The following is a 57,671-nucleotide window of genomic DNA, read 5'->3' as shown; positions in this document are numbered from 1 at the left end:
GAAGCGCTCGTGGGCATCGTCCCGTCGGGCCGCGTCGATCCGATCGAGTCCTTCGGCCTCGTCTGGTGGGACGAGGCGGCGACCACACAGGTCACCGCCGTGGTCCGGGGGGACGCGGTCGTCGACCTCGCCTCGCCCGGCGGGAGTCGCCGGTTCGACGCGCGGGGGATCCGGCCGTGGCACCTCGCCGACTTCGACGACGTCGTGGCCCTGCGCATCACGGATGCCGCGGCACCCCTCGATCGGGTGCAGGCCGCGGGCGAGCCCGTGGTCCACCGGCGCGCGAGCCTGCGCACCTCATCGGTCGAGTGGACGTCGGAGGTGCGGCAGCCCGACGCGCCCGCCCCCACGCCGTGGCTCGATGCGGACACCCTGCTCTCCCCTCGCCGCCATGAACCGGGCCTCGAGGAATCCGTCGCCGACACGATCGTCACGCCCCGGACCGGCACGCGGGTCGGCGAGCCGCCCGGTGCGCCGACGACGTCGTCGGGGGCGGTGACGGACGCGCCGTCGGAGCCCTCGCCGGCCGATCCCGTCGGCCCCGCGGTCGAGGCCGGTGCGAACGGCCCTCGGTTCCGCATCGGCGACGGAGTGCCGCTCACGGTCGCGGCGCCCGTGCTGATCGGGCGCAAGCCGCTGCCGCCGCGAATCTCGGGCAGCGGAGTGCAGCCCGAGCTGCTCGCGGTCGCGTCCCCGGCGGCGGTGGTCTCGGGCACCCACCTCGAACTCCGCCTCGTCGGGTCCCGTCTCGTCGCGACCGACCTGCACTCGACGAACGGCACCGTGCTCCGCACGGCCTCGGGCGCGCGTCGGCTCCGAGCGGGGGAGTCCATCGTCGTGCTTCCCGGCGCCACCCTCGACCTCGGAGACGATACGATCATCGAGATCCTCTCCGCCCAGGGTGCTCCCGGCGCATGACCCGAACAGACAGCAGGCCTCACAGGTGACCCAGATCGGCAATGGCAACGCCCGCCACCGGATCACGCTGCCCGACGGCACCGAGGTCACGCTCGCCTGGGCGGCGGTCACCGACACGGGACTCCGCCGCGAGGTCAATGAAGACAGCTTCATCGCCCAAGCGCCGGTGTTCGCCGTCGCCGACGGCATGGGCGGCCATGCCGCCGGCGACTTCGCGAGCGCCGCCGTCGTCACTCGACTCGCCGAGCACGGGGGGAAGACGCTCGTCGGCACGCCCGAGATCGACCACGCGCTCCGCCTGGCGGTGCAGGACATGGGCCGCGGCGCCGGCGTCACCGACGAGGGCAGCGGCACCACGGTGACCGGGGCGGCGCTCGGCGCCATCGCCGACGAACCGGCGTGGATCGTCTTCAACATCGGCGACTCGCGCGTCTACCGCCTGGTCGGCGGCGTCCTCGAGCAATTGACGGTCGACCACTCGATCGTGCAGGAACTCGTCGATGCCGGGCAGATCACGAGGGAAGAGGCCGACACCCATCCGCACTCGAACGTGATCACCCGCGCGGTCGGCTTCCACGAGGCGCCGATCCCCGACTACCGCGCGATCGCCGTCGAACCCGGGATGCGCCTCCTGATCTGCTCCGACGGACTCACGAAGGAGCTCACGACCTACGGCATCCGCCACTTCCTCATGGCCAACGCGAAGGCCGAGAAGGCCGCACGCCAGCTGCTCGAAGCCGCGCTCGGCAACGGCGGCCGCGACAACGTGACCGCGATCGTCGTCGACGTGCTGAAGGTCGTGCGCCCCGCGGGCGCGCAGTCGTCGGGCGAGGTCGAGCCGGCACGCGGCTGACCCCGGGGCGGCTCGGCCGTCCGAGCTGTGCACAGCACCACGAGGCATCCGTCACCCGCGGATACAATGATGGGCACCGGGCGCCGCCGGCCACCGGGCGGCGTCGAACCGACCCAGAGCAGGCAGGAGGACCGTGTCTCGCCGACTGCCCTCCACACCGCCGAACCTGCCTGGCTTCGCGTTCATCCGCGTGCTCGGATCGGGCGGCTTCGCCGACGTCTTCCTCTACGAGCAGAACATGCCTCGTCGCCTCGTCGCCGTGAAGGTGCTGCTCGCCGAGGTCGTCAACGACGACCTGCGGCAGATGTTCCAGGCAGAGGCGAACCTCATGGCCCAGCTCTCCTCGCACCCGTCGATCCTCACCGTCTACCAGGCCAGCGTCGCCGCCGACGGACGCCCGTACCTCGTGATGGAGTACTGCTCGGCCTCGCTCGGGCAGCGCTACCGCGCCGTCCAACTGCCGCTCGCCGAGGTGCTGTCCGTCGGCGTGCGCATCGCGAGCGCGGTCGAGACCGCCCACCGACAGGGCGTGCTGCATCGGGACATCAAGCCGTCGAACATCCTCACCACCGCGTACGGGCATCCGGTGCTCTCCGACTTCGGCATCGCGGCCACCCTCGGCGAGGCGGAGTCCTCCGACGCCGTCGGACTGTCGATCCCGTGGTCGGCGCCAGAGGTGCTGCACGACGAGGTGTCCGGCAGCGTGGCGAGCGAGGTGTGGTCGCTCGGCGCCACCGTGTACTCGCTCCTCGCCGGCCGCAGCCCGTTCGAGACGCCCGGAGGAGACAACGGGTCCGGGGCGCTCATGGCCCGCATCGACAAGGCGAAGGTCGCCCCGACCGGGCGGATCGACGTGCCGAAGAGCCTCGAGCAGGTGCTCGCACGGTCGATGTCCCTCCGGCCGTCCGCCCGGCAGTCGAGTGCCCTCGAGTTCATCCGCGACCTGCAGTCGGTCGAGGAGGAGCTCGGTCTCTCGCAGACGCCGCTCGAAGTGGCGATGGACGACTGGGCACTCGCCACCGCGGTCGACGTCGACGAGCAGACCCGCATCAGCGGGACCCACGGCACCGGTGAGGGGGCGCCGCGACGTCGGCGTTCACGCAGCGCACTCGCGGCGACCCGGTCCGAGGCGGATTCGCGCCCGCGTGATCACGGCACCGGGCGCATTCGGACGACCCCGCCGACGTCGGCGCGCCTCGCCTGGGGCATCTCCCTCGTCTCCGTGCTCCTGATCGCGCTCGTCGGCGCCGGCGCGTACTTCGTGATCCAGGGCACGAGGTCGATCCCGGTCGTCACCGACGTGCAGGGCGTCGTCGCGGGCGAGACCGTGACCTTCTCCTGGAACGACCCGGGACTCCAGGCCTCCGACGCGTACGTCGTGACCGTCGACGGCGAGACCCGCCCGCTGCAACGCGAGGCGAGGGTGACCGTTCCCGCCGAAGACGGAGACCGGGTCTGCGCGAGCGTCAAGGTCGCGCGAGACGGCAAGACCGGGGACTCGAGCGCTGAACGCTGCGTCGACGTGACGGTCGACCTCGACCAGGGATCATGATGCCGAGGCTTCCCGATCTCAGCCGCCTCCCGAAGCCGCGATCCGCAGCGATCACCGCGGCGGCGACGACCGCTGTGGTGGCCCTCGTGGCCGGTGTCGCGATCGCCTCCGGCGGGTATGCGGCGCAACGGGTCGACCTGGGCGATGCGGCGGTCTGGGTCAGCAGCAATGAGCATCAGGCGATCGGGCGCGCGAACACGGCGCTGCTCGAACTGAACTCGGTGGTCGAGACCGGCTCGACGGGCATCGACATCCTGCAGCAGGGCCCCACGGTGCTCGCGCTCGACCGTGCGCGCGCGACGGTGCGCGTGATCGATGCGACGACGTCGAGCATCTCGGAGACGGTCGCGGTCCCTCCCGACGATGCGATGCTCTCGCTCGCCGGATCACGGGTCGTCATCGTCTCCGACGGCGACGTCTGGACGACACCGCTCGACGCGTTCGCGCAGTTCGACGCCGACGCGGAACCCATGCTGTCGTTCGGCAAGGGGTCGGTGACGTCCGTGGACCCTGACGGCACGCTCGTCGCGTACACGCCCTCGACCGGCGACGTCGCGCTGGTCGACGCTGCAGACGCGGAGACCGCGCGCACGCGCTGGCAGATCGAATCGGTCGCCGGCGACCCCGACGTGCAGATCACCTCGGTCGCCGATCGCTGGGCGGTGTTGGACGCCGGCACGCGGACCCTCCACCTCGATCGCGGCGCCGTCGACCTCTCCGAGTTCATCGCGGCCAACGACGAGCCCGTGCTGCAGCAAGCCTCGAGCCACGGCGATGAGGTCGCGATCGCGACGCGGCGCGGTCTCATCACCGTGGGTCTCGACGGCGGTGCGCCGATCACGCGGGTCGACGGGCGGTCGGGCCTGCCCGCGGTCCCGATCGTGCACAACGGCTGCCTCTACGCGGCGTGGGCGGCCGGCACCGCCGTGCGCGCCTGCGGAGCCGGCCCGGCGGAACCCTTCGAACTCCCGTCGGCGACCCGGAGCGGCGACTACACCTACCTCGCCAACGGCGCCACGCTCGTGCTCAACGAACGGCGCAGCGGCAAGACCTGGGCGGTCGGCGCCGAGTTCGGACTGATCGACAACTGGCAGGAGCTGCTCGACATCGAGCGCGACGAGGAGACGATCGAGCAGAACGACCCCGATACGCCGCCGACGATCGAGAAGAGCCAGGTGGCGCCCGTCGCGGCCGACGACGAGTTCGGTGCCCGCCCCGGGCGGACGACGCCATTGCCCGTGCTGCTGAACGACTACGACGCCAACGGCGACGCTCTCGTCATCGAGGCCGTCGACGGCGAACTGCCGCCCGGAGTCGCGCTCGACCGGATCGCCGAGAACCAGCAACTGCAGCTCGTGCTGGGCGACGAGGCATCCGGTGTCATCGCCTTCGGGTACACGGTCGACGACGGCTTCGGCGGCGCAGCGCACGCCACGGTGAGCGTGACCGTGCGCGAGACGGATGAGAACGCACCGCCCGAGCAGCGGCGGTCCACCAAGGCCCTCGTGCAGCAGGGCGGCCGCGTCAGCACGGCGGTGCTCGGCGACTGGGTGGACCCCGACGGCGATCCGTTCTTCCTCAAGCGGGCCACCTCGGCCGAACCCGATTCGTTGTCGTCGACGGCCGACGGCGTGGTCGTCTTCGACGAGAAGGGCGGCGCCGGGGCAGAGCGCTCGGTCTCCCTCGAGGTGTCCGACGGCCGAGACACCGCCGTCGGCGTGCTCGGCCTCGGCGTGCGCGCTCCCGGAGACGTGCCGCTCGTGGCCGATCCGTTCGTCGTGCTCGCGACGGCGGGCCAGGAGGTGCGCGTCGACCCGCTGCAGCACGTGCGCGGCGGGTCCGGGACCATCCAGCTGAGCGCCGTGCCCGCCAAGCCGGATGCGCAGCTCACCCCCGACTTCGACGGCGGCACCTTCCGGTTCGTGAGCTCGGCCGTGCGCACCCACTCCCTCGAATACACGGTGACCGACGGCACCTGGACGACGACGGGCGTGGTCAGGGTCGACGTCTCCGCGCCGCCCGAGCTCGGCACCACGCCCATCACGGTGCCGCACACGGCGTTCGTCCGCAACAGCGAGCCGGTCGACGTCGACGTGCTCGCCACCGACATCGACCCGACGGGCGGGGTGCTGATCCTCACCGGCTTGGGCGAACCCGAGGCCGAGGCCGCCGTGCAGGTCGAGGTCATCGAGCATCGCATCCTCCGGGTCACCCTCTCCGGCCCGCTCGAGACGGGGTCGACGGTGTTCGGGTACCGCATCAGCAACGGCCTCGCGGAAGCCGAGGGCGAGGTGACCGTCGTCGAGGTGCCGCAGCTCGAAGTCGCCCAACCGCCCGTCGCGGTGCCCGACAAGATCTCGGCACGCACGGGCGATGTCGTCGACATCGCGGTGCTCGCCAACGACGAGCATCCCGATGCGCTGCCGATCACGCTCGAGCCGGTCCTCGAACGCGAGCCGGAGGCGGGGCTCCTCTTCGTCGACGGCGACCGCCTCCGCTACTTCGCCCCCGAGACGCCGGGGGAGTACGAGGCCGTGTACCGCATCACCGGGCCGGGTCCGCAGTCGGCGACCGCCACCGTGCAGATGTCGGTGCGTGCAGCGGATCCCGAGACCAACACCCCACCGGTGCCGGCCACGGTGACCGCCCGCGTGCTCGCGGGCGACACCGTCCGCATCCCGGTGCCGCTCAGCGGATCCGACCCCGAGGGCGACAGCGTGCAACTCCTCGGCCAGGGCGGCAACCCCGAACTCGGCAACGTCACCTCGCACGGCGCCGACTGGTTCGAGTACCAGGCGGGCGAGTACTCGGCCGGAACCGACGAGTTCGAGTACGAGGTCGTCGACGCGCTCGGCGCCCCTGCCGTCGGCACGGTCCGCGTCGGCATCGCCCCACGACTCGACGGTGCGCGCAAGCCGATCGCCGGCAACGACGTCGTCGAGGTGCGCCCTGGCCGAACGGTCGCCGTCCGGGTCCTCGAGAACGACTCCGACCCCGACGGCGGTGCGCTCACCCTGGAGAGCGTCGAGGCGACCGAGGGCGATGCCGTCGCGGACATCGTCGACGACACGATCGAAGTCGTCGTGCCTCCCGGTGAGGGCGAGTACGGGTTCGTGTACGTCATCCAGAACGAGCAGCTCAGCGAGGCCTCGACCTTCCTCAGCATCATCGCCCGCGACGATGCGCCGCTGGCCCGCCCCGAGGCATCCGACACGGTCCTCACGCTGAGCGACATCCTCGACAAGGAGTTCGTGAACGTCCCGGTGCTGCGCAACGTGTTCCTCGCCGATGCCGACGTGTCGGATCTCGTCGTGGGGCTCGTCGACGGGTACGACGCGGGCGCCGAGGTGCGCCGGGACGGCAGCATCCGCGTGCAGGTCGAGGACCGCCGCCGTGTCATCCCGTTCTCCGTGGCCCACCCCGAGGACCCCTCGATCATCGCCTACGCGTTCATCTGGGTGCCGGGCCGCGACGATGCACTGCCGCAACTGCGCGCCGACGCTCCCCGTGTCGAGGTCATGAGCGGCGAGGAGTTCGAGCTCGAGCTCGACGACTTCGTCATCGCGGCGTCCGGTCGCCCGGTGCGGATCACGGATGCCGCGACGGTGCGTGCCTCGCACAGCGACGGCTCCGACCTGGTGGTCGACCAGGACACGTTGCGGTATCGCAGCGAGGAGGGGTACTACGGACCGGCATCGCTCTCGTTCACGGTCACCGACGGCGAGTCGGCGACGGATCCGTCCGCCCGGACCGGAACCATCGTGATCCCGATCGAGGTGGCACCGACCGAGGACCAGCCGCCGGTCTTCACCGGCGGCGTCATCGACTTCGAACCCGGGCAGTCGAAGGACATCAACCTCGTGAAGCTCACGAACTACCCGTATCCGTCGGAACGGGACGAGCTCGCGTACCGACTGCTGCCGCCGCCGACGGAGGGCTTCCGCTTCTCCCTCGACGGCTCGCACCTCACGATCGAGGCGGATGCATCGACGACCAACGGCACCGTGGCGACGGTCGCCATCGGCGTCGCCGATGAGGCGGGCGACGGCAGGTCCGGGCGCATCGAGCTGCACGTGGTCCCGTCGACGAGACCGATCGCCCGGCCGGCCGCCGACACCGCCGTCGCGCAGCGCGGGCGGACCACGACGATCGACGTGCTGGCCAACGACGGGGCGACCAACCCGTTCCCCGACGTGCCGCTCCGCGTCGTCGATGTGCGCGGGGCCGATGCCGACAGCCTTCCCGACGGGATCTCGATCGTGCCGAGCGACGACCGGTCGAAGCTCGAGGTGACGGTCGCCCAGGGGGCGGCGCCGGTGAACTCGACGGTGCAGTACGAGGTGGCCGATGCGACCGGCGACGCCGCCCGCAACGCATGGGGCCTCGTCACGATCTCCGTGCAGGACCGGCCAGACCCCGTCACCGGCGCACAGGTCACGGGTTTCGGCGACCGCACCCTCGACCTCGTCTTCGGGGCGGGCGCCTTCAACAACTCCCCGATCACGGGGTACGAGATCGAGCTCGTCGATGCCGCGACGGGCGACGCCGTGAGTTCCTCCGAGTGCGCTGCGACGACGTGCACCGTCTCGACCCCCGGCAACGGCCAGTCCGATGCCGTGCAGGTGCGCATCAGGGCGAGGAACGGCATCGGCCTCTCGGATCCGGTCGCGGCGCCCGGTCCGGTGTGGTCCGACGTGATCCCGCCGCCGCCCTCCGGGGTGCGGGCTGTTCCGCGCGACGGGTACCTCCGCGTCGAGTGGGATCCGGTGCCCGCGGGGTCCGGCAGCGCCATCGGGTCGTACGTCGTCACGGTCGCCGGCGTCTCGAACGAGGTCTCCGCGGCGGCCGCGTGCACGGCGACGCTCTGCTCGACGGACTCGCAGCCGCTCGAGAACGGCAGCCAGGTGCCGATCACGGTCGGAGCCAGGAACCAGGCATTCCCGGCTCTCGCGGTCTGGACCGAGGCGGGCACCAGCGGAACCCCCTTCGGTCCACCGGTCGCCGGCGCGATCTTCGTCAACGGCGACGCCGCGGCCGGCACCGTCACCGTCGCCTGGGACGCCTTCGGCGGCAACGGGGATCCCATCGGCGGGTACTTCGTGCAGCGCCTCGTCGACGGGGCGTCAGGGGTACCCGGTGGGGCGCAGGCGTGCTCGGTCACGAGCCCGGCTCCCGGGAGCGTCGTCGCGCCGTCGAGCGGGGGAACGGTCGCCGAGGTCGTGCACGTCGGGCCCGGAACGACGAGCGTGCAGTTCGCGGGCACCGGTGCGGAGGCGACGAGGTACTCCTTCCTCGTCTGGGGCTACAATCGGGCGGCCTGCGCCAACACCGAGGTCGTCGGCACGATCGTGCGGCCGTCGCCCGATGCCATCCGGAAGGTCGACAGTCGCATGGGAATGCGCACCGCCGACGTCTACGACCGGTACATCGCCGGGGTCTCGCCGGGTGCCTGGCGATACGACATCGTGGCCGTCGACGGCAACGGCGCGCAGATCCCGGGCACGCTGCAGAGCTTCGGCGGCTCCGGGTGGGCGCAAGAACTCTTCGCCAGGCCGTTCGGCGAGACGGTCCGGTTCCAGGTGCGGAGCTGCTCGATCTGGGGGAGCTGCGGCCCGTGGTCGGACGTGCTGCCCTCCGACGCCCGCCCCTCGCTGACGTTCGCACTCCCCAGCCGCGCGTGGAACGAATCCGCGAAGACCTGGTCGTGGACCTCGGCGCCGGAGAACTCCGGACTCCCCGTGACCTTCAGCTGCGGCGTCGACGGCGACCGCAACGGCCGGCAGGCGCAGACCCCCACGAGCTGCGACATCCCGGAGGCGAAACCGGGCGACCTCGTCTGGTTGGATGTTGAGATCGCGGACATCGTCGTCCGCTACCAGAACCGCTAGAAGGAGCCGAGATGACCATGACCCCCGATGAGGCGGCGCGGTTCGCCGCGACCCTCGATCGACTCGTCGGCGCGGTCGAGGAAGTGCTGCTCGGCAAGAACCGGGTCATCAGGCTCGCGTTCACGGCGTTCCTCAGCGAGGGTCACCTGCTGCTCGACGACGTGCCCGGCACCGGGAAGACCTCGCTCGCACGGGCGATGGCCCAGTCGATCGACGGCACGAGCAACCGCGTCCAGTTCACTCCCGACCTGCTCCCAGGTGACATCACGGGCGTCACGGTGTACGACCAGCGCTCCGGCGTGTTCGAGTTCCACCCCGGGCCCGTTTTCGCGAACATCGTGCTCGCCGACGAGATCAACCGGGCGAGCCCGAAGACGCAGTCGGCGCTGCTCGAGGTCATGGAGGAGGGGCAGGTCACCGTCGACGGCGTGACGCATCCCGTGGGACATCCGTTCATGGTCATCGCGACGCAGAACCCCGTCGAGCAGGCCGGAACCTACCGTCTCCCCGAGGCGCAGCTCGACCGCTTCCTGATGCGCACGTCCATCGGCTACCCCGACCACGCCTCCACCATCCGGATCCTGGAGGGCGCCGACCAGCGCGCCCACGAGCACCGCGTCTCATCGCAGCTCGCGGCGGAGGAGGTCGTGGACCTGGCTGCGGTGGCACGCACGGTCTACGTCGACCCCACGATCCACGACTACGTCTCACGCATCGTCGACGCCACGCGCACCGCTCGCGAGGTGCGTCTCGGGGTCAGCGTGCGCGGGGCGCTCGCCCTGATCCGCGCGGCGAAGACCCACGCGGCCGGGCGGGGCCGCCACTACGTCGTGCCCGATGACGTGAAGGCGCTCGCCGAGCCCGTGCTGGCGCACCGGCTGATCCTCGACCCCGAAGCCGAGTTCGACGGCGTCACCGCGTCGAACATGATCGCCCAGGTGTTGATCGAGACGCCTCCTCCCTCGACCAGGCAAGCGGTGTGACGCTCACCCAGACCAGAACGACCATCCCCGAGGACGCCCGAAGAGAGGGCGTGCTCGCGGTGGTCATCGGGCGCGCCGTCGTGGCGGGGAGCCGCGCAGCTGCTGCCGTCGGGCGGGCCGCCCGCATGGTGCAGGGCGTCGTGACGCCACTCGGCTGGTCGGTGATCGTCGTCGCAGCGGTCGCACTCGTGGGCGGGTACACCTGGGGTTGGCTCGAGCTCATCGCGCTCGGGTGGGGACTCGGGGTGCTCGCTGTCGCGGCATCCGTCTGGTTGATCGGACGCGGTGCCGGCACCATCCAGCTCGTGCTGCCGTCGCCGCGCGTCGTGGTCGGCGAACCGGCCGAAGCGCGGCTCATCGCCGCCAACCCCGGCCGGCGGCGATTCGGCGGGGTGCAGCTCGAACTCCCGGTCGGCCGCCGCATCGTCGAACGGGTCCTGCCCGGGCTGCCGCGAGGGGGCGTGTTCGACGAGCAGTTCTCGATCCCGACCGAGCGGCGCGGCGTCGTGCCGGTCGGCCCTGCGCGCACGGTGCGCGCGGACCCGATCGGCCTCATGCGGCGCGAGTACGTGTGGTCGGAGACGGCCGAACTCCACGTGCACCCGCGTACCGTGCCGATCAACGCGCTGAGCACCGGATTCATCCGCGACCTCGAGGGAACGCCGACACGCGACCTCACGGCGAGCGACATCGCCTTCCACGCGCTGCGCGAGTACGTGCCCGGCGACGATCGCCGGTTCATCCACTGGCGCAGCTCGGCGAAGACCGGGACGTTCATGGTGCGTCAGTTCGAGGAGACCCGGCGAAGCCGCCTCATGGTGCTGCTCGATCTGGACCCCGGCTCGTACGTCGACGAGGCCGAATTCGAACTCGCCGTCAGCGCTGCCGCGTCCGTCGGCGCTCGGGCGATCCGCGACGCACGGACCGTGTCGTTCGTGGTCTCGGGTCGCCAGCGCGGGTCCGGCGCGGGCACCGGGCGCAATGCCATGCGCGAACTCCCGACGGTCTCCCGCGACCGGCTCCTCGACGCGCTCTGCGTCGTCGAGACCGAGCCGGATGCGGTGATGCTCCCCGATGTCGCCCGCGCAGCGGCCGAGACGCTTGCGGGCGTGTCGCTCGCCTTCATCGTCACCGGTACTGCTCGCGGCGTCGCACCGCTGCGCTCCGCGGCGACCCGGCTCCCGCCAGGTGTCGAGAGCGTCGCGGTGCAGTGCTCGCCCGAGGGCGAGGCGAGTGCCCGCACGATCGCCGGGCTCACCGTCTTCGGCATCGGCTACCTCGAGGACCTGCGCGCGATGCTCGCGAGATCGGCGTCGGTGACATGACCCCTCGTGCACCGGCGGGAGCCCGCAGATTCGTGCCCACCCTCGTCACGGTCGTGCTCGTCGTCGCCATGCTCGCTGCGGCGATGCTGCCCTGGTGGCCCGTCTACGAGAGCCCGGCGTTCGTGGTGGCCGCAGCGGTCGCGATCGCCGCGGGAGTGGCGATCGGCGTCGTCGGAGCGCGGTTCCGCCTTCCCTCCTGGATCATCGTGCTCGCGGTGTTCGGCGCGTACCTGGTGCTCGGCGTGCCGGCCGCGGTGCCCGGCGCCGCGATCGGCGGGATCCTGCCGAGTCCGTCCGGAATCGTCGAGCTCATCGCGGGCGCCGCACTCTCGTGGAAGCAGCTCGTCACGATCTCGGTTCCCGTGGGCTCCTACCAGGCGCTGCTCGTGCCCCCGTTCCTCCTTGGCCTGATCGCCGCCACCGCCGCGATCTCGATCGCGCTGCGCAGTCGGCGCCCCGCTGCCGCCGCATTGCCGCCCGCCGCGCTCCTCATCGCGGGCATCGCACTCGGAGTCGTGCACTCGGCACTCGCCGTGGAGGCGGGCATCGCGTTCCTCATCACCGCGGTGGCCTGGCTCGTGCGCGTCGCCATCGCCGACCGGCGCGCGATCACCGTCGGCCGCCGTGTCGAGGCGGCGCTCACCGACGCGCGCCGGGTGCTCGGCGCCTCGGCGCTCGTGGCCATCGCGGTGGTGGGTGCGACCGCGGCATCCGTGGCGCTGCCGGTGCCGCCGCGCAACGTCGTACGGGCGGAGCTGCAGCCGCCGTTCGAGCCGAGGCGTCACGACAGCCCGCTCGCGGGGTTCCGCGCCGCCTTCGACGAGGACGTCGCCGATGACGTGATGCTCGACGTCCGCGGGCTTCCCGACGGTGCCGGCCTGCGCATGGCGACGCTCGACTCGTACGACGGCATCGTCTACACGGTCGGCGGGGCGGAAGGCGCCTCCGCGTCCGGACGATTCACGCGGGTGCCCTATCGTCTCGACCAATCGGGCGTGAGCGGCGACACCGAGCGGCTCGAGATCGAGGTCGAGGTCGAGAACTACTCCGAGGTGTGGGTGCCGGGGGTTGGTCGCCTCGAACGCATGACGTTCGGCGGACCACGTGCCGAGACGCTCACGGAGTCGTTCTTCTACAACGAGGTGACGAGCACGGGCGCGGTGCAGCGATCGCTGCAGTCGGGTGATCGCTACGCGGCGACCTCGGTGGTGCCCGTCGATCCTTCGGAGCTCGACGGGCTGAACCCCGGCACGAGCGTGCTTCCCGCGACGCCCGACATGCCCAAGGAGCTCGCGCAGCTGCTCGACGAGTGGGCGCCGGTGTCCGATGATCCCGGCGCGCGACTGCAGGCCGTCATCGAGGGATTCCGTGCGAACGGATACGTGAGCCACGGCCTCGAGGAGAATGCGCCGAGCAGGTCGGGTCATTCGCTCGATCGGCTCGCGGATCTCGCGGTCGAACGGCCGATGGTCGGCGACGGCGAGCAGTACGCGGTCGCCGCGGCCCTCATGGCCCGCCGAATCGGCTTCCCGGCGCGAGTCGTCGTCGGGTACCTTCCCGGCGCGGCCGACGACGACGCCTCGGACACGACCGAGCCGCCCGGCGGGACCGCCGAGACGGGTGGGGCCGATGCGACCGGTCAGACCGATGCGACGCCTGAGGGTGGTGGTGATGTCGCGCCGCGGGAGACGGATGCCGCGAGCGAGCGCGCTCCCGACGGCGTCACGCGTTTCGCGAGCGACGACAAGCAGGCCTGGATCGAGGTGCAGGCCGCTGACGGAACCTGGGTCCCGGTCGACCCGAACCCGGCGCCGCGTCCCATTCCCGAGCGCGAGCCCGACCAGCCCACGATCGTGTCGAGGCCGCAGTCGGCGCTGCCGCCGCCCGCGGAGCGCACGCCGGTCGACGACCTGTCGAACGAGCCCGAGACCCCGCCCGACGACCCCGACGACAGTGCGGACGCATGGGTTCAGGCGCTGCTCGCCGTCCTCGGCGTCGCGGGAATCGTGCTGGGCGTGCTCGCGCTCATCGCGAGTCCCTTCCTCGCCATCGTCGTCGCCAAAATGCGGCGGCGACGGCTGCGGCGCAGGGCATCGACCGCGGTCGAACGAATCGAGGGCGGGTGGCAGGAGTTCGCGGACTCGGCGGCCGACTACGGCTATCCGATCCGGCCGACGGCGACGCGCGCCGAGCAGGCGGCGACGGTCGGCGGGCTCGCGCCGCTCGTGCTCGCCTCGGTCGTCGATCGCGCCGTGTTCGCACCCGACGGACCGATGGAGGGCGACGACCTCGTGGTCTGGGAATCGGTCGACGAGCTGCAGGAGCGGCTCGGGGCGCCGAGATCGCTGCGCGAGCGGGTGCGAGCGGCGGTCTCGCTCACCTCGCTCGGCGGGTACGCTGTGACCCGGAGAGGAGCGCGTTCGTGACGTGTCGGATCTGCGGAGCAGAGCTGCCCGATGGGGCGATGTTCTGCGGCGAGTGCGGCAGCTCGACGAGCGCCACGCCGGAATCCCGCAGGCGGCCCGATCCGAGGCCCGGCGACACGACGGTGATCGAGCGGCCCGCCCGTCGCAACAGCGGCGTGATCTCCATCCCGGTCGACGGCTTCCGTGCCGCGGTCGCGATCGAGGCGTCGGATGCTGCGACCGGCGAGTTCTTCGCCGCGGCAGCGCCTGAGCAGCACGAGCAGTTGCTCACGACGCCCGCCGCGACGAGATTCGTGTTGACGTTCAGCACGGGCGAGTCGCGCACGGTCTTCGGCACCGGGCTCATCGGCCGTCGCCCCCTGCCCCAGCCCGGTGAGGTGTTCGACCATCTCGTGCAGATCGCAGACCGGTCGTTGTCGGTGTCGAAGACCCACGTCGAGTTCGGCGAGCACGACGGCACGCTCTGGATCGCCGACCGCTTCTCGGGCAACGGCACCATCGTGCGGCGCATCGACGACGGCGCGATGCGTTGCGAGCCGGGCAGGCGCTACCTCGTGCCGCGGGGGAGCCGTGTAGAGCTCGCCGAGCAGTTCTTCGTCGTCTCCTGACGCGTTCCACCCGATTCGGGCGAGACGTCTCCGAGTCCCGCCGACTCGTCCTCCACAGCATGCCGTCAGCCGATCCAGTGCCCCGCGCGCCGTCCGTGGCCGCCGAAGGGTCGCCCGCGTGATCGGATCGCGTCGTGGACCGATTCGACATCGCACCCGTATCGCTGGAGACGCCCCTCTCGCTGCCGCCGGCGCCGGCCGATCCTGCTCGAGCCGGGTTCCCGCTCATCGCGTCGCTCGCCCCCGTCGCGGGGGCGCTCGCGCTGTGGGCGATCACCGGGTCGCCGTTCTCCCTCGTGTTCGCGGTGCTGGGGCCGATCGTGGCGATCGGCTCGATGCTCGATGCCCGTCGTTCGGCGCGTCGTCTGCGACGACGGGCCGGCGCCGATCGACGGCGACTCGTCGGCGAACTCCGCCTCGAGATCGGTGAGCGACACCGTCTCGAACGCCGGGCGGCATGGCACCGCACGCCGTCCTCCCGATCGCTGCTCGAGCACTCGGTGCATCCTGCGTGGCGCGAAGCGGCGCTTCCGCCGCTCGTGCTCGGGCGGGGCGCGGCCGCGAGCGCGCTGCGCGTCGAGGGTGCCCCCGTCGACGCCGACGATCGAGCGCTGCTCCTCGCCGCGGCTCGACTCGACGACGCCCCGATGTCCGTCGACGCAGGGGCGGGTATCGGATTCGTCGGCGAGCTCCCGCTCGCGAGGGCGGCGGCGCGTGCGAGTGCCGTGCAGTTCGCGCACCATGGGCATCCGCGCCACTTCGCGATCGATGCCGAAGGGCCGGAGGACGGCAATTGGGCGTGGTTGCGCCTGCTGCCCCATCGCGGAGCGCGGGCGACTGCTCGACTGGTCGTCGTCGAGACCGGAGCTCGGCCGCCGTCGCCGAAGCCGCGGCCATCGTCGCCCACGTCGTCGGCGTTCGCAGCAGCCGACGACCGATCGCGTGTCTCGATCGTCGCGATCGCGCGAACGGCGGCCGAATTGCCCCCGGGGCTCGGTACGATCGTGACCCTGCACGCGCCCGATGCGGCGCTCGTCCAGCACGGCGGTGCGGAGACGCACGTCGTGCCCTCGCTCGTCGGCGTCGCCGAAGTCGCCCGCTGGGCGCAGTCCCTGTCGGCGATCGCGGCGCGAGCCGGCCTCGACGATCGATCGAACGAGCTTCCTCGCCGGCTGCAGCTCGACGAGCTGCAGCCGCCGGCAGGCACCGGGCTCGATCGCTCGAGCCTCTCGGCCCTCGTCGGACGCGTGGCCGGCGATGCCCTCGAACTCGACCTCGCCCGGTGCGGTCCGCATGCGCTCGTCGCGGGCACGACCGGCAGCGGCAAGAGCGAGTTCCTGCTCGCGTGGATCGTCGCCCTCGCCTCCGCCCACTCGCCGGCGCGCGTCTCGTTCCTCCTCGTCGACTTCAAGGGCGGCGCGGCGTTCGAGCCCGTGCGCGGCCTGCCGCACGTCACGGGCATCGTGACCGACCTCGACGAGTCGGAGGCGGAGCGGGCGGTGCAGAGCCTTCGGGCCGAGCTCACCCACCGCGAGACGGTGCTCGCTCGGTCGGGCGCACGCGACATCGCCGGGCTCGACGCGGGCGTCGAGCTCGCGCGACTCGTGATCGTCGTCGACGAGTTCCAGGCCATGCTCGAGCGCTTCCCCGAGCTCGGGGCCATCATCGCGGACATCGCCGCACGCGGGCGCTCGCTCGGGGTGCACCTCGTGCTCGCCTCGCAGCGGCCGAACGGCGTCGTTCGCGAGCAGGTCACCGCGAACTGCGCGATCCGCGTGTCGTTGCGCGTGCTGCAGCGAGCCGACAGCGAAGCGGTGGTCGGAACCACCGCGGCATCCGAGATCCCGCCCGACCTGCCCGGTCGCGGCGTGATCGACCGAGGCGACGGATGCCCCGTGCTGTTCCATTCGGCCGTGGCGACGCCGAGCGCGATCACCGCGGTGATCGCTCGATCGGCCGGGATGCCGCGGGCTCGCCGTACCTGGCTCGATCCGCTGCCCCCGCGCATCGCCCCTGATTCGGTGACCGAGCTCCTCGGGGATCCGCGCCCGACATCGCCCGACGAGCATCGCGCCGTCGCCCCCGCATTCGACGGCTACGGGTTCGGCGTGGTCGACGAACCGGAGCGGCAGCGGCGGAGCCTTGCGCGATGGGCGCCGCACCGCGACGGCGCCCTCCTCGTGCTCGGCGCTCCCGGCAGCGGGCGGAGCACGGCACTGGCGGCGGTCGAGCGGGCGGCGAGTGAGTCGGTTGCGAGCATCGCGGCCGCGGCATCCGCCACGCTCCGCCTTCGCGGTCCGTCGAGCGCAGACTGGGACGGACTCGTGGCCGCAAGGGCCGCGGTCCGCGGGGCGGCGCCACCGCCGGCCCTCATCGTGATCGACGACCTCGACGTGAGGTTCCGTGCCTGGCCGGAGGAGTACCGTCATGAGGCCTTCGCGATGGTGGAGTCCCTGATCAGGGAAGGACGAGCGAGGGGAGTGGCGGTCGCGGCATCGGCCGTCGACCCGCTCGCGCTCGGCCACGGTCTCCGCGACGCCTTCGGAAGCCGACTGCTTCTACGCCATGCCGCGCGTTCGGATCTCGTGCAGTCCGGTGGTCGCGGGGAGCTCTGGCGCGCGAGCGCCGGTGCCGGCGCCGGGCAATGGCGGGGGCGACGAGTGCAGGTGGTCATGGCGACGGAGTCCGAGACTCCGGGGACACCCGAGGTATCGCTCCTCGAACTGCGGCCCGACCTTCCGTACGCGATCGCGTCTGCGGCGCCGCGCGCGGCAGCTGCGGTGATCGCCGCAGGAGGGCGGACCCCGATCCTCCTCGCCGCCGGCGGCGAGCCCGCGGTCAGGGCCGCGATCGCCGCACGTCCGATCGATGCACCTCCGCCGGCGATCGTGGGCGACGCGGAGGCCTGGGCCGCGAGCTGGTCGTTGCTCGCGAGCCTTCGCGAGGAGGCGGCGTTCGTCGTGCACGGCAGCGCGGGCGAGTATCGCGCCCTCATGCGCACGCGCGGGCTCCCTCCGCTCCTCGATGACGGGGCTGGTCAGTGCTGGGTCATCGAGCCCGGGCATGATGTGCGCCGTGCGCTCTGGCCGAGCCGCCGAATCCACTGAATCGGTCGCAAGATCGGGCGAGAAGCGCTGATTCCGCACGAGATGTTCGCAGAAATTAACGATTCGGACATCATCGAGTGATTTCAGCCCAGCAGTGTGGCAGTATCTTCCCACCCTTGCACTGCAGCAAACCGAAACGGAGTCCCCCGTGAATCGACGCCCCCTGCCCCAGGACCCGATGATGCGAGCACTCATCGCCCAGGCCCGACAGATGCAGCTGAATCGCCGTACGCTGCTCGCCGGAGCGGGCGCCGGAGCCACCGCCCTGGCCCTCGCGGCGTGCTCCACGGGCGGTGCCCAGGGCAAGCCCACGGCCGCGGCCGACACCTCGGCGACCGACAAGACGGTCAACTGGGCGAACTGGGCCGCCTACATCGACGAAGACGACAGCGGCGCGTACCCCACGCTCGAGCGCTTCACGGAAGAGACCGGAATCGAGGTCAACTACGAGGTCGCCGTCGATGACAACAACACCTACTACGGCAAGGTGAAGGACCAGCTCGCCCTCGGCAAGGACATCGGCGCCGACACCGCTGTGCTCACCGACTGGATGGCCGCACGCTGGATCCGCTTCGGGTACACCCAGAAGCTGAACCACGACAACATCCCGAACATCGTGAACCTGAACCCGGCGCTGCGCGACCCCGACTTCGACAAGGGCCGGGCGTACACGCTGCCCTGGCAGGGCGGCTTCGCGGGCATCTGCTGGAACAAGGAGGCGATCCCCGGCGGCATCGAATCGGTCGAAGACCTCTGGAACTCCGAGCTCAAGGGCCGAGTGGGCGTGCTCTCCGAGATGCGCGACACCATGGGCCTCATCCTGCAGCAGAACGGCGTCGACATCGCGAGCGACTGGGGCGACGAGGAGTTCGACGCGGCCATCGAGGTGCTGCGCGAGCAGGTCGAATCCGGCCAGGTGCGCAACATCAAGGGCAACTCCTACCTCGAAGACCTCAAGAGCGAAGACACCCTCGCCGCGATTTGCTGGTCGGGGGACATCACGGTCATCAACGCCGAAGCCGGCGACAAGTGGGAGTTCGCGATCCCGACCGCGGGCGGCACGCTGTGGAACGACAACTTCCTCGTGCCGATCGGTTCGCCCCGCAAGGCGAACGCCGAAGCCCTCATGAACTTCTACTACGACCCCGAGGTCGCCGCCGAGGTGGCAGCCTGGGTGAACTTCATCACGCCGGTCGTCGGCGCGAAGGAGGCCGCGATCGCGATCGACCCCGAGCTCGCCGAGAACCAGCTCATCTTCCCGAACGAGGAGACGCTGTCGAACGCGCACATCTTCCGTTCCCTGAGCGGCGCCGAGGAGCAGAAGTACCAGGCGCAGTTCCAGAGCATCCTCCTGGGGGCGTGAGCGTGTCGGTACGCGAGTTCGCCGAACGCGGCGCAGATCTCGAACTCGTCGGCATCCAGAAGCGTTTCCCCGGTTTCACCGCGATCGAAGACCTCGATCTCACGATCCCGGCCGGCTCCTTCTTCGCCCTGCTCGGCCCCTCCGGCTGCGGCAAGACGACGACGCTCCGGCTCGTGGCCGGCCTCGAAGAGCCGACGAGCGGTCGCATCCTCATCGGCGGACGCGACGTCACGGGCACGAAAGCGCATGAACGCCCCGTCAACACGGTGTTCCAGAGCTACGCGCTGTTCCCGCACATGTCGGTGCTCGAGAACGTCGCGTTCGGGCTCAAGCGGCGCCGGATCGGCGACGCACTCGGACGGGCGCACGAGGCGCTCCGCCTCGTCGAACTCGACCACCTCGCGCAGCGCCGCCCGGCGCAGCTCTCCGGTGGGCAGCAGCAGCGCGTCGCGCTGGCCAGGGCCATCGTCAATCGCCCGGCCCTCCTGCTCCTCGACGAGCCGCTCGGCGCGCTCGACCTCAAGCTGCGCCGCCAGATGCAGCTCGAACTGAAGACCATCCAGGAAGAGGTCGGGCTCACCTTCCTCCACGTGACGCACGACCAGGAGGAGGCCATGACCATGGCCGACACGGTCGCGGTCATGAACAAGGGCGCGATCGAGCAGATGGGCGCGCCGGCCGAACTCTACGAGCTGCCGCGCACGTCGTTCGTCGCGAACTTCCTCGGCCAGTCGAACCTGTTCACGGGCGACGTCGCAGGCGTGACGGATGCCGCGATCACGGTCGACATCGCGGGTGCTCGCGTGATCGTGCCCACCGCGCGGGCGCAGCGCCACACGGGTCGAGTGACCATCGGCGTGCGGCCCGAGAAGGTCACGCTCTCCCGAGAGGCGATCGCACCGTCGTCCGATCGCAACGCGCTCGGGCCCGGCCGTATCGTCGACGTGTCGTTCTCGGGTGTGAGCACGCAGTACCTCGTCGCGATCCCCGAAGCCGGCACCGTCACCGTCTTCGCGCAGAACACCGGTTCGGGTCCCGTCGTCGGCGAGGGAGCCGAGGTCTGGATCTCGTGGCCCGTCGAGCACGGCTTCGGCCTCGACGACGTGGCGGAGCCTTCATCGCGGTTCGCCGCAGACGACGACACCACCTCGATCGCCGCGCAGCGCCGTGAGGAGCTCGTCACGGAGCTCGAGGAGGGCTGACCATGGCCTTCGCCGCCTTCCAGACCGCAGAGGTCGTTCCCCAGGCGCCGCGGAAGCGCAGCAGGATCGCACTGTTCCTGCTGCTCCCCGGCCTGCTCTACCTCGTGCTGTTCTTCATCACCCCGCTCTTCTCGCTCCTGCTCACTTCGCTGCAGGCGCCGAGCGAGTTCGGCGACATCGGCCAGTACGACTACGCGTTCAACTGGCAGAACTACGTCACGGTGATGACCGACTACTGGCCGCACATCGTGCGCTCCTTCGGGTACGCGCTCGCGGCCACGGTGTTCGCACTGCTCTTCAGCTATCCGCTCGCGTACTTCATCGGGGTGAAGGCGCGGCGGTGGCCGATGCTGCAGGGGCTCATGCTCGTGCTGGTGATCGCACCGTTCTTCATCAGCTTCCTGCTCCGCACCCTCGCGTGGAAGCAGTTGCTCTCCGATGAGTCGTTCGTCATCACCTCGTTGAAGGCGCTCTCGCTCATGGCGCCCGACGCGCACTTCACGGGTACGCCGTTCGCGGTGATCTTCGGTCTGACGTACAACTTCATCCCGTTCATGACCCTGCCGCTGTACACGACCCTCGAGCGCCTCGACCTGCGCTACCTCGAGGCGGGAAGCGACCTCTATGCGAACCCGTTCACGGTGTTCCGCAAGGTCACCATTCCGCTGTCGATGCCTGGCATCGTGGCGGGCACGCTGCTCACCTTCATCCCGGCTGCGGGTGACTACGTGAACGCGAGCCGGGACTTCCTCGGCGGGCCCGACACGCAGATGATGGGCAACGTGATCGAGGCGAACTTCCTCGTGCTGCTGAACTATCCTGCGGCCGCGGCGCTCTCGATCATCCTCATGGCGGCGATCCTCGTGCTCGTCGGCGTCTACGTCAAGCGATCCGGAACGGAGGACCTGCTGTGAGCGGAGAAGTCCAGGCGGCTGCCGTGCTCGGCGGCCTCGGTGAGAGCCAGGAGCTCGATTCGCGCGGCCCGCGCGGGCGGGTTCGCCCGCGACGGCTCGGGCTCGGTGACTGGCTGCTGCCCGTGTACACGGTCATCGCGTTCGTGTTCCTGCTCATCCCGATCGCGTACACCTTCGTGTTCTCGTTCAACGACTCGATCAAGTCGAACATCTCCTGGCGTGGGTTCACCTTCGACAAGTGGCTGAACGTCTGCACCGTCGAGGGCGGGGCCGTGTGCGAAGCCTTCGGCAACAGCATCATCATCGGCATCGCGGCCACCGTCATCGCGACGACGCTCGGCACCATGATCGCGATCGCACTCGTGCGCTACCGGTTCCGTGCCCGCGGTGCGATCAGCCTGCTGCTGTTCCTGCCGATGGCCACGCCCGAGGTCGTGCTCGGAGCCGGCCTCGCAGCGCAGTTCCTCGCCGTCGGCGTCGCGAAGGACATGACGACGATCATCCTCGCGCACACGATGTTCTGCATCAGCTTCGTCGTGGTGACGGTCAAGGCGCGCGTCGCGAGCCTCGATCCGGCGCTCGAAGAGGCGGGCCGCGACCTCTACGGCTCGCCGTCGCAGGTGTTCTGGAGGGTGACGTTCCCGCTGCTGCTTCCCGGCATCGTGGCGGCGGCGCTGTTGTCATTCGCACTCAGCTTCGACGACTTCATCATCACGAACTTCAACTCGGGTGCGGTGTCGACGTTCCCGAAGTACATCTACATCTCGGCGTCGCGCGGCATCCCGGCCGAGGCGAACGTCATCGCCTCGGCGGTGTTCCTCTTCGCCCTGGTGCTCGTGATCGTCGCGCAGGTCTCCCGCGCGGCACGTGCGAAACGGCTCGCGAAACTCGGCTGACCCGAACAGATCGAGAGAGCGGATGCCGCAGGGGGAGTGATCCCGCTGCGGCATCCGCTTCGCTGCCCGGCACCGATCCGGGAACCGGGTGCGGGTCGATTCAGACGGTGGCCCTGATCGTGCCGACGCGCTGCTCGCCGCCCATGACCCAGAGATCGAGCTCGGTCTGCACGGCGTCGATGGCCTCGTGGTCGATCGCACCCGACTGCGCGAGCAGCCGGAGCGCGATGATCGTCGAGGCGCGGGCCGAGCCGTCGAGCACCTTGAGCGCGACGGTGGTGCCGTCGGGCGCCGTCATGACCATGACGCCCTCGGCGCCGATCTTCGCGAAGACGCCGAGGCGCTCGACGGCGACGGTGTCGGGCTGGCCGGGGCCGCCCACGGCCCAGGCGTGCTCGCGCACCGACTCGGTGAGGGCCGCGGCCTCGCGATACAGCGCGAACGGCGAGCCCGCCGCGGCGGTCGTGATCTTCTGGATGCCACGGCCGAGTCCGCCGAGGCTGATCGCGTGCACGGGCGCACCGCACCCGTCGATCGCCGTCGCCGCAGGTCGCTCGCCCGTGAAGCGCTCGATGACGTCGAGCACGCGCTTCTGCAGCGGGTGGTCGAGCTCGAGGTAGCTCTCGAGCGGCCACTCGTTGGCGACGCAGGCGAGGAGCATCGCCGAGTGCTTGCCCGAGCAGTTCATGTAGACGCGCTCGCGCGGTCCGCCGGAGCGGATGAGCTGCTCGCGCGCCACCTGGTCGGACGGCGCGGCCGGCGGGCAGCCGAGCGCCGATTCGGGCAGGGACTCACGTTCGAGCAGGCGGCGCACGAGGGCGACGTGCGCGGCGGTGCCCGAGTGGCTCGCGGTGGCGATGGCGGCGTCTTCGCCCCGGAGCGTGACGCCCGAGGTCATGACGGCGACGGCCTGGAACGGCTTCAGGCAGGACCGGGGGAAGATCGGGGTGACGACGTCGCCGAGGGCGCGCATCACCTCGCCTTCGGGGGAGAGCACGACGGCGGAACCCGCGTGCCGGGACTCGATGAAACCACTACGTTCGACCACGGCGAGTTCGACGGAATCAGTGACTGAGAATGTGCCGGCCACCTGTTCTATCCGAGGGAGGCGAAGGCGTCGTCGAGCACGCGGAGACCGTCTTCGATGAGCGCGTCGCTCACCGCCAGACTCGGCAGGAACCGCAGCACGTTGCCGTAGGTGCCGGCGCTGAGGAAGAGCACGCCGTGTTGTGCGGCGAAGGCGACGATCGCGGTGACGGCTTCGGCGTTCGGAGCCTTCGTGGACTGCCCGGTGCCCGGCTGCACGAGCTCGATCGCGATCATCGCGCCCTTGCCGCGGATCTCGCCGATGATGTCGTAGCGTGCCGCGAGCCGCTCGAGTCCGGCGCGGAAGGTCGCCTCGATGCGTCGGCCCTCGGCGAGGAGGTCGTGCTCGTCGATCGATTCGAAGACGGCGATCGCTGCGGCGCACGCAACGGGGTTGCCGCCGAAGGTGCCGCCGAGCCCGCCGGGCTGCGACGCGTCCATGATCTCGGCACGGCCCGTGACCGCGGCGAGAGGCAGGCCGCCCGCGATGCCCTTCGCCGAGAGCACGAGGTCGGGCTCCCAGCCGAAGTGCTCGCTCGCGTAGTAGCGGCCGGTGCGGGCCATTCCCGACTGGATCTCGTCGGCGATCATCACGACACCGTTCTCGGTGCACCAGGTCTGCAGCGTGGGCAGGAACCCGTCGGCGGGAACCATGAACCCGCCTTCGCCCTGGATGGGCTCGACGACGAGGCAGGCGAGGTCGCTCGCCCCGATGACCTTCTCGAGGTAGCCGATCGTGCGTGCCGCGGCATCCGCGCCCGACAGTCCGTCGCGGTAGGGGTAGGAGCTCGGGGCGTGGTAGACGTCGCCCGCGAGCGGGCCGAAGCCGGTCGCGTAGGGCATCGCCTTGTAGTTCATCGCCATCGTGAGGTTCGTGCGGCCGTGGTAGGCGTGGTCGAGCACGGCGACGGCACGGCGGCCGGTGTGCTTGCGCGCGATCTTGACGCCGTTCTCGACGGCCTCGGCGCCCGAGTTGACGAGCACGCTCTTCTTCTCCCAGTTGCCGGGAGTGTGCTCGGCGAGGAGTTCGGCGACGCGGACGTACTCCTCGTAGGGGGTGATCGTGAAGAGCGTGTGGATGACGTCCTGCAGCTGGTCGGCCGCGGCCGCGACGACGCGCTGCTCGGTGTGGCCGATCGTCGTCACGCCGATGCCGGCGCCGAAGTCGATGAACTGGTTGCCGTCGACGTCGACGAGGATCGCGCCGTTCGCGCGCTCGATGTAGACGGGCAGCGCCGAGGACACGCCGGAGGAGACGACCTTCGATCGTCGGGCCTGCAGCTCCTGCGACTTCGGACCGGGGATGGCGGTCACGATCTTGCGCTCCTGCGGCACGGTGTAGACCGGGGCGGCGGCTGTCTGGGCGTCGATGCGGGTATCAGTCATGGTTCCTCCACCTTATCGCCGCCCCGAGACCGGCATCGGGCAGAATCGGATGGCGCGGCTCGCGTGCACGATCGGAGGAACCATGCTCGGCGAACACCACTACGAGATCGAGGTCGAGTGGCAGGGCGATCGCGGCACGGGCACCTCCGGATACCGCGACTACGGCCGCCAGCACGTCGTGCGCGCGACCGGCAAGCTGCACGACATCGCCGGTTCGAGCGACCGCACCTTCCACGGCGACCGCGAGCGGTGGAATCCCGAGGAGCTGCTGCTCGCCGCGCTCGGCGAATGCCACATGCTCTCCTACCTGCACGTGGCGACGAACCACGGCGTCGTCGTGCGGAGCTACACGGACGCGCCCACCGGGCACATGCGCGAGGATGGCACGGGCGGCGGGGCATTCGTCGAGGTCGTGCTGCGGCCGCGGATCGAGGTCGCGGATGCCTCGATGCTCGAGCTCGCCGCCGAGCTCCACGCCGAGGCCTCCGCGAAGTGCTTCATCGCGGCGTCCGTCGCCTTCCCGGTGCGGCACGAACCGGTCGTGACCGTCAGCGGGCGCTGAATCAGTCGGCGCTGAGCCGCACCGGCGGAACGGCGGGCAGCGTCGCCTCGGGGAGCGGGCAGGCGTGGCCGCCGACGAGCCGGCTGCACGGCGGCAGGAACCCGGGGTAGCGCTCGGCCTGCGGGTCGCCGAACCAGCGGTGCCAGAGCCGCCAGAAGTTGAGGTTGCCGAACGCGGAGCAGCCGTCGCCGATCTCGGGGTCCGCCACGGCGGCCGGGTTCGGCTGGTAGGGCGTGTAGTTGTACAGGTTCGCCGTGGCCTGGTTGGCGATGGCGACGGTCGACGCGCCGCACGCGGCATCCGGATGGAACCCCACGTCGACCGCTCCGACGCGGTAGGCGCGGTCGGGCTGCTCGGTGTACTGGCGGAACTGCCAGGCCGCGTTGTAGACCTGATTGAAGAACCCGAAGTACTTCGCATCGCAGTCGGCCGTGTCGGGGCAGCCGTACCCCGTGGCGCGGAGGTAGCCCGACTCGCTCGGCCGGGTGAGCAGCGACTGCTCCTTCTGCAGCAGCACGAGCAGGGTCTTCGGGCTGATGCCGCACGCCGCAGCGACCTTCGAGACGATGCGACTCGCCCGTTCGCGGATGCCGCCGCGGTACTCCGCGCAGTGGCCGGGCCCTGCCGCGGCTTGCGTCGTGGTGCTCTGCATGAAGTCGGCGAGGCACGGCACCCGGTCTTCGGGGCGGCAGTCGAGCCCCTCGAAGAACGCCTGGATCTCGTCTTCGCTCATCGCGCCGCTGTCGTAGAACGAGTCGTCGCTCACGATATAGCCCGGGTCGAACTCCGTGGCGGGCGGAATCGGGCGGTCGACGACCGCGGTCGCGTCGGTGCCGCCCGCAGCGGCCTTCTGCACGTCGATCGGTCCGGCGCACGCCGCGAGGGCGAGCACGACGGCCACGGTCGCGGCGACGCGGCTGATGATCGAGGCGGGGCGCATCGGACTGACGATACCGGGGCGAGGCCGGGAACGGCTGGGAATCCGGTCAGATCCGCTCGCGCGGCACGACCCGGTCGGCGAGCTTGGCGAGGGCGCCCTGCGGCGGGGTCTCGTTGTAGACGCCCGCGAGTTCCTGCTCGCTGAGCGCGTGGATCGCGGCCATGATCTCGTCGGTCGCAGCGCGGCGGGCGCGTCCGGAGGTCGCCTGGCCGTGACGGCTCAGGTCGAGGGGCTCGCCGAAGCGGACGGTGACGGGGCGCACGCGGGGCAGCTTCGCCCCGACGGGCTGGATCGCCTCGGTGCCGATGAGGCCGACCGGGACGACCTTGGCGCCCGTCGTGAGCGCGAGCCACGCCACGCCCGTGCGGCCCCGGTAGAGCCGGCCGTCGAGCGAGCGGGTGCCCTCGGGGTAGAGGGCGAAGGCGTTGCCGGCGTCGAGGATGCGTCGGCCCGCGTCGAGGGCCTCCTGCGCCTGGGAGCCGGCACCGCGTTCGACTGCGACGGCGCCGATGGCGCCGAAGAAGGTGCGCGAGACCCAGCCCGAGAAACCCGTGCCGGTGAAGTACGTCGACTTGGCGAGGAACTGCACGGGGCGCGGCGAGGCGAGCGGGATCACGATGCTGTCGACGAACGAGAGGTGGTTCGAGGCGAGGATGACCGGACCCCGCATCGGCACGTGCTCGGCTCCGGTGATCTTCGGCCGGTAGACGAGCCGCACAAGTGGGCGGAGGAAACCGCGGACGATGCGGTAGAGCGGGCCCTGCCGCACTGGAGCCGGCACAGGCGCCGTCGAGACGGGAGACGGCACTGCACCACGACCCCGCACTGGAGCCGGCACGGCGTCGCCTTCGATCTCTGTCACCGTTCGACCCTACGGCCGGCGACATGCACGCCGCGGCATATCCGATTCCCCGCGCGTCGGACGAATCGCAGCGGATGCCGCGGCGCCCGTGCGAGAGGATGGGTGCATGGATGTCGCGGCGGAGGGTGAGCTCATCGAGCTCGAAGCCTCCGGCGTGCGCGTCGTGGTGGTCACGAGGGGCCGTCGCGGGCCGGCAGCCGACACGGTGCTGCGCGGGCTGGTCGCCCATGCGACGGGCGTTCCCGCCGACGACGTCGAGCTCGTGCACGCCTGCGCCGAGTGCGGGGCGCGGCACGGGCGGCCGTCCGTCGCCTATCCGCTCACCCCGTCGGGCGCCACGTGGTTCGCCGATGTCGCCGTCTTCGGCGACGCGGTCGTCGGCGCCGCAGCCACGAGGCATCCGGTCGGTGTCGGCATCGAATCCGCCGCGCTCGAGTCGGGCGCCGTCATCGACGAGGCGGCGTTCCATGCCAGCGAGCGGGCCGCCCTCGACCGCTTCGACCCGGCCGCGCGTGCGATCGCCCGCGCGACGCTCTGGGCGCGGAAGTCCGCGCTGCTTCGTGCCGTCGGCCACACCGAGTTCATCGAGCCGTCGCGGCTGGCGCTCACCCTGCCGAGCGATGACGGCGGCGTCGGCCGCATCGAGGTGAGCCCGCCGGAGTTCGGTTCCGGATGGCGCGGCATCCGCTTCCACGACGTCGCCGTACCCGGGAACCGGGCGGCGACCGTGGCCGTGCTCTCCTGACGCGCTCTGCGCCCCGGATCGGCGTCCGGCGCTCCGGATACAGTGGGGATGTGCGCTCCGTCATCATCCTCGGCTCATCCGGTTCGATCGGCACCCAGGCCCTCGACGTCATCAGGGCGAACCCTCGGCGATTCGACGTCGTCGGCCTGGCCGTCGGGTCCAATCGCGCAGTCCTCGACGCGCAGGCCGCGGAGTTCTCGGTCGAGCACACGGCAGTCGGCATCGAAGAGGCAGAGCAGCTCGTGCGCGACGTCGACGCCGATGTCGTGCTGAACGGCATCACCGGCTCCGTCGGCCTCGGGCCGACCCTCGCCACCCTCGAGCGCGGCACGACCCTCGCCCTCGCGAACAAGGAGTCGCTCATCGTGGGCGGCGATCTCGTGACCCGCCTCGCGAAGCCCGGCCAGATCGTGCCCGTCGACTCCGAGCACTCGGCGATCGCGCAGGCGTTGCGCTCGGGCACCGACGACGAGGTGCGCCGACTCGTGCTGACCGCCTCGGGTGGCCCCTTCCGCGGTCGCCGGCGCGACGAGCTCACCGCGGTCACGCCGGCCGAGGCGCTCGCGCACCCGACCTGGGACATGGGCCTCGTCGTGACGACCAACTCGGCGACGCTCGTGAACAAGGGACTCGAGGTGATCGAGGCGCACCTGCTCTTCGACGTCGAGTACGACCGCATCGACGTCGTCGTGCATCCCCAGTCGATCGTCCACTCGATGGTCGAGTTCGTCGACGGCTCCACGATCGCGCAGGCGTCGCCGCCCGACATGCGCCTGCCGATCTCGCTCGGCCTCGACTGGCCGAATCGGGTGGCGGCCGTCGGCGCACCGCTCGACTGGACGCGTGCGCAGGAATGGACGTTCGAGCCGCTCGACGGCGCGGCGTTCCCCGCGGTCGCGCTCGCCAAGCAGGTCGGACGCGCCGGGGGCGAGTATCCCGCCGTGTTCAACGCGGCCAACGAGGAGGCGGTCACGGCGTTCCACGCCGGCCGCATCGGGTTCCTCGACATCGTCGACATCGTGCGCGAGGTGGTCGAGCACCACGAGGCATCCGATGCCGTGCTCTCCGTCGCGTCGCTCGCCGAAGCCGAGCGCAGCGCCCGACGCGCGGCCGAGGCCCGCATCGCCCGCATCTCGGGCTGAAGCGCCGCCCGCCGAGCTCACAGCCGACCGCCAGCGCACTCAAAGCCGACAGCACTACGCTTGCAGCCGTGGATTCCGTGCTCGCCTTCATCATCGGCGTCGTCATCATCGTGATCGGCCTCGCCGTGTCGATCGGCCTGCACGAGATCGGGCACCTGGTGCCGGCCAAGATCTTCGGCGTCAAGGTCACCCAGTACATGATCGGCTTCGGCCCGACCATCTGGTCGCGCCGGAAGGGCGAGACCGAGTACGGCGTGAAGGCCATCCCGCTCGGCGGCTACATCTCGATGATCGGCATGTTCCCGCCCGCGAAGGGCGAGCAGGTGCACGCCGACAGCACGGGCTTCTTCCGCGGACTCGTGCAGGACGCCCGCGACTCCAGTACCGAGTCGATCACGGCCGGCGACGAGCACCGCGCGTTCTACCTGCTGCCCGTGTGGAAGCGCATCATCGTCATGTTCGGCGGGCCGTTCATGAACCTCCTGCTCGCGATCCTGCTCTTCGGCATCCTGCTCATGGGCTTCGGCGTCGCGCAGGCGTCGACGACCGTCGGCTCGGTCTCGGCGTGCGCACTGCCCGCCACGAGCGAACGGCAGACGTGCGAGGCCGGCGACCCTGCCGCCCCCGGTGCCGCCGCCGGAATCGAACCCGGCGACCGCATCGTCTCGGTCGACGGCGAGCCCATCGAGTCGTGGAACGAGTCGACCGCGATCATCCGCGCCCACCCCGACGAGCCGGTCGCGTTCGTCGTCGAACGCGACGGCGAGACCGTCGAGCTCGAGGTCACCCCGATGCTCAGCGAGCGGTACGTGTTCGACGACAAGGGCCGGGTCGTGACGGATGCCTCGGGCACCGAGATGACCGAAGCCGCCGGGTTCGTCGGCATCGGCCCCGCGACCGAGATCGTGCAGCAGCCGGCGACCGCCGTGCTGCCCGCGGTCGGCGAGAACGTGGCCGGCGTCGCCGGAATCATCCTGAACCTGCCGCAGCGCATCATCGACGTCGCCAACGCCGCCTTCGGGCCGGAGGAGCGCGACCCTAACGGGCCCATGTCGGTCGTCGGCGTCGGTCGCCTGGCGGGCGAGATCGCGACGATCGATGAGATCCCGATCGCCTCGAAGGCCGCGACCATGATCGGCATCCTCGGCTCGCTGAACATCGCGCTCTTCGTCTTCAACCTCATCCCGCTGCTGCCGCTCGACGGCGGTCACATCGCCGGAGCGCTCTGGGAGGGCATCCGACGCGGGTTCGCCAAGCTCTTCCGGCGCCCCGACCCGGGGCCCGTCGACCTTGCGAAGCTCATGCCCGTGACCCTCGCGGTCGTCGTCATCTTCGGTGCGATGAGCGCCCTCCTCATCTACGCCGACATCGTCAAGCCGGTGCAGCTCCTCTGACCGGACCGCTGAACGCCCGCGCCGCGGCACGCTCGCTCTCGTACTCCGCTCGGAGTAGCGAGTGAGTCACCGCGGGGCGGATCCGGGCGGGCGGCCCCGGCGATACGATCTGGGAATGCCCGTGCCCCAGTGGGACGGTCGCCCCGAACGATTCCGGCCGCCGCCGCGCGTCGTGCTGTTCGCGCCCGTCGTCATCAGCCTCATCGTGCAGGTTCCCGCCGCGATCGGCATCGCGGTGTGGACGCACGTCGGGTGGGCCGCGGGCATCGCCCAGGTGGCCCTCGCCGCGGCGGGAGCGCTCGCGCTCCTCGGTGCCGGGCGCTACCCGGGGCCGACGGTCGCCGTGGTCGCCGCCGCCGCGCTCGCCGATCTCGTGCTGACGCCCGATCTCGGGCCGCCGTACATCGCCGTGGCGTTCGCGATCGTGCTGGCCGTCGCGCGCGGCGCCGTCGTCTGGGCGGTCTCGTCGGTCGTCGCGGCCTGGGTCGCGGCGATCGTGCTCGGGTCGATGCTCGGGTTGTCGTGGCATCCGTTCCGCATCGCGTTCACGACGCTCGCGCTCGCCGTGTGCTTCGGCATCGGCTGGTTCGTGCGCGTGCGGCGCGCGCGTGCCTCTGCCTTCCGCGCCGAGGCGATGCGGCGCCGTCAGAGCGCCGAGGAGCGCGAACGCGTGCGCATCGCCCGCGAGCTGCACGACGTCATCGGGCACGCCCTCTCGCAGATCAACGTGCAGGCGAGCGTCGGCCTGCATCTCATGGACCGTGACCCGGAGCAGGCCCGCACGGCGCTCGGCAGCATCAAGGAGACCTCGAAGTCGGCGCTCGACGAGGTGCGCACCGTGCTCGGCGTCATCCGCGACGGCGAGGCGCCGCTCGTGCCGCAGGCCGAGCTCGCCGAGCTGCCGCGGCTCATCCGAGGCATCCGCTCGCCCGGTCTCGAGGCGCGACTCGTCGACCGGCTCGCCGAGCCGCCGAGGCGTGCCGTGCAGTTCGCCGGCTACCGCATCGCGCAGGAGGCGCTCACGAACGTCGTGCGCCATGCCGGGGCGACCGAGGCCGTCGTGACCGTCGAGCGGTCGGGCGACGAGTTCGTGCTCACGGTCGACGACGACGGAGTCGGCCAGGCCGGCGCCGGCGCGGACGTCGCCGACCACGGCGAAGGCAGCGGCATCCTCGGCATGCGCGAACGCGCGGCGCTCCTGGGCGGATCGGTCGAGCTCGCTGCCTCGCCGCTCGGCGGCACTCGCATCACCGCGCGACTGCCGTGGGGAGGCGTGGCATGATCCGCGTCGCGCTCGCCGACGACCAGGTGCTCGTGCGCGCCGGCTTCCGTGCCCTGCTCGCGGCCGAGGACGACGTCGAGGTCGTGGGGGAGGCGTCGAGCGGCACCGAGCTGCTCGAGCTCGTGCGGCGGGAACCCGTCGACGTCGTGCTGATGGACATCCGCATGCCCGACGGCGACGGACTCTGGGCGACCGAGCAGATCGCCGCCGATCCACAGCTCGCAGGGGTGCGCGTCGTCATCGTCACGACCTTCGAACTCGACGAGTACGTCGCCCGGGCGGTGCGGGCGGGGGCGAGCGGATTCCTCGTGAAGGACACCGAACCCGTCGACCTCATCCGCGCGGTGCGCGTCGTCGCCGAGGGTGAGGCCCTGCTCTCGCCCGGCGTGACGAAGCGGCTCCTCGAGCGCATGTCGATCGGGCTCCGCGATGCACCGGACGAGAGCCTGCTCGCGGCCCTCACCGACCGCGAACGCGAGGTGCTGCGCCTCGTGGGCCTCGGTCTCACGAACGATGAGATCGCCGAGCGGCTGGTGCTGAGCCCGCTGACGGCGAAGACGCACGTCTCGCGCATCATGTCGAAGCTCGCGGCGCGCGATCGCGTGCACCTCGTGGTCGTGGCGTACGAGTCGGGGCTCGTCGCTCCGGGCTGGCAGTAGCCGCGACGGCCCGCACTGCTCCCGGGGGAGCAGTCGAAGTGTCTCCGGCGGGCGGATTCGCCGAGGCGAGAGTCTCGCGAGACTCGGATCGACGGCCTGGACCGCAGGCCGCACGATCAAGGGACACAACATGTTCGCCACCCTCGCCACCACCGCGGTGGTCACTCACGCCGGCCCCTGGGCGGCCGGGTTCGGATGGGTCTTCTTCCTCATCCCCGTCTTCTGGTTCCTCGTCATCGGCCTGATCATCTTCCTGGTGACCCGGAGCCGTCGTCGCTACTGGGCGCATGGCGGGCCTGACGGCTCTTACGGTCCGCCATGGATGCGCGCGGGCAGCGCCGAGTCGACGCTCTCCGAGCGCTTCGCCAAGGGCGACATCGACGAGACCGAGTACCGGGCGCGCCTCGAGGTGCTGCGCGCGAATCGCCCGAACGCCTAGCGCCGGATCGCCACGCGAGGGGCGGATGCCGCGGCATCCGCCCCTCGTCGCATGCCCGCATGCCGCGCGCCCGGCCGTTCGCCTGCCGTGCGGCCCGGTCAGTGACCGAGGGCCCGACGCAGCGCGGCCGACTGGTGACGGTGGCCGACCGTCTCGTACCCGACCACGACGACGAACGGCGCCGCCGCCGTGATGAGGATGCCCACACCGAAGGTCGCTCCGGCGGCCACGGCGGCGACCGCGGCGACGAGCACCAGCAGGCTGCCGATGAACAGCCAGATGTGGAACGGGTCGAACTGCCGCAGCAGCAGCGAGTAGATGGTGAACAGCGCGACCATGAAGACGCCCACGGGGACGACAACGGTGAGCAGCGCCGGCACGAGGCCGATGTGGGCGACGCCTTCGATCTCGTAGGCCGCCACGTGCAGGCCCGCCCCTGCGCCCGCGAGGGCGATGAAGATGAAGTAGTGGAGGTAGCCCCACACGAACCCGCGTTCCCGGAAGCGCTGCAGCATCTTGCCCGACGGCATCGTGAAGTACACCCACCAGAGCCCGAACGCGAGCGCCGTGCCGCCGAAGGCCACGGCGGCGGCCTCGACCGACCAGTCCTGCTCGTCGATCACGGCCGAGATCGCGAGGATCGTGCCGAGGATGATCTCGCCGAGCGTGATGATGACGAGCAGGCCGTAGCGCTCGGCGATGTGGTGGGCGTGCCAGGGAGTGCCGCCCCCGGGACCGTGCTCTGCGACGTAGGGCCCCACGAGTTCGAGCACGATCAGCACCGCCGTGATCGCGAGTGTCGGCACGAGAGGCAGGTTGATGAAGATGACGGCGATCCAGCCGAGCTGGGCGATCGACACGAAGACGACGTAGGTGAGCGCGGTGCGGCGGCGGGCACCGTCGTGCTTCGCAGCGCGCAGCCAGAGTGCGATCGTGGCGACGCGCATGACGACGTAGCCGGCGACGACCACCCCGTTGTCGACGTGCTCGCCCTCGTCGAGCGAGTGGAAGAGATCGGGCAGGCCCAGCGCCAGGACCAGCACGCCGAGCATCTCCACCATGGTCGCCACACGGAAGAAGATGTCGTCGTTGTCATACGCCGACGCGAGCCACGAGTAGTTGATCCACGCCCACCAGATCGCGAAGACGGCGAACAGGAAGCCGACGATCGCCGGCATCCAGTGGCCGAGCTCGAGCAGGTGCGCGGTCTGCGCCCCCGCCTGGCTGAACGCGACGACGAACGTGAGGTCGAAGAGCAGCTCGAGCGGCGTGGAGGCGCGATGGGCCTCCTTGGGGTCGCGGCCGACCATCCGTCGCAGGCGGTGGTCGAGCGGCGGCCGGGCGGACGCCGCGGTGCCTGCATCCTGCGTCTGCTGATCGCTCATCGTGAGGCCCTCTCGGGGCGCACCGGCGGCGCCCGTCGCATCATGCTGCCACAGGCGCCGCGGGTGCCGCTCGGTCAGCGCGAGAGCAGCAGCGCCTCGCCCTGACCGCCGCCGCCGCAGAGCGCGACGGCCGCGCGGCCCTCGCCGCGACGGGAGAGTTCGAGCGCGGCGTGCAGGGCGAGCCTCGCGCCGGACGCGCCGATGGGGTGGCCGAGGGCGATGGCGCCGCCGTGCACGTTGACGACCTCCGCCGAGAGGCCGAGCTCGCGGGCGGACTCGAGCGAGACCGCGGCGAACGCCTCGTTGATCTCGACGAGGTCGAGTTCGTCTGCGCTGCCGCCGGACTTCTCCAGCGCGGCGGCGATCGCCTTGGCGGGCTGCGCGTGCAGCGAGTTGTCGGGGCCTGCGACCTGACCGGCCGCTCCGACGAGCGCGAGCCAGGGGAGCCCGCGGGACTCTGCCCACTCGCGGCTCGCGACGACGACGGCCGCTGCGCCGTCGGAGAGCGGCGAGGAGTTGCCCGCCGTGATCGTGCCAGCGGCGTTGAACGCGGGGCGCAGCTTCGCGAGCACCTCGACGGTGGAGTCGGGGCGGACACCCTGGTCTTCGGCGACGATCACCGGGTCGCCCTTGCGCTGGGGAATCTCGACCGGCACGATCTCGTCGGCGAAGAGGCCGTCGGCCTGTGCGGCACCGGCGCGAACGTGGGATGCCGCGGCGATCTCGTCCTGCGCCGCTCGCGTGATCTCGTAGCGTCCGTTGAAGCGTTCGGTCGAGGCGCCCATCGACTCGCGGTCGAAGGCGTCGGTGAGTCCGTCGTGGGCGGCGTGGTCGAGCATCTCCCACGAGCCGTAGGCCTGGCCGCGACGGGAGCCGGGCAGCAGGTGCGGGGCGTTCGTCATGGATTCCTGGCCGCCGGCCACGACGACGGATGCCTCGCCGAGGCGGATGAGCCTCGCGGCATCCGTGATCGCGACGAGGCCGGACAGGCAGACCTTGTTGACGGTGGTGGCGGGAACGCGCCACGGGATGCCGGCGGCGACCGCCGACTGCTTCGCGGGGTTCTGGCCGGCGCCGGCCTGGAGCACCTGGCCCATGATCACGGCGTCGACGTCGTCGGGGGAGACCCCGGCCTTCTCGAGCGCGCCGCGGATGGCGACGGTGCCGAGCTCGACGGCCGACCGGCCCGCGAGGTTGCCGTTGATGCGGGCGAACGGCGTGCGTGCCCCCGCGATGATGACGACGTCGGGTAGGGACATGTTCAGGACTCCTTCGTCAGAGCGCGGCTCTTGCGCGGTGGAACCATTCTACGATTCAGTTAGTGAGTATTCACCGACGGATCCGTCGGTTCGCAGTTCATCGACATGGAGGTCGCGGAACATGACACTCGACAAGGTCGTCGGGTCCGCTCAAGAGGCGGTCTCCGACATCCCGAGCGGGGCCAGTCTCGCCGTGGGCGGATTCGGCCTCTGCGGCATCCCGATGGTGCTCATCCAAGCCCTGCTCGACGCAGGCGTCGATGGGCTCTCCGTCGTCTCGAACAACTGCGGCGTCGACGACTGGGGCCTCGGCGTCCTGCTCGCGAAGCAGCGCATCGCCAAGATGACCTCGTCGTACGTCGGCGAGAACAAGGAGTTCGAGCGGCAGTACCTCTCGGGCGAGCTCGAGCTCGAGCTCACCCCACAGGGCACGCTCGCCGAGAAGCTGCGGGCCGGCGGCAGCGGCATCGCCGCGTTCTTCACGCAGACCGGCGTCGGCACGCAGGTCGCCGAGGGCGGGCTGCCCCGGCGCTACAACGGCGACGGATCGATCGCGGTCGCGAGCCCCGCGAAACCAGTGCAGACCTTCGACGTGGCCGGCGTGCCCCGCGACTTCGTGCTCGAAGAGGCCATCACGACCGACTTCTCCCTCGTGCACGCGCTGAAGGGCGACCGCTACGGCAACCTCGTCTTCGACAAGTCGGCGCGCAACTTCTCGCCCCTCGCGGCGATGGCCGGCCGGGTCTGCATCGCGCAGGTCGAGGAGATCGTCGAGGCCGGCGACCTCGACCCCGACGCCGTTCACCTGCCCGGCATCTACGTCGACCGCGTCGTGGTCGTCGGCTCTGACATCGAGAAGCGCATCGAACGCCGCACCGTTCGGGAGGGGAACTGAGATGGCACTGACCCGCTTCGAGATGGCCGCGAGAGCCGCCCGGGAACTCGCCGACGGCTCGTACGTCAACCTCGGCATCGGGCTGCCGACGCTCGTGCCGAACTACGTGCCCGACGGGGTCACGATCCTGCTGCAGTCCGAGAACGGCATCCTGGGCGTCGGGCCGTACCCGACCGACGATGCGGTCGACCCCGACCTCATCAACGCAGGCAAGGAGACGGTGACGGTGCTGCCCGGAGCCGCGTACTTCGACTCGGCGACGAGCTTCGGCATGATCCGCGGCGGCAAGATCGACGCCGCCATCCTCGGCGCCATGCAGGTGTCCGCGACGGGCGACCTCGCCAACTGGATGATCCCCGGCAAGATGGTCAAGGGTCCGGGCGGCGCGATGGACCTCGTGCACGGCGCCCGCAAGGTGGTCGTGCTCATGGAGCACGTCGCGAAAGACGGCTCGGCGAAGATCGTGAACGAATGCTCGCTGCCGCTCACCGGTCGCGCGGTCGTGCATCGCATCATCACCGACCTCGCCGTCATCGACGTGACGCCCGAGGGCCTGCGCCTCGTCGAGTGCGCCCCGGGGGTGACCGTCGACGAGGTCGTCGCCGCCACCGAGCCGCCGCTCATCGTGGGCTGAACGGGACCGACGACGCCCGCCGCGCGCATCAGTGGATTCCCTGACGCTCGGCGCTCGCACCGTGCCTGATACTGGTTCGAACAACCAAGCGGAGGATCATGAACGGTTTCACAGGCGTTCGCGCTGCAATCGTCGCTACCGGTACGTTCGTTCTCACGGCGGTCCTGCTCACGGGGTGCACGGCTGCTCCGGTGGCGCCATCGCCGTCGACCGTCGCCAGTGAAGCACCGAGTCCCATCGCGACGGCTGCTGTGGAGCCGATCGACACGGTCGTCGCGCTGGTCGCACGACCTGAAGCGCTCGAGATGCGGGACGCTTCTGGTGCGGTGGTGACAGAACTCGATTATCTCGGCGACGTCGACGCCGCGATCGCCACGATCGAGCGTGTGCTCGGTGAAGCACCGGTCGACGAGGAATTCCCCGGCGGGAGTCACAATTCGCCGAGCACCGCGCACCGCTGGGGTGCGTTCGAACTCTGGGAGCGGCGCTACGTCGACAACTGGTCGGAATTCGCGAGCCGGGAGCGCACGCTGTATCGGCCGAGCTTCAGCGTCGTGTTCACCGGCCCCGAAGTCGCGGGTGTCGCGCTCACGACCGAAGATGGGATCGTAGCCGGAACCTCGTGGACGGACCTCCAAGCGATGCCCGGGCTTCAGCTGAATCCGAGCGGATGCTCCGGCCCATACCTCGACTACACGGCCTACGACGAGTCGTGGCCCGACGGCACGGTTCACGAGCAGCGCTACGGCGTCGACTTCATCGCGAACGATGACGCGAGCGCCATCCTTCGGGTCCGAGCACCGCTCGCCATCCACGAAGAGGGCTGCGCGTGAAGGACTCGCTGCCGACAACGCGACTTCGGTCGCCGATCGGGTGGGGTCTCTCTGCCATTGCAGTTGTCATGACGGCGGCATTGAGCGGATGCTTCGGGCCGCCGCCGACGCCCACGCAGAGTCCTGTGCCCCCGGCGAGTACGGCTCCGACGCCGACCCCCACGCCGACCCCGACGCCCGTGGCCGAACCGCTGGCTGCAGTCACCGCAATGGTCGTGCGGCCGCAGTCGCTCGAGCTCCGGGACGACGAGGGCGCTGTCGTCGCTGCCCTCGACTACATGTCGGCGCCTGCCGACGCGATAGCCGTGCTGACCGACCTGTTCGATGTGCCGCCGGTGGACGAGTCGTATCGTGGCACGAACCACACCCCGCCCGGAGTGTTCCACTCCTGGGACGAATTCGTGCTCGACGAACGGTTCTACGACGAAGAGCGTCGTGACGGCGGAGCCTTCGACTACGTCTGGCCGCGCTTCGCCGTGTACTTCGACGGGCCGAGCGCGCGCGGGTTCGATCTCGTCAGTGAACAAGGAATTCATGCTGCAGATGCATGGTCGACGCTCTCGGGTGACCCGGTCTTCGATGCGAACCTCTGGACGTGCGTCGGGACGCCGATCGAGACCGTCGATTTCGCTCGTCCGGATGGCCAACCCGAAACGGCGACGGTCGTCGCCACGCCGACGGACGACGGATCCGTCGTCAAATGGCTCGGGGCGCCCGTCATGATCGCCGACGGTTGCGCGTGAGGCTCGAACGAGTCCGGGATGCCGCTTCGCAGCCGACGACCACTCGCGCCGAAGTAGACTCGTCTCGTGCCTGCTGTGAATCTCGGAATGCCCAAAGCCCCTGAGGTACTGGCCCCGCGACGCAAGTCCCGCCAGATCAAGGTGGGCAAGGTGCTCGTCGGCGGTGACGCCCAGGTGAGCGTGCAGTCGATGACGACGACGCCGACGACGAACATCAACGCCACGCTGCAGCAGATCGCCGAGCTCACGGCATCGGGCTGCGACATCGTGCGCGTCGCCGTACCGAGCCGCGACGACGCCGAGGCGCTGCCGATCATCGCGAAGAAGAGCCAGATCCCGGTCATCGCCGACATCCACTTCCAGCCGAACTACGTCTTCCAGGCGATCGATGCCGGTTGTGCCGCGGTACGCGTCAACCCCGGCAACATCCGCAAGTTCGACGACAAGGTCGGCGAGATCGCGGCGGCGGCGAAGGCGGCCGGCGTGAGCCTGCGCATCGGCGTCAACGCCGGATCGCTCGATCCGCGACTGCTGCAGAAGTACGGCAAGGCGACGCCCGAGGCGCTCGTCGAGTCGGCGGTCTGGGAGGCCAGCCTCTTCGAGGAGCACGACTTCCACGACTTCAAGATCTCGGTCAAGCACAACGACCCCATCGTCATGGTCAAGGCCTACCGACTGCTGGCCGAGCGAGGCGACTGGCCGCTGCACCTCGGCGTCACCGAGGCGGGCCCGGCATTCCAGGGCACGATCAAGTCGGCCACCGCGTTCGGCATCCTCCTCGGCGAGGGCATCGGCGATACCATCCGCGTCTCGCTTTCGGCTCCGCCGGTCGAAGAGGTCAAGGTGGGCCTGCAGATCCTGCAGTCGCTGAACCTCCGCGAGCGCAAGCTCGAGATCGTCTCGTGCCCGTCGTGCGGCCGCGCGCAGGTCGACGTCTACAAGCTCGCGAACGACGTCACCGATGGCCTCGAGGGCATGACCGTGCCACTCCGCGTCGCCGTCATGGGCTGCGTCGTCAACGGCCCGGGCGAGGCCCGTGAGGCCGACCTCGGCGTGGCATCCGGCAACGGCAAGGGCCAGATCTTCGTCAAGGGCGAGGTCATCAAGACTGTGCCCGAGTCCGAGATCGTCGCGACCCTCATCGAGGAGGCCAACCGCATCGCCGACGAGATGGGTGCCGACGCGCCGGTCGGCACTCCTGAGGTGCTCACCCCGTAGTCGCGAGCGCCGCCCGAGCGTATGGTGGGCGGCACACGGGTGCCCAGGAGCATCCGATCGCGAGAGGAGACCGCGATGAGCGGTGACGGCAGCGAGTTCGAGTACCCCGATGCGGCGGGCTACCCCGACGGCATGGGCACCCTGCACGAGGGCATCGACGACGGCCCGGACGGCACCGATGCGGATGCCGAAGCGGCCGCGACGGCGACCGAGGGCGACCTCGAGGAGTTCGCCCTCGACGACGAGGAAGACGACGAGGGCGTCTGACCGCGAGGCGCGTCGCCGAGCGCGTCAGTCGGATGCTGCGACGGCCCCGAACTCGATCGTGCCCGTGGCGATGTCGGCTGCGAGCAGCACCACCTCGAGTGCGGTGCCGGCGCGAACGCCGACGGGTGCAGGGCACATCGCCGTGACCGCGGGTTCGGCGAGCTGCAGCACCACTCGCTCACCGCGCACCTCGAGCACCGTCGCGCGGAAGTGTTCGCCGACGCGAGCGCTGAGCAGTGCGGCTTCGACTCGCGCGATCGACTCGGCCTCGAGCCGGCCGGCGCGCTGCGAGGAGGCGCCCATGAGCGAGGGCAGTTCGTGGAGCGAGGCACGGGCCCAATCGGGCACCTCGCGTTTCGCGCAGAGCGCCTCGCAGACGACGAGCCCCCACCGGTCGACGAGGCGGCGCAGCGGCGCCGTGACATGGGCGTACGGCGCCGCGAGTGCGGATTGGATCGGATCGGGCGGGACCTCGCCGTCGACGGCGAGGTAGCCGGCACCTCGGAAGAGTCCGGACGCCGCCTGCATCACCGCGAGCGAGGCGGGGTCGTCACGGTCGAGCCCGCGGAGGTATTCGCCGTAGGAGACGGTCTCGGGCCAGGGCAGTCCGAGCGCGCGGGTCTGCGCGCGGAAGGCCGTGGTGCGTTCCTCGCTCGGCTTCGGCATCGTGCGGAGCACGCCGACGCGGGCGTCGAGCATGAGTTGCGCCGCCGCCATGCCGGTCATGAGCGAGAGCTGCGCGTTCCACTGCTCGACCGGCAGTGGGTGGCGGCGCTCGAGGGAGTAGCCGCCGTCGGCGGTGCGCACGATCTCCTCATCGGGGGAGTTGAGGCTCGCGCCGCCGCGAGCACGTTCGAGCTCGATGCGCAGCATCCCGACCTCCCGCAGCAGTGCGAGCGGGGAGTCGCCGTCGCCGGCATCGATGCGCGCCTGTGCCTCGTCGTACGTGAGCTGTTCGCGCGATCGCACCATCGCCCGGGTGAGTCCGGTCGACGCCACCTCGCCCTCCTCGTCGAGCTCGAACGCCCAGACGAAGGCGCTCCGATCCGCGTCCGGCAGCAGCGACGCACGGTCCTCGCTGAGCACCACCGGATGCAGTGGTACCCGGCCGTCGGCGGCGTAGAGCGTCTGGCCCCTGCGCCGGGCCTCGAGGTCGACGGCGCCGCCCGGGTACACCCAGCCCGGGACATCCGCGATCGCGTAGTGCACGAGGAAGCCGCCGGCCAGGCGTTCGATGCAGAGCGCCTGGTCGAGGTCGGTCGACCCCAGCGGGTCGATCGTGAGGAAGGCCAGGTGACGGAGGTCGGTAGCGGGGGCGGCCGCGCGCATCGACTCGGCCTCTGCGAGCACTTCGGGCGAGAAGGACTCTGGCACGTCGAGTTCGGCCCGGAGCTTGGCGAGGGCGACCGCCAATTCGCTCTGCGCGACGGACTCCGTGACGTGCGTTCGGCGGCTCGGCATGGCCCCAGCCTAGATAGAATCCGGGGATGACCATCAACAGCCGCCACCTCGAGAATGCCGCCAACGCCCGCGATGACGCGTACCACCTCATCGAGGAGTTCGAAGACGGCGACGTGCACCCTCGCGTGCTCGAGGTGCTCGAAAGCCTCGACACCGCGCTGTTCGACCTGATCAACTGGGCCGACCAGGTCACCCGCCACCTCGCGGAGAGCGGCGTCGAAGTGGTCGACGTCGACCTCACCTGAGTTCCTTCCGAGCACTCGGGCGGGAGGCATCCGCCGCGCTCAGTAGAATCGTCGGGTGCCCACACGCCTGACGAACTACTTCCTCCGTACGCTCCGCGAAGACCCCGCCGACGCCGAGGTCACGAGCCACCGACTGCTCGTGCGCGCCGGCTACATCAGGCGCCAGGCGCCAGGCGTGTTCGCATGGCTGCCGTTGGGCCTGCGCGTGAAGGCGAAGATCGAGGCGATCATCCGCGACGAGATGACGAACGCGGGCGCGCACGAGGTGCACTTCCCTGCGCTGCTGCCGCGCGAGCCCTACGAGGTCACGAACCGCTGGACCGAGTACGGCGACAACCTCTTCCGCCTGCAGGACCGCAGGGGAACCGACTACCTGCTCGCGCCGACGCACGAGGAGGTCTTCACGCTGCTCGTGAAGGACCTCTACAACTCGTACAAGGACCTGCCGCTGTCGATCTACCAGATCCAGGACAAGTACCGCGATGAGGCCCGGCCGCGCGCCGGTCTCCTGCGCGGCCGCGAGTTCACGATGAAGGACGCGTACTCGTTCGACATCTCCGACGAGGGACTCGACGCGAGCTACCAGGCGCAGCGCGACGCCTACGAGCGGATCTTCGCGCGGCTCGGCCTCGAGTACGTCATCGTCAAGGCGGATGCCGGTGCGATGGGCGGCTCGAAGAGCGAGGAGTTCCTGCACCCGACCCCCGTCGGCGAAGACACCTTCGTTCGCTCGGCCGGCGGTTACACGGCCAACGTCGAGGCGTTCGAGACGATCGTGCCCGAGTCGATCCCGTTCGAGGGACTGCCGGCACCCGTCGTGCTCGATTCGCCGAACACGCCCACGATCGCGACCCTCGTCGACCTCGCGAACGCCGAGTACCCTCGGCCCGACGGCCGCGCGTGGACCTCGGCCGACACCCTGAAGAACGTCGTGCTCGCTGTCGTGGCGCCCGACGGCACCCGCGAACTCGTCGTGATCGGCCTGCCCGGCGACCGCGACGTCGAGATGAAGCGCGTCGAGGTCGCGTTCGCTCCGGGTGAGGTCGAGCCCGCGACCGAGGCCGACTTCGCCAAGCACCCCGGACTCGTGAAGGGGTACATCGGCCCCTGGTCCGAGAGCGGCGCCGTGCTCGGCGAGGAATCCGCCACCGGCATCCGATTCCTCGTCGATCCGCGGGTCGTCGACGGCACCGAGTGGATCACCGGCGCCAACGTCGACCAGAAGCACGTCTTCGGGCTCGTCGCGGGCCGCGACTTCGTCGCCGACGGCACCGTCGAGGCATCCAACGTGCTGCCCGGCGACCCCGCGCCCGACGGTTCAGGCCCGGTCGAACTCGCCCGCGGCATGGAGATCGGCCACGTGTTCCAGCTGGGGCGCAAGTACGCAGAAGCGCTCGGCCTGAAGGTGCTCGACGAGAACGGCAAGCTCGCGACCGTCACGATGGGCTCATACGGCATCGGCGTCACGCGCATTCTCGCGATCATCGCCGAAGACAACAACGACGACAAGGGCCTCATCTGGCCGGCCGCCGTTGCGCCGTTCGACGTGCACGTGGTCGCGACCGGTCGTGACGAAGCGGTGTTCGAGGCGGCGGAGACGATCGTCGCCGAGCTCGAGGCATCCGGGTTCGACGTGCTCTACGACGACCGACCCAAGGTCTCGCCCGGCGTCAAGTTCGGCGACGCCGAGCTCATCGGCGTCCCGAAGATCGTGATCGCCGGCCGCGGCGTCGCCGAGGGCATCGTCGAGGTCTGGGACCGGGCGACGGGGGAGCGCACGCAGGTCGCGATCGGCGAGGTCGCCGCAGCGCTCGCCTGACGAACCGAGCTCACCCGAACCGCTCGCCCGGCGATCCGATCGATCGCCTGGGCGGGCGGTTCAGTGCTTCTCGCCGGTCTCGTGCTGCTCGTGCAGGTGGTCGCGGTGCTTCTCGGCCTCGTGCCGCAGCGTCGCGAGGTCGAGCGGGCCGGTGACGGTGAGCTCGTCCTCCCAGCACTCGATGCCGCCGACATCGGGCAGCAGGGCGCGGGTGAAGACGGGGTTCCGGCCATCCCGCCGCTGTCTGGTGTAGTCGCGCAGCAGGCGGAAGGCGATTCCCGAGAGCAATGCGATCGCCACCAGGTTGATGAGCGCCATGATGCCCATGATGCCGTCGGCGGTGTTCCAGATGAGATCCGAGGATGCCACCGAGCCGACGAAGATCGCGACGACGACGAGGATCCGATAGCCGGCGAGCACCGAGCGCCGCGGGGTGATGAACTCGATGTTGGACTCGCCGTAGTAGTAGTTGCCGAGGATCGAGCTGAAGGCGAGCAGGAAGATGATGACGCTCAGCGCGATGCTCGACCAGGCACCGAGATTCGACACGACGGCGTTCTGCGTCAGCCCGATGCCTCGTGTGGCGTTCTCGAGGTCGGGACTCGAGACCAGGATGATGAAGGCCGTGATCGAGCAGACCAGGAAGGTGTCGAAGTAGACGCCGAGCGTCTGCACGAGCCCCTGCTTCACGGGGTGCGTCACGGCGGCGCTCGCGCCGGCGTTCGGCGCGGAACCGAGCCCCGCCTCGTTCGAGAACATGCCGCGCTTCACCCCGGTCAACACGATCATGCCGAGCGTGGCGCCGACGACCTCGTTGAACCCGAACGCCTCGGTGAAGATCGAGGCGAACACCTCGGGGAACTTCTCGAAGTTCATGGCGACGATCACCAGGCCGAGCAGCAGGTAGAGCAGGGCCATGAGGGGCACGACGGCCTGGGTGACCGAGGCGATGCGGCGGACACCGCCGAACACGACGAGCGCGGTGAGCGCGGCGAGCACGAGGCCGACGACCCAGGAGACCCAGTCGGGAGCGCCGTCGGGGCTGATCGTCACGGCGACCGTCGCGCTGATCGTGTTGGCCTGGAGCGATGAGAACGCGAACGGGAAGCAGATGATGAGCACGATCGCGAAGAGCACGCCCATCCAGCGCGCACGCAGGCCGCGCTCCATGTAGTACGCCGGTCCGCCGCGGAAGCCGTCCTGGTCGCGCACCTTGAACAGCTGCCCGAGCGTGGACTCCACGAAGCTCGAGGCGCCGCCGACGAAGGCCATCAGCCACATCCAGAAGATCGCGCCCGGGCCGCCGATCGCGATCGCCGTGCCGACGCCCGCGATGTTCCCGACGCCGACTCGCGACGCCGCCGAGATGGTGAACGCCTGGAACGCCGACACCGATTGCGGCTCGCCTGCGGCGTCGCGCGGGGTCTTGTCGGTCAGCGTGCGGAACATCTCAGGGATCAGGCGGAACTGCACCACGCCGGACCGCACGGTGAAGTACACCCCGAGGATCACGACCACGGGCAAGACGATCCAGGTCCAGAGCACGTCGCCCCCGGCGAGCACCCATTCGTTCACGGCATCCATGTGCCCAGTATCGCGAGCGCGGCCCGGGTGCGGTGCGGCGGCGCGCCGCGGCGGGCATGAGGCGCGAGGCCCTCGATCGTTCACCGCGGGTTCACCCCTCGTTCAGCGGTCGTCCGAAGCGGATTCGGATTCCGCGAGCACTGTGCAGAAAGGCATCCCGACCCCCGAGCGTGAGGACCGATCTGTGACGATCACCGACATTCAGCTGTTCCCCATGGCCGATCACGTGCGAGGCAAGCGCTCGCCGGTGACCTGCCACTTCAAGTGCGGCAACGCCTGCCTGGGCCCCGAGTGCAACACCTCCGCGAACCCCGCCTTCCGCGAGATCGCCTCCGCCGCACTGTCGCGTCGGGCGCTCCTCGGCCTCGGCGCCGCCGGTGCGGTGGGCATCGCCCTCGCAGCTGCGTCGCCCGCCGGCTCGGCCCTCGCCGCTCCCGGCGGCGGAGCCTCCGGCGCGCTCGGCGGCCTCCCGTTCGATGCGATCTCGCCGGTGCCGAAGATCGTCGACGACTTCAACGTTCCCGAGGGCTACAGCTGGGCCCCCATCATCCGCTGGGGCGACCCGCTCTTCTCGGGGGTGCCTGCGCTCGACTTCGACCACCAGACGCCTGAGGCGCAGGCGGGCCAGTTCGGCTACAACTGCGACTACCTCGACATCATCGCCGACCGGAGCGGTCGCACGGGCGTGCTCGTGAACAACCACGAGTACGTGAACCCTGGCATCATGTTCGCGCCGACGAGCGACGCGGCCGAGCTCGACCGGCGCGCGGCGATCTACAAGGCGGCGCACGGCTTCTCCGTCGTCGAACTTCGCCGCAGCAAGCTCGGCCAGCCGTGGCGCTACCTGGTCGACGGGCGCCGCAACCGGCGCATCACGGCCGACACGGTGTTCGAGGCGACCGGGCCCGCGGCGGGCAGCGAGCTGCTGAAGACGGCCGAGGACCCCGAGGGCCGCTGGATCAAGGGCACGCTCGGCAACTGCGCTGGCGGAACCACCCCGTGGGGCAGCGTGCTGTCGGGTGAGGAGAACTTCGACGGCTACTTCGTCTGGGCGGCCGACACGGCCGGACAGAAGCGCTATCGGGCGACGCCGAGCACGAAGTCGACCTACACGTTCGAGCGCATCGACCCGCGCTTCAACGCCCACGACGCCGGCTTCGTGAACGAGCCGAACCGCTTCGGCTGGATCGTCGAGATCGACCCGGAAGACCCGGCATCGACGCCGCGCAAGCACACCGCGATGGGCCGGTTCAAGCACGAGGGCGCCAACGTCATCATCGCCGAAGACGGCCGCGCGGTCGCCTACATGGGCGACGACCAGACGAACGACTACCTCTACAAGTTCGTCTCCAGGGGCACCTTCGACCCGAAGAACACCCCCGTCGCCCGACGCAACAACCTGGGGCTGCTCAGCGAGGGTGACCTCTACGTCGCCAAGTTCGCGGGCAACTCGCCGGCGGCCGAGATCACCGGCACCGGCGCGCTTCCCGCCGACGGGCGCTTCGACGGCACGGGCCAGTGGATTCCGCTCACGCAGAACGGGGAGAGCGTCATTCCCGGCATGACGACCGAGGAAGTGCTCGTCTTCACGCGGCTCGCGGCCGACACGGTCGGCGCGACGAAGATGGACCGCCCCGAGGACGTGCAGCCCAACTCGAAGACGGGCAAGGTGTACGTCGCGCTCACCAACAACTCGTCGCGGACCCTCGCGACGATCGACGAGGCGAATCCGGTCACGGGCAACCGCAACGGGCACATCATCGAGCTGACCGAGACGGCGGGCCAGTCGGGTGCCACGTTCGGCTGGAGCATCCTGCTGCTCTGCGGCGACCCGGCGGTCGACCAGAACACCTACTTCGCCGGGTTCCCGAAGGAGCTCGTGTCACCCATCTCGTGTCCCGACAACCTCGCGTTCGACTCGGCGGGCAACCTCTGGATCTCGACCGACGGCGCACCCAGCAAGATCGGCTTCAACGACGGACTCTACAAGGTGCCGCTCGAGGGACCCGACCGCGGCCGCGTGCAGCAGTTCCTCTCGGTGCCGCGCGATGGCGAGACCTGCGGTCCGGTCATCCACGACCAGGAGGGAATGGTCTTCGTGGCCGTGCAGCACCCGGGCGAAGACGGGACGGTCGCCTCGCCGACCTCCTACTTCCCCGACTACGTGCCGTCCCACCGGCCCGAGAGCGGCCTCGTGGCGGCGCCCCGGCCCTCCGTCGTGCAGGTCTGGCGCGGCTAGCTCGCCACGACCAGCGCCGCGCTCGCAGAAGCGGGTGACGGATGCCGCGGCATCCGTCACCCGCAGCGCGTACGGCTACGCCGCGACGGCCTTCGCGGCCCGCTCACCGGACACGACGGCGCCGTTCAGGAAGCCGAAGTACTCGACGCTCGTGTGCTCGCCGGAGAAGTGCACGTTGCCCTCGGGTGTCGAGCCCGCACCGAAGAGCGAGGTGTACTGCCCGGGCCGCAGCACGGTGTACGCGCCCTTCGACCACGGGTTCGCCCACCAGAAGTCGCGATGCGACTTGCCGGTGTACGCCGCGGTCATACCGGGGAAGATCGGCTCGGTCTGCGCGAGGAGCCCGCTGACCTGCGCGGCGCTCGCCGGGCCGAACACGTTTCCCGTCCAGGCCTTCACCTGGTCGCCGGAGGGGAAGTAGTTGAACACGCCGGTCGGCAGCGGGTGGTCGGCGGTGTCGTCCCAACCGCACTGGAATCCGCTCTTGTTCGTGTATGCGGCGCCACCGTATCCCTGCTCGACCCACGGGCGGTGGCTGACCTGCACGTGCACCTTCGCGTTCGCGCCGAGGCCGACCTCGTCGATCGCGCGGAGCTTGAGCGCCGAGAAGCCCGACTGCGTGAGGTCGCAGTCGCGCAGGGTGGTGAACGGGAGGGCGAGGATGGCTCGGTCGGCGGTCTGGTCGACGGTCGAGTTGCCGACCCGGAAGCTGAGCCGCACGGTGCCGTCGGTGTTGCGCTTGACGGCGGTGAGCTTGTAGCCGTAGCGCACGGTGTTCGCCGGCAGCTCCTCGAGCATGCGGGAGACCAGCAGGTCGTTGCCGCCGTTCACGGAGTACTTCTCGTCGGCGCCGTTGACTGGCGAGAGGCTGTTCTGCGCGTTCCACCCGAGCAGGTAGATGAGACTCAGCGCCGACTGCTCGTGCGGTTCGAGCCCGTACTCGCTCATCACGTTCGACTGCATGAGCTTGGCGAAGCGGCTCGAGAGCCCGCCGGGCACGTTGGCGGCGAGCCACTGGTCGACGTTCAATTGGTCGAGGGCGACGCCGGCCGCCGTGTGGTTGTCGTAGGTCTGGCAGTACGGCGCGCTCGCGAGTGCCGCCTTGAAGGCCTGGTAGACGACTCCCCAGTCGGCGTTCGCGTCGTCGTAGGGGTAGTCGGCTCCGTCGATCCAGTACTTGTCGTCCCACCCCTGGTAGCTGCCCCCGGCGACGACGTCGAGGCTCAGGCCCAGGTTCGCCGCGAGGTTGCGGGTGGCGTTGTGGTCGGTGTTGATGAGTGCGCCGCCGTGTTCGACGACGATGCCGTCGTCGAAGTATCCGCGCAGGCTGTAGCAGCGGCCGCCGGCCCTGGCGCTGCCCTCGTAGATCGTCGAGGCGATGCCCTTCACGCGCCAGAGCCAGTGGGCGGCGCGCACGCCGGCGAGACCTGCGCCGACGATCAGGACTCGTGGTGCCGGGCCGGGCTTGGCCACCGCGGCGTGGGCGGGCGTCGCCATGGCGAGGGCGGCGCCGGCACCGATCGCACCGCCGGCGATGAGCGCGTTGCGCCTGCTGATGCCGTCGGGAGCCTCCGCTGTGCGCCCGAGCACGTCGTCGACGGGGACGCCCGTGCGATCGGCTTCGGCGTGCACGCGGAGGATGCGGCCGAGCCGTGCGCTGAGCGGGGTGGTGCCTCGGGAACCTGTCATGATGAGAGCCTCGCAATCCGTGTTGGTTGGGATCAGTGCTGCTTAACATGTTGCTTAGTGCAATTGAGCAGGATGCCTCGTGGCGCGTCAAGCCCCAACTTCTCGCGTCGGCGGCCGAACGGCGGCCCGCGACATCCGCGAGACGGTGACTGGAGGTGGGAATGACCGGCAACGACGTCGGCGACCAGGTGCGTCGCTACCGGGTCGCCCGGCGGATGTCGCAGCGCGCCCTCGGCGAGCAGGCCGGCGTCACCTCGGGGTTCCTCAGCCAGCTCGAGACGGGCCGGGCCAATGCGAGCATCTCGACGCTGCGCCGCCTCGCCGACGCGCTCGGCGTCGGCCTCGCCGACCTCGTCGAACCCGGCCCGGTGTCGGCGGCTCGCGTCGTGCGAGCGGGCCTCCGGCGCACGCTCTCCGCGAGCGACGGCATGACGAAGACCTTCCTCACCGAGCCGCCGTTCGGGCACCTCGAGATGTACGCGGTCACCATGGAACCCGGGGGATCGACCGGCCCGAGCCAGTATCGGCACGGCGACTCCGAGGAGGTGCTGCTCGTGCTGCGGGGACGCGTTCGCGTCGAACTCGCCGACGAGGTGCACGAGCTCGAAACCGGCGACAGCATCGTCTTCGCGAGCAGCACGCCCCACCGGGTGGCGAACGGCGGCGACGGCGAGGCCGAGCTCGTCTGGGTGAACAGTCCGCCCACGCCCGCCGATTGAGGACCCCGTGCGACGACGGGGGTCGTCGATGGCGTGTCGCGGCGTCCAGCATGGCTGACCGGGGGCCGCGACATCCGGTACCGTAGAGTCCTGTCCGCTCCGAGGGGAAGCGGCGCGAGAGCTGAATAGAGGAGGCCGGGTTCATGGATATCGACCTCAGCGTGCTGCGGATGATGGAGCGCGAGAAAGAGATCCCATTCGACGAGCTGGTGGAGATCATCGAGCAGGCCATTCTCATGGCGTACTTGAAGCACACCCATCCCGACCAGCACGGCCACGCGAACCCCGATGGCGCCCGTGCGCACCTCGATCGCAAGACCGGCCACGTCTCGGTGTTCGTCCCCGAGCTCGATGAAGAGGGCAACGTCGTCGGCGAGGCCGAAGACAGCCCGAGCGACTTCGGCCGCATCGCCGCGTTCGCCGCGAAGCAGGTCATCAACCAGCGACTGCGCGACATCGCCGACGACGCCGTGCTCGGCGAGTTCCGCGGGCGCGAGGGCGACATCGTCGCCGGCGTCATCCAGCAGGGGCCGAACCCGCGCATGGTGCACATCGACCTCGGCTCGGTCGAGGCGATCCTGCCTCCTGAAGAGCAGGTGCCCGGCGAGGAGTACCTGCACGGCCAGCGCATCCGCGTCTACGTGACGAGCGTGGCCAAGGGCCTCAAGGGCCCGTCGATCACCGTCTCGCGCACCCACCCGGCCCTCGTTCGCAAGCTCTTCGCGCTCGAGGTGCCAGAGATCGCCTCGGGTGTCGTCGAGATCGTCTCGCTCGCCCGCGAGGCCGGACACCGCACGAAGATCGCCGTGCGCGCGACCCAGCCCGGCGTGAACGCGAAGGGTGCCGCGATCGGCGAGCTCGGCCAGCGCGTGCGCGCCGTCACCGCCGAACTCGGCGCCGAGAAGATCGACATCGTCGACTGGAACGACGACCTGGCGACCTTCGTCGCGAGTGCGTTGAGCCCCGCGAAGGTCACGAGCGCGTTCGTGATCGACGAGGCGACGCGCGCCGTGCGCGCCCTCGTGCCCGACTACCAGCTCTCGCTCGCGATCGGCAAGGAGGGCCAGAACGCCCGCCTCGCCGCGAAGCTCACGGGGGCGAAGATCGACATCCAGCCCGACTCCGTCCTCGAGTCCGACTGAGTCCAACGGCCGCCGAGCGGTCGCCGCCATGTCCACCGATCGGCCGCCGTCGGCGGCCGCACAGCGCAGAGTGTAAGATGGAACCCGTCAGAACGTGCATCGGATGCCGTTCGCGCGCCCCAAGGTCCTCACTTCTGAGGGTCGTCTCCCAGAACTCCCACGTCGTGGCCGATGTCACGGCTGTGCTTCCGGGCAGGGGTGCGTGGTTGCATCCGACACTCGAGTGCTACCGCCTCGCCGTTCGGAAGCGCGCCTTCGGGCGAGCGCTCCGCATTCGCGGCGAGGTGGACACCGGCAACGTAGAGAACAGGCTGAACCCACAAGTGATGACCAATGAGTGACAACTAATGAGCGGCTCGAAATGAGTCCCGTCCGCCATTGATGGTCTGCCCCTGTCCGGGCGCAGGCCCGGAACAGGAGAGAAGTGGCTGCCAAACCACGCGTACACGAGATCGCAAGCGAACTCGGTGTCGACAGCAAGATCGCCCTTGAGAAGCTCAAGGAGATGGGCGAGTACGTCAAGGGACCCTCGTCGTCCATCGAACCCCCCGTCGCGCGTCGCCTGAAGGCGGCGCTCGAGGCCGCCGGCGCGGCCGCTTCCGCAGCCCCTGCCGCATCGGCACCTGCGAAGCCGGCAGCGGCAACCGCCGCGAAGCCCGGTGCCAAGCCCGGCCCGAAGCCGGCCCCGAAGGCTCCGGCCGCTCCCGAGGCTCCGGCCCCGGCTCCGGTCGAGGCGGCAGAGGCCCCCGTCGCCGAGGCGCCGCTCACGGTCGCCGAGCGCCAGGCCCAGGCCGAAGAGCGCGCAGCGCAGGCTGCAGCCGAGAAGTCGACGGATGCCCCGGCAGCCGCTTCGACCGCGGGTGACGGCGACGCCGTCAAGCCCGGTGGCGCCCCGAAGCCCGGTGCCGCTGCCGCGCCGCGTCCCGGCGCCCCCCGCCCCGCAGGCGGCGGCACGCCCCGACCCGGCAACAACCCCTTCTCGAGCTCGCAGGGCATGGGCTCGCGTCCCGCCCAGCCGCGCCCGGGCAACAACCCGTTCTCGAGCGCGCAGGGCATGGGCCAGCGCCCGAGCCCCGGCAACATCCCGCGCCCGCAGGCGCCGCGACCCGGTTCGCCGCGTCCCGGTGCTCCGCGTCCGGCCGGTGCAGGCGGTCGCCCCGGCGGCGGCTTCCAGCGCCCCGGCGGCGCAGGCGCCGGTGCAGGCGCCCGTCCCGGCGGTGCCGGCGGCGGCTTCCAGCGCCCCGGCGGCGCACCCGGCGGCGGCTTCGGCGGTCCGCGTCCCGCGGGTGGCGGCGGCCGTGGTCGCGGTCCCGGCGGCGGCACGGCAGGTGCCTTCGGTCGTGGCGGCGGCAAGAGCAAGTCGCGCAAGTCGAAGCGGACGAAGCGGGCCGAATTCGAGATGCGGGAGGCCCCGTCGCTCGGCGGCGTGAGCGTTCCCCGCGGCGACGGCAACACCGTCATCCGTCTGCGTCGCGGCTCGTCGATCTCCGACTTCGCCGACAAGATCGACGCGAACCCCGGTTCGCTCGTGACGGTGCTGTTCCACCTCGGTGAGATGGCCACGGCGACCGAGTCGCTCGACGAAGCCACCTTCCAGGTGCTCGGCGAAGAGCTCGGCTACAAGATCCAGGTCGTCTCGCCCGAAGACGAAGACCGCGAGCTCCTCGAGGGCTTCGACATCGACCTCGACCAGGAGCTCGAGGACGAGACCGACGAAGACCTCCAGCAGCGTCCTCCGGTCGTCACCGTCATGGGTCACGTCGACCACGGTAAGACGCGACTCCTCGACGCGATCCGCAACGCGAACGTCGTGGCAGGCGAGGCCGGCGGCATCACCCAGCACATCGGTGCGTACCAGGTGCACACCGAGCACGAGGGCATCGACCGCGCGATCACCTTCATCGACACCCCGGGTCACGAGGCGTTCACCGCCATGCGTGCACGTGGTGCGCAGGTGACCGACATCGCGATCCTCGTGGTCGCGGCCGACGACGGCATCATGCCGCAGACGGTCGAGGCGCTGAACCACGCGCAGTCGGCGAACGTGCCGATCGTGGTCGCGGTGAACAAGATCGACAAGCCCGACGCCAACCCGGCGAAGGTGCGCCAGCAGCTCACCGAGTTCGGCCTCGTCGCCGAGGAGTACGGCGGAGACGTCATGTTCGTCGACGTCTCGGCCCGCGAGAACATCGGCATCCAGGACCTGCTCGACGCAGTGCTCCTGACCGCCGACGCCGGGCTCGACCTCCGCGCGAACCCGAACAAGGACGCCCGCGGTGTCGCCATCGAGGCGAAGCTCGACAAGGGCCGTGGTGCGGTCGCGACCGTGCTCATCCAGTCCGGAACGCTGCGCGTCGGCGACGCGATCGTCGCAGGCACGGCCTACGGCCGCGTTCGTGCGATGGTCGACGAGAACGGCGACGCCGTGGCGGAGGCCACCCCGTCGCGTCCCGTACAGGTGCAGGGCCTCTCAAGCGTCCCGCGCGCCGGCGACACCTTCCTCGTCACCGAGGAGGACCGCACCGCGCGTCAGATCGCCGAGAAGCGAGAGGCCGCAGAGCGCAACGCCCAGCTGGCCAAGGCGCGCAAGCGCATCTCGCTCGAGGACTTCACCCGTGCGCTCGAAGAGGGCAAGGTCGAGTCGCTCAACCTCATCATCAAGGGTGACGTGTCGGGTGCCGTCGAGGCACTCGAGGAGTCGCTCATGAAGATCGAGGTCGACGACAGCGTGCAGCTGCGCATCCTCCACCGCGGCGTCGGTGCCATCACCGAGAGCGACGTGAACCTCGCGACGATCGACAACGCGATCATCGTGGGCTTCAACGTGCGTCCCGACACGAAGGCGCGCGAGCGCGCCGCTCGCGAGGGCGTCGACATCCGCTTCTACTCGGTGATCTACAACGCCATCGACGAGATCGAGGACTCGCTCAAGGGCATGCTCAAGCCCGAGTACGAAGAGGTCCAGTCGGGCGTCGCCGAGATCCGCGAGGTGTTCCGCTCCTCGAAGTTCGGCAACATCGCCGGTGTCATCGTGCGGTCGGGAACGATCACGCGAAACGCCAAGGCTCGTGTCATCCGCGATGGCGTCGTCGTCGGCGACAACCTCGCGATCGAGTCGCTGCGTCGTTTCAAGGACGACGTCACCGAGGTCCGCACGGACTTCGAGGCGGGCATCGGCCTCGGCAAGTTCAACGACATCCAGGTCGGCGACGAGATCGAGACCATCGAGATGCGGGAGAAGCCCCGGGCGTAGATCGTGTGCAGGGGTTCCCGTTCTTCACTCCGGTGAAGAGCGGGGACCCCTACCCCGATTCATCGGAGTGAAGAATCAGGAACCCCAAGGGTGCAACGCCCCGGGGGAGAAGAAGGGCTGAGGGACATGGCGGATCCGGCACGGGCCAGGAAGATGGCCGATCGCATCAAGGAGATCGTGGCCAAGCGGCTCGACAAGGGCCTGCGCGACCCGAGACTCGGGTTCGTCACGATCACCGACGTCCGCGTCACGGGCGACCTGCAGCACGCGAGCATCTTCTACACGGTGTACGGCACCGACGAGGAGCGCGAAGACTCGGCCAAGGCCCTCAAGGCCGCGACCGGGATGCTCCGCAGCGAGGTCGGACGCAACATCACGGCGCGGCTCACCCCGTCGCTCGAGTTCATCGCCGACGCGATCCCCGAGAACGCCGAGCACATCAGCGCACTCCTCCGCGAGGCGCAGACGCGCGACGCCGAGACGGCGTCGCTCGCCGCGACGGCCGAGTACGCCGGCGAGGCCGACCCGTACGTGAAGCCCCGCGAGTTCGACGAGGACGGCGAAGAGATCTTCGACGGCGACGACAGCGTCGACGAATCGGATGCCGCGCGCTGATCAGCCCTCGGGCAGCCGGTAGCCGTCGTCGTCACGAACGGCGAGTCCGTCGGCGACGAGCGTCATGAGCGCACGGTCGAGCTGTGCGACGTCGGCCCAGACGGGCTCGAACTCGCCTCGTCCGACGGGGCGGTGCGCCGCCCTGAGCTCGCGCATGACGAGTCCGCGCACCTGGCGGTCGGAGCCCTCGAAGCGCGCCTGCACGGCCTTCCTCGGGCCCGTGTAGGCGGGGTAGCCGGCGTCGCGCCAGGCGCAGGAGCCGGCGATCGGGCACGCACCGCACTCAGGCGCCCGCGCCGCGCAGACCGTGGCCCCGAGCTCCATGGCGCCCGCGTTGAACCGGCGGGCTTCGTCGTCGTCGCGGGGGAGCAGCTCCGCCATCGCGGCGAGGTCCTGCTTCGTCGACGGCGGCCCTGGCTCGGCCTGCCCCGAGACCGCGCGAGCGATGACCCGTCGCGTGTTGGTGTCGACGACCGGGACCCGCAGCCCGAAGGCGAACGCCGCGATCGCGCGCGCCGTGTACGGTCCGACGCCCTGCAGCGCGAGGAGCGCGTCGAGGTCGGCGGGCACCTCGCCGCCGTGCCGCTCGACGATCTCGACCGCCGCGCGATGGAGCCACAGCGCACGTCGCGGATACCCCAGCCGGTCCCACGCGCGCACCGCCTCCGACGGCGGCTCCGCCGCGAGGGCTGCGGGTGTCGGCCAGCGCTCGATCCACGCCTCCCACCGTGGCACGACCCTCGCGACCTGCGTCTGCTGCAGCATGAACTCGCTCACGAGCACGGCCCACGGGGAGACGTCGGCGGCGCGCCACGGCAGCGGCCGCGCGGCATCCGCGAACCAGGCGACGACCGCAGGCGCGATCGCGTCAGGGGTCGGCGTTCGGGGCATCCGTCCAGCCTACGGCGATGCGGATGTCCCGGAGCTAGGCTCATCGCATGAGGCTCGTCACCACGCCCCGGGTCACCTTCCTGCGCTCGATCGCCGACGAGGTGCTGCAGCACCACGGCCGCGGGCGCATGATCGTCGCGATCGACGGACCGCTGCGAAGCGGCAAGACCGAGCTCGCCGACGATCTCGCCGAGGTGCTCGCGGAACGCGACCACGCGGTGTTCCGCGCGAGCATGGAGGGCTTCCACCGTTCGCGGGAGGCGCAGGCGGTCTTCGGCGACGACACCCCTGATCGGTACTACCGGTACGGATTCGACGAGTCGGCACTGCGCCGCGTGCTCGTCGAGCCGTTCCGACTCGGCGGCTCGACCGCCTTCGTCACCCGGGTCTTCGATCCGACGCGGGACGCATGGGTGGAACCGAAGTGGATCACGGGGCCCGAGGACGCGATCCTCGTGCTCGACGGTCGATTCGTGCTCCGCCCGCGGCTCGCCGGCCTCTGGGACGTGCGCATCGCGCTCGACGGCGACCCCTTGGATCCTGCCGACCGGATCGCCTACGCCGAGAGCGACCCTCGTCTGGAGGCATCAGTGGTGATCGACAACAGCGACCCGGAGCATCCGCGTCGGCGCTTCTTCGACAGCTGCTGACCGGCCGCAGGGCCGTCGCAGCCCGGTTTGTCCCCCATTCGGGAGGAATTTCGTACCCCGATCGAGGAAAAGGGTGACGTGTCCCCGTTTCTGAGGACATAATGGGGGACACAGCCAAGCCCCCCGGCTACGCGAACCCGAAATCACCACCCGAACCACCCGACGTCAGTCGACGAGCGCACCGCGCCCGTCGGCGTCGCTGTGCGCCCCGAGCGCCGCCGTCACCTCGGATTCGACGACCCTGCCGGGCCGACCGATGGAGACACCCCGAATGAGCAAGCCCGGCGCCGCTCTGGCGCACGCCGACGGCGATGCCCGCACTCGTGTGCGATGGTCGTCACGACGCCCGTTCCGCCGCATCGCGGCCATCCTCACCTCACTCGCGCTCGGCGCGGGAATCGCCGTCGTCGGCGTCGCAGCGCCCGCGAGCGCGCACACCGGCGACCTCAAGGCCAATGCCGTCTGCAACACCGAGACCGGCATGTACGACGTGACGTACACGTTGACCCTCTCGAACGTGCCGAGCGGCAAGACCGGCACGACGATGTGGCGCGTCGGCACCACCAAGTTCGACGGGACGCCGAAGAGCGCGAAGGGCATGGACCGCGGGCCGATCTCGACGACCGGCAACAAGACCATCACGCTCGGTACCGAGCAGCTGGCCGGCGACACGAAGAGCTTCGGCCCCTGGGTCTACGCGTACACGACGTGGAACGGGGCGACCAAGGGATCCGACGGGCAGCTCAAGCAGCAGCTCGCGGGCGACTGCGGTGACGAGACGCCCGTGAAGAAGATCGAGTTCTGCCACGCGACCGGCAGTGCCTCCAACCCGTACGTGCGCATCGAGACGGCCGTCGAAGCCTTCTACAACGCGGGCCACATCGACCACAAGGGCGACATCTGGCCGGCATTCTCGTACAAGAAGCACGGCAAGGTCATCTCGGTGCCGGCACAGGGCGATCAGAGCCTGCTCGAGTACGAGGACTGCGTCAAGCCCGTCGTCAAGATCCCGGTCGAGGGCGCACCGACGTTCTCCGACACCTGCGGACCAGACAACGAGAAACTGACCGTGCCTGAAGACACGGCGAGGATCGACTGGAACTCATCGGAGTCGGACGGCGTCATCACGGTGACGGCGACGGCGAAGCCGGGCTACGAGTTCAAGAAGGGCGAGAAGACGACGTGGACGTTCACGATCGACGACAAGCCCTGCGTCGTGCAGGTCGTCGGCGCTCCCGCGTTCTCCGACAAGTGCGGTGCCGACAACGAGAAGTTGACGGTTCCCGAGGACACGGCGACGATCGACTGGAACTCGACCGAGGTCGATGGAGTCATCACGGTCACTGCGACGGCGAAGCCGGGCAACGTCTTCCCCGAGGGTGCGACGAAGGCATGGACCTTCACGATCGACGACAAGCCGTGCGTGATCGAGCTGGTCGGCGCCCCCGACTTCAGCGACAAGTGCGGTGCTGACAACGAGAAGTTGACGGTTCCCGAGGACACGGCGACGATCGACTGGAACTCGACCGAGGTCGATGGAGTCATCACGGTCACTGCGACGGCGAAGCCGGGCAACGTCTTCCCCGAGGGTGCGACGA

Annotated in this window: 45 protein-coding genes and 1 pseudogene (1 of these 46 only partly in view); 36 read left to right on the top strand and 10 right to left on the bottom strand. The window is 70.3% G+C overall.

The genetic code is table 11. The features are described from left to right. From ESP57_RS16565 to ESP57_RS16505, 13 genes are all read left to right on the top strand, one after another. On the top strand, positions 1-918 hold the 3' portion of the coding sequence (locus ESP57_RS16565; protein WP_129232311.1) for an FHA domain-containing protein. It extends 156 nt beyond the left edge of the window; the window shows 918 of its 1,074 coding nt (coding positions 157-1,074); the start codon falls outside the window, past its left edge; the stop codon is at positions 916-918. 25 nt (positions 919-943) lie between these two features. After that, entirely contained in the window at positions 944-1,771 is an 828-nt protein-coding gene (locus ESP57_RS16560) for a PP2C family protein-serine/threonine phosphatase (protein WP_056014949.1), read from the top strand. A 133-nt stretch (positions 1,772-1,904) separates the two neighbouring features. After that, complete coding sequence (locus tag ESP57_RS16555; protein WP_129232310.1) at positions 1,905-3,323, top strand: serine/threonine-protein kinase; 1,419 nt, start codon at positions 1,905-1,907, stop codon at positions 3,321-3,323. Continuing rightward, entirely contained in the window at positions 3,323-9,211 is a 5,889-nt protein-coding gene (locus ESP57_RS16550; RefSeq protein ID WP_129232309.1) for an Ig-like domain-containing protein, read from the top strand. The genes ESP57_RS16555 and ESP57_RS16550 overlap by 1 nt, the downstream gene beginning before the upstream one ends. 11 nt (positions 9,212-9,222) lie before the next feature. Continuing rightward, positions 9,223-10,194 carry an AAA family ATPase gene (locus ESP57_RS16545; protein WP_056014007.1) on the top strand — a complete coding sequence of 324 codons (972 nt, stop codon included), beginning with the start codon at positions 9,223-9,225 and terminating at the stop codon, positions 10,192-10,194. Beyond that, a complete protein-coding gene (locus ESP57_RS16540; RefSeq protein ID WP_235507794.1) occupies positions 10,191-11,519 on the top strand; it encodes a DUF58 domain-containing protein in 1,329 nt (442 codons plus the stop codon). Before ESP57_RS16545 ends, ESP57_RS16540 begins: the two co-directional genes overlap by 4 nt. Further along, positions 11,516-13,945: a transglutaminaseTgpA domain-containing protein gene (locus ESP57_RS16535; RefSeq protein WP_129232308.1), complete on the top strand. Its 2,430-nt coding sequence runs from the start codon at positions 11,516-11,518 to the stop codon at positions 13,943-13,945. Before ESP57_RS16540 ends, ESP57_RS16535 begins: the two co-directional genes overlap by 4 nt. Then, positions 13,942-14,553: a zinc-ribbon domain-containing protein gene (locus tag ESP57_RS16530; protein ID WP_158556783.1), complete on the top strand. Its 612-nt coding sequence runs from the start codon at positions 13,942-13,944 to the stop codon at positions 14,551-14,553. The genes ESP57_RS16535 and ESP57_RS16530 overlap by 4 nt, the downstream gene beginning before the upstream one ends. Positions 14,554-14,687: 134 nt before the next feature. Continuing rightward, positions 14,688-17,660, top strand: coding sequence for an FtsK/SpoIIIE domain-containing protein (locus ESP57_RS16525; RefSeq protein ID WP_129232306.1), 2,973 nt, complete (start codon positions 14,688-14,690; stop codon positions 17,658-17,660). Between the two features lie 148 nt (positions 17,661-17,808). Beyond that, on the top strand, positions 17,809-19,023 hold the full coding sequence (locus tag ESP57_RS16520; RefSeq protein WP_243648565.1) for an ABC transporter substrate-binding protein: 1,215 nt from the start codon (positions 17,809-17,811) through the stop codon (positions 19,021-19,023). Then, positions 19,020-20,225 carry an ABC transporter ATP-binding protein gene (locus tag ESP57_RS16515; RefSeq protein ID WP_424220120.1) on the top strand — a complete coding sequence of 402 codons (1,206 nt, stop codon included), beginning with the start codon at positions 19,020-19,022 and terminating at the stop codon, positions 20,223-20,225. The genes ESP57_RS16520 and ESP57_RS16515 overlap by 4 nt, the downstream gene beginning before the upstream one ends. Before the next feature lie 2 nt (positions 20,226-20,227). Continuing rightward, positions 20,228-21,139 (top strand): ABC transporter permease, encoded by a 912-nt coding sequence (locus tag ESP57_RS16510; protein ID WP_056013990.1) that lies wholly within the window; start codon positions 20,228-20,230, stop codon positions 21,137-21,139. 113 nt (positions 21,140-21,252) lie between these two features. Further along, a complete protein-coding gene (locus ESP57_RS16505; protein ID WP_235507814.1) occupies positions 21,253-22,035 on the top strand; it encodes an ABC transporter permease in 783 nt (260 codons plus the stop codon). Between the two features lie 100 nt (positions 22,036-22,135). Here ESP57_RS16505 and ESP57_RS16500 read toward each other — a convergent pair whose 3' ends face one another. After that, complete coding sequence (locus ESP57_RS16500; protein ID WP_115962350.1) at positions 22,136-23,125, bottom strand: asparaginase; 990 nt, start codon at positions 23,123-23,125, stop codon at positions 22,136-22,138. A gap of 5 nt (positions 23,126-23,130) precedes the next feature. After that, positions 23,131-24,507 (bottom strand): 4-aminobutyrate--2-oxoglutarate transaminase, encoded by a 1,377-nt coding sequence (gabT, locus tag ESP57_RS16495; RefSeq protein WP_129232305.1) that lies wholly within the window; start codon positions 24,505-24,507, stop codon positions 23,131-23,133. Positions 24,508-24,589: 82 nt separating this feature from the next. Between gabT and ESP57_RS16490 the strand changes: the two genes are divergently transcribed. Further along, a complete protein-coding gene (locus ESP57_RS16490; protein WP_129232304.1) occupies positions 24,590-25,069 on the top strand; it encodes an OsmC family protein in 480 nt (159 codons plus the stop codon). A 1-nt stretch (position 25,070) separates the two neighbouring features. Here the strand turns inward: ESP57_RS16490 and ESP57_RS16485 are convergent, their stop codons facing one another. Continuing rightward, positions 25,071-26,009: a hypothetical protein gene (locus ESP57_RS16485; RefSeq protein WP_129232303.1), complete on the bottom strand. Its 939-nt coding sequence runs from the start codon at positions 26,007-26,009 to the stop codon at positions 25,071-25,073. A 46-nt stretch (positions 26,010-26,055) separates the two neighbouring features. Continuing rightward, positions 26,056-26,817, bottom strand: coding sequence for a lysophospholipid acyltransferase family protein (locus ESP57_RS16480; RefSeq protein ID WP_129232503.1), 762 nt, complete (start codon positions 26,815-26,817; stop codon positions 26,056-26,058). A gap of 160 nt (positions 26,818-26,977) precedes the next feature. Between ESP57_RS16480 and ESP57_RS16475 the strand changes: the two genes are divergently transcribed. From ESP57_RS16475 to ESP57_RS16450, 6 genes are all read left to right on the top strand, one after another. Then, positions 26,978-27,616, top strand: coding sequence for a 4'-phosphopantetheinyl transferase family protein (locus tag ESP57_RS16475; RefSeq protein WP_115962359.1), 639 nt, complete (start codon positions 26,978-26,980; stop codon positions 27,614-27,616). Between the two features lie 50 nt (positions 27,617-27,666). Further along, positions 27,667-28,758 carry a 1-deoxy-D-xylulose-5-phosphate reductoisomerase gene (gene dxr, locus ESP57_RS16470; protein ID WP_129232302.1) on the top strand — a complete coding sequence of 364 codons (1,092 nt, stop codon included), beginning with the start codon at positions 27,667-27,669 and terminating at the stop codon, positions 28,756-28,758. Positions 28,759-28,826: 68 nt separating this feature from the next. Beyond that, positions 28,827-30,152: a M50 family metallopeptidase gene (locus tag ESP57_RS16465; RefSeq protein ID WP_115962364.1), complete on the top strand. Its 1,326-nt coding sequence runs from the start codon at positions 28,827-28,829 to the stop codon at positions 30,150-30,152. 115 nt (positions 30,153-30,267) lie between these two features. Next, a complete protein-coding gene (locus tag ESP57_RS16460) occupies positions 30,268-31,434 on the top strand; it encodes a sensor histidine kinase (protein ID WP_129232301.1) in 1,167 nt (388 codons plus the stop codon). After that, complete coding sequence (locus ESP57_RS16455; RefSeq protein WP_056013967.1) at positions 31,431-32,093, top strand: response regulator transcription factor; 663 nt, start codon at positions 31,431-31,433, stop codon at positions 32,091-32,093. Before ESP57_RS16460 ends, ESP57_RS16455 begins: the two co-directional genes overlap by 4 nt. 130 nt (positions 32,094-32,223) lie before the next feature. Next, positions 32,224-32,532 (top strand): SHOCT domain-containing protein, encoded by a 309-nt coding sequence (locus ESP57_RS16450; RefSeq protein ID WP_056014938.1) that lies wholly within the window; start codon positions 32,224-32,226, stop codon positions 32,530-32,532. A gap of 98 nt (positions 32,533-32,630) precedes the next feature. Here ESP57_RS16450 and ESP57_RS16445 read toward each other — a convergent pair whose 3' ends face one another. After that, positions 32,631-33,917, bottom strand: a complete 1,287-nt coding sequence (locus ESP57_RS16445; protein ID WP_129232300.1) for a low temperature requirement protein A — start codon at positions 33,915-33,917, stop codon at positions 32,631-32,633. A gap of 74 nt (positions 33,918-33,991) precedes the next feature. After that, on the bottom strand, positions 33,992-35,176 hold the full coding sequence (locus ESP57_RS16440; RefSeq protein ID WP_129232299.1) for an acetyl-CoA C-acetyltransferase: 1,185 nt from the start codon (positions 35,174-35,176) through the stop codon (positions 33,992-33,994). 121 nt (positions 35,177-35,297) lie between these two features. Between ESP57_RS16440 and ESP57_RS16435 the strand changes: the two genes are divergently transcribed. From ESP57_RS16435 to ESP57_RS16405, 6 genes are all read left to right on the top strand, one after another. Further along, positions 35,298-36,071 carry a CoA transferase subunit A gene (locus tag ESP57_RS16435; protein ID WP_129232298.1) on the top strand — a complete coding sequence of 258 codons (774 nt, stop codon included), beginning with the start codon at positions 35,298-35,300 and terminating at the stop codon, positions 36,069-36,071. 1 nt (position 36,072) lies between these two features. Further along, complete coding sequence (locus tag ESP57_RS16430) at positions 36,073-36,705, top strand: CoA transferase subunit B (RefSeq protein ID WP_207904577.1); 633 nt, start codon at positions 36,073-36,075, stop codon at positions 36,703-36,705. Positions 36,706-37,034: 329 nt separating this feature from the next. Continuing rightward, entirely contained in the window at positions 37,035-37,538 is a 504-nt protein-coding gene (locus ESP57_RS16425) for a hypothetical protein (protein ID WP_129232297.1), read from the top strand. A gap of 179 nt (positions 37,539-37,717) precedes the next feature. After that, complete coding sequence (locus ESP57_RS16415; protein ID WP_129232295.1) at positions 37,718-38,281, top strand: hypothetical protein; 564 nt, start codon at positions 37,718-37,720, stop codon at positions 38,279-38,281. Positions 38,282-38,368: 87 nt separating this feature from the next. After that, positions 38,369-39,499, top strand: coding sequence for a flavodoxin-dependent (E)-4-hydroxy-3-methylbut-2-enyl-diphosphate synthase (gene ispG, locus ESP57_RS16410; protein ID WP_129232294.1), 1,131 nt, complete (start codon positions 38,369-38,371; stop codon positions 39,497-39,499). A 75-nt stretch (positions 39,500-39,574) separates the two neighbouring features. Next, positions 39,575-39,766 (top strand): hypothetical protein, encoded by a 192-nt coding sequence (locus ESP57_RS16405; protein WP_056013947.1) that lies wholly within the window; start codon positions 39,575-39,577, stop codon positions 39,764-39,766. Between the two features lie 24 nt (positions 39,767-39,790). Here the strand turns inward: ESP57_RS16405 and ESP57_RS16400 are convergent, their stop codons facing one another. Next, on the bottom strand, positions 39,791-41,227 hold the full coding sequence (locus ESP57_RS16400; RefSeq protein WP_129232293.1) for an RNB domain-containing ribonuclease: 1,437 nt from the start codon (positions 41,225-41,227) through the stop codon (positions 39,791-39,793). A 26-nt stretch (positions 41,228-41,253) separates the two neighbouring features. Here ESP57_RS16400 and ESP57_RS16395 point away from each other — a divergent pair, with 26 nt between their 5' ends. Together ESP57_RS16395 and ESP57_RS16390 are read left to right on the top strand one after the other, a co-directional pair. Continuing rightward, on the top strand, positions 41,254-41,472 hold the full coding sequence (locus ESP57_RS16395; RefSeq protein WP_056013941.1) for a hypothetical protein: 219 nt from the start codon (positions 41,254-41,256) through the stop codon (positions 41,470-41,472). Positions 41,473-41,527: 55 nt separating this feature from the next. Next, on the top strand, positions 41,528-43,291 hold the full coding sequence (locus ESP57_RS16390) for a proline--tRNA ligase (protein WP_207904576.1): 1,764 nt from the start codon (positions 41,528-41,530) through the stop codon (positions 43,289-43,291). A 60-nt stretch (positions 43,292-43,351) separates the two neighbouring features. On the opposite strand, the gene ESP57_RS16385 is transcribed toward ESP57_RS16390, so the two are convergent. Next, entirely contained in the window at positions 43,352-44,875 is a 1,524-nt protein-coding gene (locus ESP57_RS16385; RefSeq protein ID WP_129232292.1) for an alanine/glycine:cation symporter family protein, read from the bottom strand. A 214-nt stretch (positions 44,876-45,089) separates the two neighbouring features. Here ESP57_RS16385 and ESP57_RS16380 point away from each other — a divergent pair, with 214 nt between their 5' ends. Further along, positions 45,090-47,114 carry a PhoX family protein gene (locus ESP57_RS16380; RefSeq protein WP_129232500.1) on the top strand — a complete coding sequence of 675 codons (2,025 nt, stop codon included), beginning with the start codon at positions 45,090-45,092 and terminating at the stop codon, positions 47,112-47,114. 75 nt (positions 47,115-47,189) lie between these two features. On the opposite strand, the gene ESP57_RS16375 is transcribed toward ESP57_RS16380, so the two are convergent. Further along, positions 47,190-48,803 (bottom strand): flavin monoamine oxidase family protein, encoded by a 1,614-nt coding sequence (locus ESP57_RS16375; RefSeq protein WP_129232291.1) that lies wholly within the window; start codon positions 48,801-48,803, stop codon positions 47,190-47,192. Between the two features lie 161 nt (positions 48,804-48,964). Between ESP57_RS16375 and ESP57_RS16370 the strand changes: the two genes are divergently transcribed. The 5 genes from ESP57_RS16370 to rbfA all read left to right on the top strand — a co-directional run bounded on the left by ESP57_RS16370 (position 48,965) and on the right by rbfA (position 54,532). After that, entirely contained in the window at positions 48,965-49,522 is a 558-nt protein-coding gene (locus ESP57_RS16370) for a helix-turn-helix domain-containing protein (RefSeq protein WP_056013932.1), read from the top strand. Between the two features lie 143 nt (positions 49,523-49,665). After that, a complete protein-coding gene (gene nusA / locus ESP57_RS16365) occupies positions 49,666-50,664 on the top strand; it encodes a transcription termination factor NusA (RefSeq protein WP_056013929.1) in 999 nt (332 codons plus the stop codon). 77 nt (positions 50,665-50,741) lie between these two features. Beyond that, positions 50,742-51,005 carry a YlxR family protein gene (locus tag ESP57_RS16360; RefSeq protein ID WP_115962395.1) on the top strand — a complete coding sequence of 88 codons (264 nt, stop codon included), beginning with the start codon at positions 50,742-50,744 and terminating at the stop codon, positions 51,003-51,005. Positions 51,006-51,088: 83 nt separating this feature from the next. Beyond that, a complete protein-coding gene (gene infB, locus ESP57_RS16355; protein ID WP_056013926.1) occupies positions 51,089-53,917 on the top strand; it encodes a translation initiation factor IF-2 in 2,829 nt (942 codons plus the stop codon). Between the two features lie 126 nt (positions 53,918-54,043). Beyond that, the gene (gene rbfA, locus ESP57_RS16350; RefSeq protein ID WP_115962401.1) at positions 54,044-54,532 is read left to right on the top strand and encodes a 30S ribosome-binding factor RbfA; all 489 of its coding nucleotides are present in this window, start codon (positions 54,044-54,046) and stop codon (positions 54,530-54,532) included. On the opposite strand, the gene ESP57_RS16345 is transcribed toward rbfA, so the two are convergent. Beyond that, the gene (locus ESP57_RS16345; protein WP_129232290.1) at positions 54,533-55,423 is read right to left on the bottom strand and encodes an HhH-GPD family protein; all 891 of its coding nucleotides are present in this window, start codon (positions 55,421-55,423) and stop codon (positions 54,533-54,535) included. It lies immediately after the preceding gene. Between the two features lie 47 nt (positions 55,424-55,470). Between ESP57_RS16345 and ESP57_RS18515 the strand changes: the two genes are divergently transcribed. Both ESP57_RS18515 and ESP57_RS18635 read left to right on the top strand, forming a co-directional pair. Further along, positions 55,471-56,073, top strand: a complete 603-nt coding sequence (locus ESP57_RS18515; protein WP_056013917.1) for a nucleoside/nucleotide kinase family protein — start codon at positions 55,471-55,473, stop codon at positions 56,071-56,073. A 271-nt stretch (positions 56,074-56,344) separates the two neighbouring features. Continuing rightward, a pseudogene (locus ESP57_RS18635) lies at positions 56,345-57,671 on the top strand (hypothetical protein); the annotation flags it as partial.

It is taken from the genome of Agromyces fucosus (assembly GCF_004134865.1).
GTDB lineage: Bacteria > Actinomycetota > Actinomycetes > Actinomycetales > Microbacteriaceae > Agromyces > Agromyces fucosus.
The sequence above is the reverse complement of the archived record's forward strand: the minus strand, read 5'-3'. Positions and strand labels throughout refer to the sequence as shown.

What these genes read in the sequence shown, in the direction of transcription:
- ESP57_RS16510 (WP_056013990.1), top strand. Translation starts at nt 20,228, where the DNA reads ATGGCCTTCGCCGCCTTCCAGACCGCAGAGGTCGTTCCCCAGGCGCCG.
- ESP57_RS16450 (WP_056014938.1), top strand. Translation starts at nt 32,224, where the DNA reads ATGTTCGCCACCCTCGCCACCACCGCGGTGGTCACTCACGCCGGCCCC.
- ESP57_RS16445 (WP_129232300.1), bottom strand. Translation starts at nt 33,917, where the DNA reads ATGAGCGATCAGCAGACGCAGGATGCAGGCACCGCGGCGTCCGCCCGG.
- ESP57_RS16400 (WP_129232293.1), bottom strand. Translation starts at nt 41,227, where the DNA reads ATGCCGAGCCGCCGAACGCACGTCACGGAGTCCGTCGCGCAGAGCGAA.
- ESP57_RS16545 (WP_056014007.1), top strand. Translation starts at nt 9,223, where the DNA reads ATGACCATGACCCCCGATGAGGCGGCGCGGTTCGCCGCGACCCTCGAT.
- ESP57_RS16535 (WP_129232308.1), top strand. Translation starts at nt 11,516, where the DNA reads ATGACCCCTCGTGCACCGGCGGGAGCCCGCAGATTCGTGCCCACCCTC.
- ESP57_RS16440 (WP_129232299.1), bottom strand. Translation starts at nt 35,176, where the DNA reads ATGTCCCTACCCGACGTCGTCATCATCGCGGGGGCACGCACGCCGTTC.
- ESP57_RS16345 (WP_129232290.1), bottom strand. Translation starts at nt 55,423, where the DNA reads ATGCCCCGAACGCCGACCCCTGACGCGATCGCGCCTGCGGTCGTCGCC.
- ESP57_RS16395 (WP_056013941.1), top strand. Translation starts at nt 41,254, where the DNA reads ATGACCATCAACAGCCGCCACCTCGAGAATGCCGCCAACGCCCGCGAT.
- ESP57_RS16455 (WP_056013967.1), top strand. Translation starts at nt 31,431, where the DNA reads ATGATCCGCGTCGCGCTCGCCGACGACCAGGTGCTCGTGCGCGCCGGC.
- ESP57_RS16475 (WP_115962359.1), top strand. Translation starts at nt 26,978, where the DNA reads ATGGATGTCGCGGCGGAGGGTGAGCTCATCGAGCTCGAAGCCTCCGGC.
- ESP57_RS16430 (WP_207904577.1), top strand. Translation starts at nt 36,073, where the DNA reads ATGGCACTGACCCGCTTCGAGATGGCCGCGAGAGCCGCCCGGGAACTC.
- rbfA (WP_115962401.1), top strand. Translation starts at nt 54,044, where the DNA reads ATGGCGGATCCGGCACGGGCCAGGAAGATGGCCGATCGCATCAAGGAG.
- gabT (WP_129232305.1), bottom strand. Translation starts at nt 24,507, where the DNA reads ATGACTGATACCCGCATCGACGCCCAGACAGCCGCCGCCCCGGTCTAC.
- ESP57_RS16485 (WP_129232303.1), bottom strand. Translation starts at nt 26,009, where the DNA reads ATGCGCCCCGCCTCGATCATCAGCCGCGTCGCCGCGACCGTGGCCGTC.
- ESP57_RS16460 (WP_129232301.1), top strand. Translation starts at nt 30,268, where the DNA reads ATGCCCGTGCCCCAGTGGGACGGTCGCCCCGAACGATTCCGGCCGCCG.
- ESP57_RS16405 (WP_056013947.1), top strand. Translation starts at nt 39,575, where the DNA reads ATGAGCGGTGACGGCAGCGAGTTCGAGTACCCCGATGCGGCGGGCTAC.
- ESP57_RS16385 (WP_129232292.1), bottom strand. Translation starts at nt 44,875, where the DNA reads ATGGATGCCGTGAACGAATGGGTGCTCGCCGGGGGCGACGTGCTCTGG.
- ESP57_RS16375 (WP_129232291.1), bottom strand. Translation starts at nt 48,803, where the DNA reads ATGACAGGTTCCCGAGGCACCACCCCGCTCAGCGCACGGCTCGGCCGC.
- ispG (WP_129232294.1), top strand. Translation starts at nt 38,369, where the DNA reads ATGCCCAAAGCCCCTGAGGTACTGGCCCCGCGACGCAAGTCCCGCCAG.
- ESP57_RS16380 (WP_129232500.1), top strand. Translation starts at nt 45,090, where the DNA reads ATGGCCGATCACGTGCGAGGCAAGCGCTCGCCGGTGACCTGCCACTTC.
- ESP57_RS16370 (WP_056013932.1), top strand. Translation starts at nt 48,965, where the DNA reads ATGACCGGCAACGACGTCGGCGACCAGGTGCGTCGCTACCGGGTCGCC.
- ESP57_RS18515 (WP_056013917.1), top strand. Translation starts at nt 55,471, where the DNA reads ATGAGGCTCGTCACCACGCCCCGGGTCACCTTCCTGCGCTCGATCGCC.
- ESP57_RS16490 (WP_129232304.1), top strand. Translation starts at nt 24,590, where the DNA reads ATGCTCGGCGAACACCACTACGAGATCGAGGTCGAGTGGCAGGGCGAT.
- ESP57_RS16435 (WP_129232298.1), top strand. Translation starts at nt 35,298, where the DNA reads ATGACACTCGACAAGGTCGTCGGGTCCGCTCAAGAGGCGGTCTCCGAC.
- ESP57_RS16550 (WP_129232309.1), top strand. Translation starts at nt 3,323, where the DNA reads ATGCCGAGGCTTCCCGATCTCAGCCGCCTCCCGAAGCCGCGATCCGCA.
- nusA (WP_056013929.1), top strand. Translation starts at nt 49,666, where the DNA reads ATGGATATCGACCTCAGCGTGCTGCGGATGATGGAGCGCGAGAAAGAG.
- ESP57_RS16360 (WP_115962395.1), top strand. Translation starts at nt 50,742, where the DNA reads ATGGAACCCGTCAGAACGTGCATCGGATGCCGTTCGCGCGCCCCAAGG.